This window comes from Pseudoalteromonas sp. NZS100_1, from assembly GCF_015864285.1.
GTDB lineage: Bacteria > Pseudomonadota > Gammaproteobacteria > Enterobacterales > Alteromonadaceae > Pseudoalteromonas > Pseudoalteromonas arctica.
Window position 1 is genome coordinate 57,672 of sequence record NZ_JADYXN010000016.1, and the last position, 44,965, is coordinate 102,636.

Below are 44,965 nucleotides of genomic sequence, written 5' to 3' on the forward strand. Positions count from 1 at the left end.
GCTAAGTCGGCCATTTCATCAAGTGGGTCAATATTACCGGTTTCGGTTGTACCCGCTACCCCAATAATCGCCATTACTTTAATGCCTTGCGATTCAAGCTCACGTGCTTTTTCGCGCATAGCTCCTACATCAACTTTATTATTTTCGCAGGTTTTAATACCAATTAAGTTATCGCGGCCAATACCGAGTAAATCAACCGATTTACCTAATGAGTAATGTCCGCGTTCTGATATTAATACTGCTAAACCTTTATAGCCGTAATGCAGCATACCGGCAATTAGGCCTTGTGCGCCGATACCTCTAAAATCGCCATCGGGTTTTAATAAGCGGTTTCGAGCAATCCAAAGCGCAGTAATATTAGCAACCGTTCCACCAGAGCAAAATGCACCTAATGAGGTTTTAGCACTGTGCATCCATTTAGAATAAAATGAATCTTCTTGCCCATAAGCTAAATGATGCATCATTCCAAGCACTTGACGCTCAAGAGGCGTAAACGCTTTAGACGTTTCTATTTTTACTAGATTTTGATTTAGCCCTACCATCAATTTTGACAGCGGTAATAAGAAATGCGGCAAGGCAGAGGTCATGTGACCAATAAAGCTAGGCGCAGCTGTATGCACAGAATGTGCAACAAGTTGCTCCATTATGTCTTGGGCATAAGCAGATACAAACGTTGGATCCTCTGGGATCACTGCCGACTGAAAATCTTTTTCGATTTCATGTAATGGTTTTTCAATTGCCGCTATATTTTCGTTTAGAAAACCTGCTAAATTACTCGAAATTTCAAGCTCGATTTTGCTTAAAGTTGAGTCTGGCGCTTCAGGTACAGTAAATATACGCTTAAGGCTTTCTTTAGAGGCGACGGCACAACGCTTTTGATCCATCTCAATACCTAGTGTGTGTAGCTAAAACACGCGCTTACCCATCAAAAACGCCTAATTATTAGGACATTTAGAGCAATCGTGTTTCTTTAAAAATTGCGCTAACTTTACTGCAATATAACTAAAATGTCTCGTTTAAACCTATAAAAGCAATCAAAGCGATGACAAAAAAATGATAATTTAATTAAAACTCTACCAAACCTAATTATTTATTGGGCATTTACTTATTTTGGGTATAATAAATTTGATAACAAAAAAGGGACACATATGCCAGAAGGAAGAGTCAAAGTTAGTTGGATAGTGGCAGGCTTTAGCTTGTTTTTAATAAGCTTACTTACCTATGTTTACTACACTTACCAAACCACGCGTGCTGAAATAATGCAGTCGGTTGATAATCGCTTACTTAATGCAGCCACCAGCGTAAAACATATTTTAGGTGAAAATTACTTAAGTGCGGTTAATCAAGGCGACAACATAAGTTTTTCTTACTATCAAGATAAAAGTAAACAGCTCTCTGAGTTTGCTCAAGCACTTGATATTGCTTATGTGTATTCAATGATTTTAAAAGACGGAAAGGTTCTTTTTAGCTCATCAAGCTACACGCAAGACGATCAGAATAATGGCAAAGTAACTCAATTTTTAGATCTCTATCCTGAAGCTACCGATGCCAATATAAGTGCTTTTTACTCAACCGAGCCTGTATTTGAAATATCGAGCGATCAGTGGGGCCACTTTAAAACTATTTTTATTCCTTACGTTGACCCTATTAACGGCAATACCTATTTAACGGGTGCCGATATAACTATTTACAATTTAAACGAGAAACTTAAAGAAAGCGTATCAAAAGCAGCTGCAATGGCTAGCTTCTTCTTTTTTATCGCGATACTTGTTGCCGCCATATATATTTATTTACTAAAGCGCTCGTTAGCAACTGACTCAAGTACTGGCTTTTCAAATCATATCGCGCTTGAATACTACATTAAAAAGAGCAATGCCCATCACATGCAATTAGCCGTTATTTGGGTTAATGAAATAGAAGATATAAACAGCTTTTATGGTACTGAAGTGGGTGACAAAGTAATGAAAAACTTACTTACTCACTTTAAATTCAGAAGCTCTGCGCATTGCTATATATACAGATTAGCAACCAACAAGATAGTATTGCTCGCCCCTAAAGAAATGGGTAATGACGAATTTACTGACCTAGTAAAAACTTATAACTTTAATACACCAGTGTTAACCGACCCTTTTATTTATATAACCCTTTGTGCAGGTATTGCCAGTGGTAATAAATCGCTATTACTTGAAAACGCACATATAGCGGCCTTACAAGCTAAGCAAGGTAGACACAACGTCGTTAACTACTCAAAAGCACTACACGATGTAAAAACGCAATATCAATACAATGTTGAAATGGCTAAAGAAGTACGTGAAGCGTTTGATAACAACCGTATTGTGCCTTACTTTCAACCTATTATTGATACTAATACCAATAAAGTTGTTCAGTACGAATGTTTAGCTCGAATGGTAACAGCGCAAGGGGAAGTGTTAAAACCTGATGCATTTTTAAATGTAGTGACTCGCTCAAGAATGGACGGCTTACTTACCCGTACTATATTTTCACAATGTGTTAGCCGCTTTAGAAAAACCGATATTTGCTGGAGTTTAAATATAACAGCACAAGATATGCTCGATCCTAATTTGAGCGAGTTTATTGCTGATGAACTAAAGCGTTACCCGCACCCAAGCAACATCACGTTAGAGCTTTTAGAAACCCAAGCTATTGCCAACTTTTCTGAAGTAAAAGCATTTATTGGTATGGTTAAAACAAAAGGCGTTAAGGTTATTATTGATGACTTTGGTAGTGGTTACTCAAATATATCAAATGTACTTAAGCTAGAAGTGGATGGTATTAAACTTGATGGCGCACTAATAAAGCAAATAGTGAATGACAAAGACATTTACTTGTTTATTGAACACATAGCCAGTTTTGCTAATCAGCTTGGTTTGCAACTAATGGCCGAGTCGGTAGAAAATGCAACCATAGTAACCGCGCTTAAAAAAGCGAATGTGGTACTAATGCAAGGCAACTATTTTGCCCATCCAGTACCACATGTTAATACGGTTATAAAAGAAGAATTAGCACTTTAACTTACTTTAACTAGGTAGGTTAATAACGAGTCGGTGGCTTTGCTGGCCACTGGCCCAGTATTTACGCTCAAAAGGCGTTATTGCGTCGTCTGACTCATAAAGAGTGACATCGCAAGGGTTGCCAGTTAATTCAAGCGCCCTTGCGAACTCTTTCACGTAAATATCCCAATTGCTGCGCACTTCTAATTGCCCACCTAACTTAACGATAAACGGAAAAATAGCTGCTCCATGCCAGCGCCTACGAATATGCTTAGATTTAGGCCACGGGTTTGGATACAACAAATAATGGTGCGTAGGTTGCCAATTAGCAGCAACCGCTAAGCGCCAAAAGTCGTTTAAGTCTGCTTGAACTAAGATGTACTGCCCACTGTCGGTTTGCTTATACTCAACATCGTGCTTATCTAATCGATGCGACGATTTATCAATACCTATAACAAGGGCATCTGGATGGCGCTTAGCTAAGTTAGCTGAGCTCTCACCCACGCCACAGCACGAGTCTAAAATAAGCGGGCCATTAAAGGCTTGTACTTTAGCATTAACCTCGTCAAACGCAGCTTGAGTATGCGCTGCAATTGGCTTTTTAAACTCAGCATCTAAGTGCTTATTTACTATTTCATCAAGCTTTTCGTGAATACCCGCTTGATTAGATACAATACTACGTGAATTTGCATCACTCATTAGTGTCTTAGCCCCACACCTTTTTTAATCAATGTAAGCGCTAATGTAAATAACGCTGTTATAAATACTAAAATAACCCCAAGAGCCACGCTTAAATCAACATCCGACACGCCTAAAAAGCCATAACGGAACGCGTTAACCATATAAATAATTGGGTTTACTTGTGATACATTTTGCCAAAATTCAGGCAATAGGGTAATTGAATAAAATACACCACCTAAATAAGTTAATGGCGTTAAAATGAAGGTGGGGATAATGCTTATATCGTCAAAGCTATTTGCATAAATCGCATTAATCAGACCACCTAAAGCAAATACAGCGGAAGTTAAAATAACCGTCGCCATTATTACAAAAATATTATGTATTTGAATATCTACAAACAACAACGATACACAAGTAACAATAAAGCCCACCATAATGCCACGTGTCATGCCGCCCCCCATATAACCCAGTACAATTATGTAGTTAGGTACAGGTGCAACTAAAAGCTCTTCAATGCTTTTTTGAAACTTTGTTGAGTAAAAACTAGAGGCTACATTGGAATAAGAGTTAGTAATAACCGACATCATTATAAGGCCAGGTACAATAAACTCCATATAACTAAAGCCGCCCATATCGCCAATTCGTGAACCAATTAAATTACCAAAAATAACAAAGTATAGGCTCATCGTAATCGCTGGCGGTACTAGGGTTTGCACCCAAATACGTAAAAAACGAATACACTCTTTGATCCACAAACTCTTTAAGGCTACGCCATATTTAAACATTTATTCGCCCCGCCCTTGCTCTAGTAATCCAACAAATAACTCTTCTAATCTGTTTGCTTTATTTCGCATACTCAATACAGTATTACCTTGAGTTGTTAATGCACTAAAAACCGCATTTAATCCTTGAGATTTAGCGACTTCTACTTCAACAGTGTGATCGTCCGCCATGGTAAATTTATAACCTTCAAGCGTTACAGGGTTTGCTGGCATTTTTAAATCTAAAATAAAGGTTTCTTTATCAAGCTTTGCAAGCAGTGCTTTAATGGTCGTGTTTTCAACAATTCGACCAGAATCAATAATAGCGATGTTTTTACACAGTAACTCTGCTTCTTCAAGGTAATGCGTAGTTAAAATAATAGTTACGCCTTGCTCATTTATTTGGCGTAAAAAATCCCACATTGAACGGCGAAGTTCTATGTCTACACCCGCAGTTGGCTCATCAAGTATAAGCAACTTAGGTTCGTGCATAAGGGCACGCGCAATCATTAATCGGCGTTTCATACCGCCTGAAAGCGTACGTGCTTGTTTGTCTTTTTTCTCAAGTAAGCCAAGTTGCGCTAAGTATTTATCAGCACGTTTATGGGCTTCGCCACGTGGCACACCATAATAACCGGCTTGGTTAACAAGTATTTGGCTAAGCGTTTCAAATTGGCTAAAATTAAACTCTTGCGGCACTAAGCCTAAATGCGCTTTTGCAGCTTCTAAGTCAGTATCAATATTACAACCGAATACTTCTACTTTGCCTTTTGTTTTATTAACAAGTGACGAAATAACACCAATGGTGGTTGATTTACCTGCTCCGTTTGGACCAAGTAAAGCAAAAAAGTCGCCCTCTTTAACTTGCAAATCAACGCCTTTAATAGCCTCAACACCATTTTTATAAACCTTGGTAAGGCCTTCTATATTTAAAGCAATATTTTGCTTATTCATTACTTACCCTCACCATAACCCCAACGTTTTGTTAGGTTATGTTCAATATTTAAATGATCTAAAATTCTCGCCACCATAAAATCAACTAAGTCTTCAATACTTTGTGGGTTATGATAAAAGCCAGGCGCTGCTGGCATTATGGTCACACCTAAACGAGATAACTTAAGCATGTTTTCTAAATGAATTTCGTTAAACGGTGTTTCGCGCGGCACTAAAATTAACTGTCCGCGTTCTTTAATTACCACATCAGCGGCGCGCTCTAATAAGTTATCTGACGCCCCTACTGCAATTGCAGAAACCGATCCTGTACTACACGGGCATACCACCATTTTTTTAGGCGCCGCAGAGCCCGAAGCCACAGGGCTAAACCAGTTATCTTTACCGTATACTTTTAACTGCCCAGATTTAGCATTAAACAGCGTACTTAACTGCTCAGTGGCTTTGTCTTCATTACCAGAGAGCTTAATATTTGATTCTGTATCAAGCACCACTCGCGCTGCACTTGAGATAAGTACGTAAACTTGAAATTGCTGCTCAAGCAACACTTCAAGTAACCTTAAACCATAAGGCGCACCTGATGCACCGCTAAAAGCGAGCGTAATTCTATCTTTAAATTGCACACTATTCTCCGCTGTATTTATCAGCTAAACCATCAACAAGGTGTTGATGAAGGCCATTAAAACCGCCATTGCTCATAATTAAAATATGCTGATTAGGCTCAATATTTTCAAGCACCGTATCAATAATTGTTTGCGTGCTGCTAAAGCACTGCATGCCTGCTTTATCTGCTTGCTCTTTTAGCGACCAATTTAGATTCTCTGGTTCAAAAAGTAGTACGTCGTCAGCATCACGCAGTGAATCTAATAATGTATATTGGTGCACGCCCATTTTCATAGTGTTTGAGCGCGGCTCTAAAATAGCGATAATTTTTTCATCACCTACTTTTGCGCGCAGTCCTGCAAGCGTAGTTTTAATTGCTGTTGGGTGATGCGCAAAATCGTCATACACCTTAATATTATTAATATCAGCCTTTAGCTCCATACGCCTTTTAGGGCTAATAAATTCTCCTAAGGCATCAATACTATGATCAACAGCTATACCCACATGGCGCGCTGCTGCGATAGTCATAATTGCATTTTTAACGTTATGCTCGCCTATTGCTTGCCAGCAAACAGTACCCTGCTTTTCGTTATTTAAAAGTACATTAAACTCACTACCATCGGCTTTTATTAATTCATAGCCCCAGTCATCACCGAGTGTTTCGCTTTCGCTCCAAAGCCCTTGTGCTATTACGTCATTAAGCGCTACGTCTTGCTTTGGCCAAATTACCTTGCCGCTTTGAGGTAATGTACGCATTAAGTGATGAAATTGTTTTTTTATTGCGTTCAAATCTTCGAAAATATCAGCGTGATCGAATTCAAGATTATTTAAAATAAGTGTACGTGGAAGGTAATGGACAAACTTACTGCGCTTATCAAAAAAAGCAGTGTCGTATTCATCGGCTTCAATAACAAAAAATGGCGTTTCACCCACTTTTGCCGATACACCAAAATTTTGGACTATGCCGCCAATTAAAAACCCTGGTTTTAAACCTGCATACTCTAAAACCCACGCAAGCATACTTGCTGTGGTTGTTTTTCCATGCGTACCCGCTACAGCAAGTACCCACGATTTTTGTAATAAATTATGTTTAAGCCATTCAGGGCCTGAGGTGTAAGGCAGACCTTTATCAAGCACATATTCAACACACGGGTTACCACGGCTCATTGCATTACCGACAACTACCATATCTGGTTTTGGCTCTAATTGAGATACGTCGTAGCCTTGAGTCAGTTCAATGCCAAGCTCTTCAAGTTGCGTACTCATTGGTGGGTAAACGTTTTGATCAGAACCCGTTACTTTATGACCTAATGATTTAGCAATGGCTGCAATACCACCCATAAACGTGCCACAAATGCCCAAAATATGTATATGCATATACTTTCCTTAAATCGTATGCTCACTTTACAGCTATGCAAAGTTTAATGGCGCTATAATGCCAAAATTCGTGCTTAGTTACTATGTACGTCTGCACAATTCACTCGTGCCAAAAACACGTTAATTAGTTTTTTAAACGCTAAAAATCAAAAAATAGGCACGTTCACCTACCCTGTATTGCTTTTAATCAATTATTATCAATGTTATAAACCAGCTTGCTGTATAACTTTAAAACTTAAAAAGGACTTAATATGAAAAAACTATTCTTTATAGCCTGTATTTTACTTAGTCAAAAAAGCTTTGCTTTGGAATTTGCTAAGTACCCAATAGAACTAAGTTCGGGCGAAGGCGTTAATGTTGTTATTGCCCCAACAACAGATAAAAAACAAGCTTTAGTAAAAGTAACAGGCATAAACCATGATATTGATGGGATTGTATTTTTAACCGAATTAAAACCTCATGGTAGTAATAAAGCTTACAAATATACTTACGATGGTACACAAAGAAGTTTAGTAAGTGTTGAGGAAGGCTACCGCTGTTGCTCTTACAATCTTTATATTCCAGACACTCGTGATGGAATTTACTTATCAAAAAAAGAAGAGTCAAACCCTGCCATTGTTGAAGACTTAAAAGCGCAATACGATCAACAGTTAAATAAAGGTACTCAAGCTAAACTAGCGAAGTTTAATCGTGAAAAGCATTTAGGGTATCAACAAAAAAATATAGCTGCCGCTAATAGCGAAATAGATAAGCAATGCGGATTAAAAATAAATACCAATGTTGATTGGGAAAGCATTGATGATGAAAACCTAAAAGAATATCCAGTGGGTTCATTTTGTGCACAAGTTGCAAACGAAATGGCATACATGTGCGAAAAAGACCAAAGTTTTAAAAACGACATAGCTCAGTTCAATGCTATCGAATGTAAATTTACTAATGAGCTAAAACTACGTAAAAATGGTAATACACTTATATTTAAAACAGCGCCAAAAGCCGCTAACCAACGCCGCTTTATTGAAGCTTATTTATTAAATTTATAAGCTGAGTTTAAAACCAAAAAAGCACCTAAAGGTGCTTTTTTTGGTTTTACTAATTAAGTTTGTTTATAGCGTTAAAAATACAATCAAACCTACACCGAGTAATAAACGATATATTACAAATGGCAACATACCCATTCGCTCTATTACTTTTAAAAACATAAATATACATGCATAAGCCGATAAGAACGATAGCACCACACCAAGCAATAATGTATTCCAATCAACTACATGGTCACCCAGTGCAAGCTCTGCAATATAATAAAGCCCCATCATAGAAATAATCGGAATCGCTAGTAAAAACGAAAAACGCGCTGCGCTTTGCTTATTCATACCCAACATTAAACCAGCGGTCATCGTGATACCTGATCGAGAAGTACCCGGGATCATTGCAACAGCTTGTGCAAAACCAATGATAAGTGCCGTTTTCCAATTGAGCTGATAAATAGTTTTAATTTGTTTCCCTTTTGCATCCGCGTACCAAAGCAACAAACCAAATACAATGGTGGTAGTAGCAATTACCCAAGCGCTTCGCAAATATAACTCAATAAAGTCTTTTAAAAGTAAACCTAAAATAGCGGCAGGCACTGTACCTAGTATAATCCACCAGCCTAATTTACTGTCATCGGTAGTGCCTTGCTTACCAAAAGATTTAAACCATGCGCTTAGTATATCTACTACTTCTTTACGAAAATAAATAACAACGGCTATTAAAGTACCAACATGTACTGCTACGTCAAACGCAAGCCCTTGATCTTCCCAGCCTAAAATTTGCGATGGGAGAATTAAATGCGCAGAACTCGATATTGGTAAAAACTCAGTAAATCCCTGTATGAGGGCTAAAATAATTATTTCGATAATACTCATAGGTTAGAAAACTCCACCTTCCATAGCTTTTGTTGAGGGTTATTATATTCATTCCATAACTGCGCAATCGTTTGCTTAGCTACAGGATGATAAAAATCTGGGGCAACCTCACTCAGAGGTTGTAATACAAATGCATTTTTAGTTATTTCATCACGAGGTAATTGCGCTGGGGAATCGCAAGTTACATCATCATAAAACAGTAAATCTAAATCGAGCGTTCGTGGACTAAATTTTTTGTCGTTCGCTGTACGCCCATTATCACGCTCTATTTGTTTTAATAAAGCGCATACATCAGCAAGCGACATATCAGTTGTAGCGCCAACTACTGAATTATAAAAATTATTGCCAGCAAACCCAACTGCTTCACTTTCAAAAACAGACGAGTGCACAATGTGCTCAAAGTGCTGCTTAAGTGCAATTAATGCACATTGTATATAATGCGCTTTATTTATATTTGACCCTAGGCTGATATAAATTTGAGCCATTTAGTCAGTTGCCTTAACACGTGTAATTTCAACACCCACAGTTTGTGCTTGTGCTACTGCTGCTGGTTTACTTACTCTTATAGTAACTTGTGGCGTATTAAACTCGCTTAAAATAATCTCAGCCAACTGCTCAACCAAAGTCTCTAGCAACTCAACAGGTTTTGCAGTGCAGTGCTTAATAACGCGTTCGCTTACTTTTGAGTAATCCAGTGCTAAATTAATATCGTCATTTTCGGCTGCAGGCTTAATATCACTAAGCATTTCAATATCAAAATAAAGGCTCTGTTTACTTTCTTTTTCAAAGTCGTACACTCCAATAATAGTGTCGACGTGCAATTGAGATATAAAAACCTTATCCATTGATACTCCAAATAACAACAAACGACTAAGCAACTATACAAAGCATCAATAAAATTAATACTGTATATGGTTTAGCCAGTGTTTAAATATGTGAAAATAACTTCTACAATAGCAAAATAACCAAACTAGCTATTAAATAGCCTGTTAATAATTTTCACGATAAATTTTGCTGCCAATAATAGCTTAAAAGTACTATCAATTGGTATAGCAATTAAAAAATAAGGAAGCGTGTGTTAGCCACTTTAATGTTTGTTTTAGCTTATTTACTTGGGTCGATTTCGTCGGCTATTTTAGTGTCGCGGTTGTTCAAACTCCCTGACCCTCGTAATAGTGGTTCTAACAACCCAGGGGCTACAAATGTTTATAGATTAGGCGGAGCATTTCCGGCTTGCTTGGTTTTAGTGTTTGATATTTTAAAAGGCACTATTCCGGTATGGGGGGCTTATTTTTTAGAAGTTGAACCTTTAGAGCTTGGTTTAGTCGCAGTAGCTGCTTGTTTAGGCCATATGTACCCACTGTTTTTTAGCTTCAAAGGCGGTAAAGCCGTAGCAACGGCATTTGGCTCATTATTACCTATTGGCTTATCACTGGCTGGTTTACTTGTGTGCACTTGGTTAGTTATAGTGGCAATAACACGCTATTCATCACTGGCAGCGCTTGTAGCTGTATCTTTAGCGCCCTTATATACATGGCTAATAAAACCACTTTATACTCTTCCCGTTACTTTTATCACGTTGTTAATTATATTTCGTCACCGTACTAATATTATTCGATTATTTAGTGGGGAAGAACCAAAAGTAGGCGCTAAAAAAGCACCCACTGATGAAAACGAAAACAGTTAATGTAAGAGTAATACCAATTTTATTAAAAACATAATCATTCTAGCGTATTAAATAACTCACTAACTACGTTAAAAATTATTTATATAGAACAACTATGTATCATAATTTTAGCCTTGTTATTGAGCTATTTTCTTATCGCTATAATAGATCACTAATTTAATGCAATTGGTATAATTAAATAGGCTCAAGGCTATCTATTGGCCAGCGAGGTTTTGTTTTCATATCAAGACTTGCAAACTGACCTGCTTTTAATCGTTGCATTCCTGCATAAGCAATCATTGCACCGTTGTCGGTACAAAATTCAGTACGCGGATAAAAAACTTCGCCTTTCATACCTTTCATTACGCGTTCAAGCTGCAGTCGAAGCTGTGTATTTGCACTTACGCCACCGGCGATTACTAAACGCTTAATACCTGTTTGTTTAAGCGCTCGCTTGCACTTAATAACCAGCGTATCAATAACCGCTGTTTGAAATGCATGCGCTATATCAGCTTTAGTTTGATCGTCGTCGTCATTTTCACGAATAGTGATTGATGCTGCAGTTTTTAAACCACTAAAACTAAAATCAAGACCTGGTTTGTCGGTCATCGGGCGAGGAAAAATAAAGCGCTTAGCAACGCCTTGTTCGGCCATTTTAGCTAAGCGCGGGCCACCTGGGTAGTCAAGACCAAGTAACTTAGCGGTTTTATCAAATGCTTCGCCTGCGGCATCATCAACTGACTCACCTAGTACTTCGTATTGTCCAATACCCGCTACTTTAACCATCATGGTATGACCACCCGATACAAGCAATGCAATAAACGGAAACTCAGGAATATTTTCTTCAAGCATCGGAGCAAGTAAATGCCCTTCCATATGATGAACAGCAACAGCTGGAATATCCCAACCGTATGCTAATGAACGACCAATAGAAGTACCTACCAATAATGCTCCAACTAAACCTGGGCCTGCAGTATAAGCAATACCGTCTAAATCTTCTGGGCCGCAACCCGCTTGTGCAAATGCAGCATCAATAAGTGGTAGCGTTTTACGAACATGATCGCGCGATGCAAGTTCCGGTACTACACCGCCATAATCAGCGTGTACTTTTACCTGGCTGTATAATTGATGAGCTAACAAGCCTTTTTCGTCATCGTATATTGCAATACCTGTTTCATCGCATGACGATTCAATGCCTAAAATTCGCACTGTACTTCTCCTGCCTTTAAAATTTCACTTCGCTGTTTTTATAACGTAAGGCCAATATTTGTTTGGCCATCTTCTAGGGCAAACTTTTTAAGTGCCTTCACGCTATCAGAGGTAATACGCCCCATATTTTCTACAAAATCAATTAGCTCACCTAATACTTCAATTTCGTATTGCATTAATGGATGTTCTCTAACTGCTGTGTTATCAGCAACCTCACCTTCAACCGTCATTTGATATTCAATAAAGCGGGCCACTGTTGCTTGAGATATTTTACTGACACTAATGAACTCTTGCTCATCTTGCGCCATTAAACCATGCATTAAGCTAAGTAAAGACGTTGCAGCATCAATAGCAGGGTAAGTACCAAACATATCAAAATCAGCAAGTTCAGGAACATTCGGTTCTATTTTTTCAACTTGTTTTTCGAGATCTATTTTACTTTTAGGCAGTAATATTTTTTCCCAACAAACATTAAGCGAATTACGAAGTAAGGTTTCATCACCAAACCCCGTTGCTTCGCTAAATAAACCGTAATTTGGCAGCATTCGCTCTATTAAAGCACTTGCCAAAACAGCTTTTTGTAAATAGTTAAGCTCTCTAATACGCTGAAAATTATTTGCTTTAGTCATTCTTTAACGTCTCACACGACCAACAAAAATCAAATGTTGATCCATTATGCTCATTACAGTTAGGGCATACCCAATCTGGAGCGGATTGTTTTACTTGTTGATAGTTTACCAATATTTGGCGCGCATGGCGCTCTTTTATCGCATAAACCTGCACACTAACTTGTGCTTGATCAAATGGAATTTCTCCCAATGCGCCTTGGAGCATCTCACCTTTTATTTTGCATTCAATGCCACTGGTTTGTATTAAACCTTTAATAATATTAGCTTCAAGGGTATTTTCGGCTTTATAAATTGTAACCCATTGAAAAGAGCTATCAGTTGAATTTTTATTATTAATATTTTGCAATATTCACCTCATTTATTTTGTGTTAACAATATCCTACGCTAAATTATTAGCATGCTGCACTTTTAAGGAATAAACATGACACTTACAACCCCGGGCTTACTTTTTCCAGCCATATCGCTGCTATTATTAGCCTATACAAACCGATTTTTAGTTTTAGCGCAATTAATTAGGGAGTTAAATGCGCGCGAAGGTGAATCTATTCGACCTGTTGTAGTCGCTCAAATCACTAACTTACGTAAACGAATAAACTTAATCAGAACAATGCAGGTATACGGCGTAGCCTCTTTTTTACTGTGTACATTTTCGATGTTTGCTTTATTTATTGAATTTAATACCACAGGGATTATTTTATTTGGCATTAGCTTAGCTTGCTTAAGTTTATCGTTATTAACGTCTTTATTCGAAATACATATTTCCTGTGATGCGATTGAAATAGAACTACAAAGCATTGAAAATAAACCATTAAGCAGCCGAATAAATAGAAATTTTGTAAAATAAACTCTCATAGATAAAACACCCTATTATTTGTCATAATCATGTTATATGTGCGCCCTATCTTGGGGCGTACTTTTTTATTAATTAGAACAATTAAACTCCAACCTCCTAACTAACCCACTGAGTTAAAATAACTTTGCCTAGATAGTTAATTGCAAAAATATAGACAAAACACAATAAACAACTAGTTATCAATTAAAAAAGTAATACTATTTGGTCGCTTTCCTCTTTAATTAATACTAAAAGGGGGGTATCCTGCTGGAAACACGTATGAACTTGCAACCGTATTTCAATATAGAATTTTACTAAACTTTAGAATAAAAATTAATATATTTGATATCCGTGGTATCTGCGACTTACTTATAAAAAGGGACTATAAAGTGAGATTTGAACAATTAGAGCAATTTGTAGCACTTGGTGTATTACGTCACTTTAGACAAGCAGCTGAACAAACCCAAATTAGTACTTCAGCGCTAACGCGCAGCATTCAAACACTTGAAAATGAAATGGGATATGAGTTAGTAAAACGCTCAACTCGTTCTGTTAAATTAACGCCTGAAGGCGAACTTTTCCTTGAATATGCTAAAACGACTCTATCGGAACTTGAGCTAACGAAAAAACGGATTTTTCAATCAGTAAACGGTAATGCTAATGAAAAACTTGTTATTGGCTATACCAATAAGGCAAGCAGCATAGTACCTATTTCTTGTGGACAGTTTTTAGCTCAATATCCTCATATAAAAATTGAAATGCAGTTACAAGATCAACAAGAGCTAACACGCAGACTCCAACAAGGTGAAATAGACATAAGTGTATACTCTCAAGCTATTAATAGTATTGGCAGTGACATTCACTTACCTGATCAGCTTGTATTATTTGTTTCAAAAAATCACCCTCTTGCACATAAAAACGATATAAGTAAGCAAAATCTTGATAGCTACCCTATGTTTGGCTGCTTCTCTCAATCTAAACAAGTGCAAACTATGCTTAATGAAGCAATTGATTCTTTAAATAAATCATCAAGTATTAAAGTGGGTAGCATTGAGCAAGTAATGGCTGGTGTAGTTAAATCAGATCACTTTGCTATAGCAAGCATTGAGCATGCAAACACAATCGCAGAGAACTCTGAACTCGTGCAACTAAAAACAAATAAAGATTTAAATCACGAACAACTCGTTGTACAAACAAGCCAACAAACATCTATTACCGAACATGTAGAGCACTTGCTGTCGCTTATAAAAAAAGCGGGAGCTGCATTTAACTAACCCTTCTTTTTGAAAAAGTGCGGCACAATAAACAGTAGCTTTAAATCGCTTTTCGGCTACACTGTCGCACCTTTTTTAAACAGCTGATGTGAATGAACACACTTTTTGGTCCTGATGTCTATTTAGATGATATAGAACGCCAAGGATACACCGTAATTCATAACGCGCTTATTGCCGATTTAGTTAACGATTTAGTTGCAGATTGTCACCGTATAAACCCCCACTTTAGCCTTGCCGGTATTGGTCGATTAAATAACTTACAAATAGATAAAACTATTCGTACTGACAAAACCTATTGGTTTGACGGCAGCTCTCAAGCACAGCTTACGTATCAAGCAATAATGCAAAGTATAAAAACCACGTTAAATCGTAGCTTTTTTATGGGGCTATTTGATTACGAATGCCATTATGCAAAATATACACAGGGTGATTTTTATAAAAAACACTTAGATGCATTTAAAGGTCGATCTAATCGTGTATTTACAACGGTGCTTTATTTAAATACGCCAGAGCAAGGTGGCGAACTTGTTATATATAAACCTAAAAGTAAAGAAGTAGAAATAACCATTAAACCAACTGCTGGCACATTGGTTATGTTTGAAAGCGAACGTTTTGCTCATGAAGTGCTTCCTGCAGTTGACGAACGCTATTCTATTGCTGGATGGTTTAGAAAAAACGCCTCTATTAGCGGCATTATTGATCCACCCCGATAGCTCTAAATAGCGAATTTTAACAGCCTTTATTAAGGCTTTAAAATGCTATTGGGTATGAAAGTAATAACCCCATAAAGATAGCCAAGCCCACATAATGATTATTTAAAAACGCTTTAAAGCAGGCATCTCTTTCACGTTTATGAATAAGCGTTTGTTGATATGCCAATAAACCAGCTGCTACACTCAAACCAACGCCAAACGCGACACTTAAATGATTACTTATACCAATAAACGCAACCAGAGCTATAAATACAGCATTAAGTAAAAAGATTATGTGGCGGTCGAATTTACCAAATAAAATAGCGGTTGATTTTACCCCTATTTTTAAATCGTCATCTCTATCAACCATCGCATACATAGTGTCATAAGCGACTGTCCAGCAAATATTGGCTATAAATAATAACCATGCCTGCTGCGGTAATGCATTTATTGAAGCCATATACGCCATTGGAATAGCCCAACCAAATGCAGCCCCTAAAACAACTTGTGGTAATTGTGTATAGCGTTTCATAAAAGGGTAGCAAAAGGCTAAAGCCAAAGCCCCAAAAGAAAGCAAAAGAGTATTAACGCTAAGCATTAATACTAAAATAAACGCAATAACTATGAGCAGTAAAAATAGGCTAAGTGCTTCACCACTACTAACCCGCCCTGAAGCTAGCGGCCGCTGAGCTGTGCGTTTTACAGAGCCGTCTATTTTCCTATCTGCAAAATCATTAATTACACACCCTGCACTTCGCATAACAACAACGCCCAGCGTAAATATAATAAAGTTGAGTAAGCTCGGCATCCCACTATTAGCAAGCCATAAAGCCCAGTATGTTGGCCAAAGTAATAACAAGGTACCAATGGGCTTATCTATACGCATTAGCTGTATATAGTAAGAAATATGTTTTGGCTTTAAAACGGCTAATTTCATGAGTATAAATATGCTCCTGGTAAAAACACTTCACACACTAAAAATTTATATTCTTTGAGTGCAAATACACTTCGACGGCCTAGTAAGTTTTTTTCGGGTAGGTTTAATTTTGCAACTAATTGCTGAACGGGGTGCTTGGCATCAAAATGAGCAATTTCTATATCCGTTCGTTTTAGTGCTGGGTCTTGAAAAATCACATCACCAAGAGGTCGTTCACCCATATTGTGCAAAGGATTGCTCGAATCATTTTTAGGAAGCCAGCTCTGTGCGTATACCACAGGTTTGTTATCGCACAATAAGAGTACTTCTCTATTAATCGCTGTTTTAGCGCTACAGTTTAGTAATAACTTTTGCTCTAGACTTAAAGTAAATAACTGTTCGCTCAATACTCTTACACTAAAAATTTGTGATTTACTTTTTAATTTAGCAGTTAAAGAATTAGGTTCAAAAAGCCATTCTTGCTCTAGAGGAGATAAATCACTTACATATGAAGTGGACTGCCAATTAGCAGATATAGACAGAGGATAAGTAATCACAATAGCTCAACAAAATAAAAAACAACGAGATGATACCATTGCCAAAGCTTTTGAAAAAGTGATGTTTTATAACCATAAATAATTGCTTGGCGCTGTTTATTACCCACTATTAAGTATAAACTATTTGTAACAAGTTTTAAGAAACGCTTTAAATATGAAAAAAATAGTATACGCAGGTCTTTTTACGTTCTTTGTAAGCGTCATAAGCTTTACAGCTCGTGCTGAATCTACAGTTGGTTATTTTGGTTTTGAGCCCGATATAATCACCAACTACATTGGCGCATCAAGTAAAAAAATGGGCTATGTGCGTGTAACTATTGATTTAATGCTTAATGACACTTCAAATATTGCAGTAGTAGAGCACCACACGCCATTACTACGTGATGCCCTAGTAGAAATTTTATCTAAAGAGCCTGAAGAAAAAATAAAATCCCTTACTGGCCGTGAAGAAATACGCGCAAAGTGCGCCGAAAAACTAAAAAGCCTCTTAAAAGAAGAAACAGGACAAGAGATCATCCGTGAAGTCTTGTTCACTAAGTATTTATATCATTAGTATTTAACGTTTTGCGTTAAATACTTTGGCGGTGTAGGCAAAAGCCATACCGCTAACTAATCCACCTAAGTGCGCCCAATTAGCCATACCTACAAACAATACATCTGCAAAACCAAGCACTAACCAAATCAACATAAAACCAACAATAGCCGTACTAACCAGTGCTGGTTTGTTCGGATTTAAAAAGCTATGAATCCAACAAAAACCAAGTAACCCATATACTACGCCACTCAAACCGCCAAAGTTAGGACCAACCATTAGGTATTGCGCCCAATTACTAATAAGTGCAGTCACTAAAAACAAACCTATTAAGCTGAGTTTTCCGCATTGCTTTTCGATATTGTCGCCAAGCGACATCCACCAAATTAAATTAAACACAATATGCATCGCGCTAAAATGCACAAGCGCAGGTGTTAACCAACTGAGCGGTTGTGATGGATTAAATTGCAGAGCTGTATAAATTTCATCAAATCCACCCAATAAAAAAGCGACATAAATAACAATACTTAATATGCTAACAGTTTGGTTAAGCCAGCTAAGCGCTTTAAATCGCGCCATAAGATTAAGTGATTGCCCTTGATATTTAAGCGGCGATTGCGTGCTGCCTACATCCCAAGATGCTTGCTGGTATTTTTCATGATTGGGGTTTTGTGTAAATTCAGTCCATAGCGGCTGAACTTGATGAAAGTCCTCTTCAGTCACGCTAATGATGACATTACTACCATCTGCTGAGTGTATCTTTGCATCTAGGCCTTGGCTTTTTAAATAATCTATAAAGCCCTGTGCGGCGCGTGGGTTATTTAAACTGCCAAGCTCTATCATCGCTCTACCTTCTCGCTGTAAGCCGCTTCCCAAGCAGTGAAGCCACCATCCATGCTGTAAACATCTTCAAAGCCTTGTTCAACTAAATAACTAGCTGCGCCCTGAGAGCTCATACCGTGGTAACACACAATAATAATTGGCTGATCGAATTCTTTTTCCATCATAAATTGTGCAATATTACCGTTAGAAAGTGCTTCTGAGCCTGGAATACGACCAGCTTGATACGAATTTGGATCGCGAATATCTGCAATTACAACGTCTTCTTTATCTAGAAGTTCTAACGTTTGCGCTATAGAAATGTGTTTAAATGCCATTGAAGTCTCTTTAATTAATAGTATAAAAAAGGCGGCTAAAGCCGCCCTTCTTGTAATTTAGTTAGGAACTAATCCCAGTTTAAAATTACTTTACCTGACTGACCTGAAATCATCATATCAAAGCCAGCTTGGAAGTCATCCACAGAATACTGATGTGTAATAATTGGGTTCAAATCAAGACCAGATTGAATCAAGCTTGCCATTTTGTACCACGTTTCGAACATTTCGCGACCGTAAATACCTTTAATCACTAAACCTTTAAAAATAACTTGGTTCCAATCAACTGCCATATCAGATGGTGGAATACCTAGCATGGCAATTTTACCGCCGTGGTTCATGTTATTAAGCATTGAATTAAAAGCGCTTGGCACACCTGACATCTCAAGACCAATATCAAAGCCCTCTGTCATACCTAAGTCTTTTATTACATCTTCAAGCTTTTCGCTTGCCACGTTTACAGCACGTGATGCACCCATTTTGCGGGCTAAATCTAGGCGGTATTCATTTACGTCGGTAATAACGACGTGGCGAGCACCAACGTGTTTTGCAACCGCTGCTGCCATAATACCAATTGGGCCTGCACCAGTAATAAGTACATCTTCGCCAACTAAGTCAAACGATAATGCGGTATGAACTGCATTGCCAAACGGGTCAAAAATAGAAGCCAGTTCGTCAGAAATGTTATCTGGAATTTTAAATGCATTAAATGCAGGAATAACTAAATACTCTGCAAATGCACCTTCACGGTTTACACCTACGCCTGTTGTATTTCGGCATAAATGTACACGCCCAGCACGACAGTTACGACAGTGCCCACATGTAATATGACCTTCACCCGATACGCGGTCGCCTACTTTAAAGCCACGAACTTCCTGGCCCATATCAACGACTTCACCAACATACTCGTGACCAACAACCATTGGAGTAGGAATAGTTTTGCTTGCCCATTCATCCCATTTGTAAATATGTACGTCGGTACCACAAATAGCTGTTTTACGAATTTTAATCAGTAAGTCGTTATGACCGACTTCTGGCTTTGGCGCATCTGTCATCCAAATGCCCGGTTCTGCTTTTAATTTAGATAATGCTTTCATAATTCACACTCAACTAAAAAACCGAAGCAAGGCTTCGGTTTAAAATAAAATTAAATAACGCCCATTTCTTTACCAATGCGGGTAAATGCATCAATAGCAATATCGAGTTGCTCAATGCTATGCGCCGCTGAAATTTGTGTACGAATGCGGGCTTGCCCTTTTGGTACTACAGGGAATGAAAAACCAGTTACGTAAATACCTTCAACAAGTAACTTATCAGCCATTAACGAGGCTACTTTTGCATCTCCCAGCATTACTGGGATGATTGCATGATCTTTACCTGCACACGTAAAACCAACAGCTTCCATTTGCTCACGGAAATATTTAGCATTTGACCAAAGTTTAGCGCGAAGCTCGCCGCCATTTTCTAGCATTTCAAGTACTTTAATTGATGCAGTAACAATTGAAGGTGCTAATGAGTTTGAGAATAAGTATGGGCGTGAGCGCTGACGTAACCATTCAACAATTTCTTTTTTACCTGATGTATAACCACCTGAAGCACCGCCTAGCGCTTTACCTAATGTACCGGTGATAATATCTACACGGTCTAATACATTACAGTACTCTGGTGTACCTTTACCGTTTTCGCCAACAAAGCCGACTGCGTGAGAGTCATCAACCATTACAAGTGCATCGTATTTATCAGCTAGGTCGCACACAGCTTCTAAATTACAAATAACGCCGTCCATAGAAAACACGCCATCGGTAGCAATTAGTTTAGTTTTAGCGCCAGCTTCATCTGCTGCAATAAGTTGCTTTTCAAGATCAGCCATGTCGTTATTTGCATAACGAAAACGCTTAGCTTTACACAAACGTACACCATCAATAATTGATGCATGGTTTAACGAATCAGAAATAATAGCATCTTCTGCGCCTAAAATAGTTTCAAACAAACCAGTGTTTGCATCAAAACACGAAGAATATAGAATGGTGTCTTCAGTTTCCAAAAACTCACTGATTTTTTTCTCTAGTGTTTTATGAATATCTTGCGTACCACAAATAAAACGAACAGACGCAACACCAAAACCATGATTATTTAAACCGTTTTGCGCAGCTTCAATTAGCTCTGGGCTATTAGCTAGACCTAAGTAGTTATTAGCACAAAAGTTGATTACTTTACCTGATGCAACTTCGATTTGAGCTTGCTGCTGAGATTTAATAATACGTTCGCTTTTATACAAACCTTCGGTTTTTACGTCTTCAATTTGCTGTTGTAGCTGGCTAAAAAAAGCAGATGCTCTCATCTGTGTTCTCCATTTATTTGAACGGGTAAACAACCACATTTAAGCGACTGTTTATTATGGGGGGTATTGTAAAAGTTTAATGGGAAAAATGCACGGTTTGTAGTTCGTCGCAAACGCCCTAAACTGGAAGGAATTCCTGCCAGTTTACAGGCTAATCTGTTTAGTTTATTTATGTCTTTAAAAGTGCAGGTAAACTGTTTATAGAATCGATAATTAAATCAGCCTCTTGCTTGGCACTTTCATCAAAGCTTTGACCTGAACGCACTAAAACGCGGGTAGTGATCCCTGCTTTTTTCGCAGCCTGCATATCACTGAGTTTATCGCCCACCATAATACTGCAAGCAGGGTCGATGTTATGCTCTTGTATGCCTTGCAATAACATCCCTGGCGCAGGCTTTCTGCAACTGCACTCTTTCAAATATTCAGGGTGCGCTTTTTTAGGGTGATGAGGGCAAAAGTACACATCGGCAACTTCAATACTGTGATCGCTAAATTGGGTTTTCATCCAATCAGTTAGTGCTAAAAAATCAGTTTCGGTGTAATAACCTCGGCCAATTCCAGATTGATTAGTGACGATTATGATTTTATAGCCCGCATCATAAAATGCTTTACAAGTACTAAAAACACCTTCAATAAATTCAAATTTATCGCTTTGATACACATAACCATGATCAACATTTACTACGCCATCTCGGTCTAAAAAAAGTGCTTTATTTTTTTTTTGTACATTCATTACAAAGACTCTTTTTGTACAACATGATCAAACATCGCTTTTACGTCATCAACTGTAATTTGGCTCATTAAATCATCGCCTTTTACGCGCGTACCCCACGGCACTTGCTCAGCCGTTTTACCAGTTTGCTTAAGCAAATTTTGATGATAAACCTCTACCACGTAGTCTTGGTATAAGTAAGGACCTGTGCGTGCTGGGTTTGAATGTGCGTATAAACCAATAACCGGCGTACCAACCGTTACCGCCATATGTGCAGGACCCGTATCGGGCGCAAGCACTAAGCTGCCACGCTTTAACACGCACAACAACTCTTTGAGTTTCGTTTTACCCACTAAATTTAAAATAGGTGTTTTACTATACTCAACAATACTATTTGCTAGGTTAATTTCAAGTTCTGTTGGCCCCCCCGTCAATACCACCTTAAAGCCTTGCTCATTTGCATAATCAGCCAATGCTGCATAACGATCAGCGAGCCAATTGCGCTGTGCTTTACTTGCTGCTGGCGATATTACTAACAGTTTATTAGTTAGGTACTTTGGTGTTAGTAACTCATCTGCAATCGCTTGGTCTTGCTCTGTATATGGCATGTTCCAACTCGGTTTATAATCAGCAACACCAATGGCTTTTGCAAAACCTTTAAAGCCTTCAAGCACATGCGCCTGAGCTTGTGGCTCTATTCGTTTATTAATAAACAAGCTGTGCAATTCTTTTGAACGCGCCCAATCAAATCCTATTTTTACTTTTGCAGGAATACAATGCGCTACAAATCCAGCCCTTAATGCAACTTGCATGTTAAGTAGTACATCAAACTGTTGATCTTTAAAGCGTTGCTTTAAGCTTTTAAGTGCGGCTTTTCCTTGCTTTTTATCAAATACCACCAGCTCAACACCAGGTAAGTCAGCAAGTAACATGGCTTCTATTTTGCCAATAACCCAGGTGATTTTTGCATTAGGGTGTGCTTTTTGAATGGCTTGTACAGCACTCACACCATGACATACGTCGCCAATGGCTGAGAGTCTTAATATACAAATAGATGAATAGTTAGGAGCTTGAGTCACACATTCCCTTAGGTATTAAATACAAAAGCCGATCTTAAATTATAATCACGCTATTGCAAGCACTTATCCTCAGCTTTAAAACGCGCTAATATAGGCATATTATTTAGCAATTACGCAGAGCTATGTTTAAACAACACGTGCAAGGCAATCACACTGTATTAAGCCACCCTAAATACACGAGCCAAATTACTCTCGATTGGTTTGATGCAAATTATTGGCAACAACGAAATAAAATTGTGGGCGCTAAAAAGGGCCGAGCAACTGCGTGGTTTTTTAAACAAGACGAATTAACAGCCGTACTTAGGCATTATTGGCGCGGTGGCTTAGTGGGTAAATTGCTAAGCGATCAATATTTATATCCAGGGCTTGAACAAACCCGTGTGTATAAAGAGTTTAGCTTAATGAGTAAACTTATAGAGCTTGGTTTAAACGTACCAACCCCTATTGCAGCTAAAGTAACCCGCAGCGGATTAATTTATCGTGGGGATATTATTACCGAGGCTGTTAAAGGCGCTAAAAGCGTACTCGATATATTAATTGAACGCCCATTGACCGAAGATGAGTTGGAGCGCATAGCTAAAACAATCGCGCTATTTCATTCAAAAGGTGTTTATCACGCCGATTTAAACATTAATAACATTTTGTTTGATGATACTGGTGATGTGTACATTATCGACTTTGATAGAGGTGAAATAAAAATGCCTAATGTGCAGTGGCAACAAAGTAATATGGAACGACTTGAGCGCTCATTTTTAAAAGAACAAGGTCGAAACGAGACATTTAATTGGCAAGCGACTGACTGGCAAACTCTGCACAGCAACTACTTCAAAGCGCTCGCTAATATAAGTTAACCTAATATAAGTTAACCTAATATAAGTTAACTTAGTTAGCCAATGCTAAATACTTCAGAGCAACCTGCTCTGCCTGTACTTGTTTTAGAATATCTGCGTTTTCTACATTTGGCTTATCTGCTAGCACCTGCTTAACGGCATTGGTTAATGCCTCACCTTGCTGAACGGGTACTAAATATTTACTTAGCTCGCCTGTTAATATCTCGCTTGGTCCAAATGTACAATTAGTGCTAACTACCGAAGTACCCACCGCTAAAGCCTCAATTAATACCGTTGGAAGTCCTTCAAAATCAGAACTCAACACTAAAGCTTTGGCATGCTTAATCCAGTTGTACGGGTTTTGTTGAAATCCTGGCACTACTAACTGTTTTTCTATGCCGTATTCCTGTGCAAGCTTTAGCGCTTTAGCCGGTTTATTACATAAAAGTACTAACTTGTATTTTTTATCAAGCTTTGCAAATGCTGCAAATAATATATCGTGGCGTTTTTGTTTGGCGAGTCTTCCTACATGAATTAAGTAGGGCTCATTTGGGATATTGTTATTTTGCTCATTTGCTTGCTGTCTTATTTTTTCAAAATCGAACGGGTTGTAAATAGTCGCAATTGCACTTGGGTTAATTAAATCCCCTTGTGTTATTTCTTTTTCAACACCCTTTGATACGCAAATAAGTGATTTACCATTTAAATTTTGCTTACTTTTTTTAAGATATAAGTATGAAAATGGACCTAACTTTTTTTGACGTGCAAGTTCTGCATTAACTGAGTTGTGAATAACAAAATGAACATTTTTGATATTACTACGCGCGAGCAAGTTATTACTTCTATCAAGATTAGAAAGCACTAAATCAATATTGCCCAGCTCGCTTTGTTTTTTTTCAAACCAAGTTTGTAGTGTTAAAATGCTATTTTTACGCTGCCAAAATCGATCTACTTTTGATGCCCTATGTGCGAATAAACTCTCCACGTTAAGTACTTCAGGGATATTATATTCAATAGAGTTAGCAAGAGACAAAATAGTGATTCGGTGCTTTAACTTGGCCATTTCCTCAGCAAGGGTAAGCATTACTTTTTCAGCACCACCACCCACAAGGGAATCAATTACAATCACTATATTCATTAGCGATCCCCTATAAGCATATTTTTTATGCCATTAGTGATCACATCGAAGCTATGTGTATTATCAAGTTGGCTATATTTAGCAACGAATTCATTATAGAAAGGCTCGCTAATAACTTGAGCTATTTTCGTAGTGATTTCATCAATATCAAGATTTGCTTTTATGACAACACCTGCATTAACACAATGATCCAAACGTGTATTTTGATCTTTTGAGATAGCACATGCCACAACGGGGGTTTGAACTGCAATTGCTTGCAGTAAAGTATCTCCACCGCTAAGTAATGCGATTTTAGCTTGGCTCATTAATGCCAAAAAATCAGTACTTTGCAGACTTGCTAAACAAGTAACCTCATCACTTTCAGGAATGGCTTTCTTATAATTGGGACCAAACACAACAACTGCTTTTAAACCAGTGTGCTTAGTAATTTTAAGCGCGGCTTTAAAGTAAACATCAGCGCAATTAAGGTTATTTAATACATGTCCGCCTGAGCCAGCATTTACAATAAAATAGCCTTCCGATACTAAGTTATAGCGATTTAAAACATCACGTTTTTGCGCGCAAGAGGCAAATGTAACAAAAGGACCTACATTTCGAGGATGTGCCAAGGGAAACATGTCTAACTTCGTACTTTCAGCCCATGTAAGTGGCTCAATACAATAATCAGGCTGTACAACCCAATGTGTATCAATTAAATTAATTCTGTTAAGTTTTAAGCCTTTAGCACGTTTTTTTGCATGCTGAGAAATGAATATAACTTTAGCGCCTACCTTTTTAGCCGCCTTCATATGCCCTGCACGTCCTGCACAATCAAAAACAACGACATCAGGTTTAAATTGCTCTATAAAGTCGCAAACAAAATCAAGCTCTTTAGTCGCTGAGTGTTCGAGTAGTGTAGCTTTAAAAGGACAAGTTTTAGCATAAGGAGTATGCTTATTTAATATAAAATGAATATCGAGAGAATCTGCAAGTTCTGCCTGTAAACTTTGAGCCAACAACAACGAGCGCATATATTCACCAATGCCTTCCGGTGATGATACTGGAATAAATAAAAGTCGTTTGTTGCTCATTGCATTCTCAATGTCCTATTTGAGCTCCAGTATATCAATCAGATACTTATTACGATAGACAGGTTACATTTTAATATATTAAATTAACTCTATAAATTTGATTATTTACTGCAATAGCAGACTTAGATTGATAAACTTAGCCGCAATCTTAATCACAAGGATCTGAACTTTGCGAAACAGAATTTTTCTACTTTCTACTCTTTTTTGCGCTATGAGCGCATCAGTTAATGCTGAGCCATGGGTAAAACCCGATGATTATGGTCTAAGAGCTGATATTCAACAATTAGCTGATGCCGGTGTTATTTTAGCTCCTGTAACTACCTATCCGCTTATGTGGAAAAGTTTTATAAGCGATGTAGAAAGTATGCCGCTGGAGCAATTATCTCCAAGCTTACAAGATGCTTTACTTCGCGTTAAACATCGATATAAATCAGAAAATAGTAGCTCACATAGTCTTCAATTATCAGCTTTTGCAGCCACAGATCCAATCATAGCAACAAGCTTTGGTGCAACAAATACTCAAGAAACAGAGCTTTCTGCAGCTTACGCTTATTTAGGCGATAACTTTGCAGCTAAAGTAGCTATAAATTATAGAAAAGACGGTAAAAAGTGTTTAGTTGATGGAAAAACGACTGACGATATAGTTACCAACGAGCAAGCTTTAACCGATTGTAACGATACCTCACTTGATGATAGTTACTTAGCTTACCGTTTAGGTAACTGGATTTTTAGAGCCGGTGCTGTTGAACAATTTTGGGGACCTGGTGTTGATAACAGCTTAATTATGTCAGGTAATGCGAAACCTTTACCTGCACTAAGTGTTACCAGAGAAAAAAGTACTGCTTTCGAGACACCATGGCTGAGCTGGATTGGTCAATGGAGCTTTACTGCACAAATGGCTAAACTTGAGTCTACGCGTGTTATACCTGATGCTTTACTGTGGAGTACCCGTGTTAATTTCCGCCCTATTCAACAGCTAGAAATTGCACTTAGCTGGTCTGCACAATGGGCTGGCGAAGGGCAACCAGGTTCTGCTGGCGACTTTATTGATGTAGTTACAGGGAAGGCTTCATGTGTTGATGGTAGCGAAAGCTGCGATAGTCAATTTGAATCTAAAATTGGTAATCAGTTAGCTGGAATTGATATTCGCTGGTCTGATATATTATTAGGTCAGCCATATGCTATTTATGCAAGCACCATAGGTGAAGATGCTAGTTCAAAATTTAAGCCATCAAGTAGAGCATATTTATTTGGCTTACAAACCACACAGCGAGTATACGATCAAAATATATTAATAAATGTCGAATATATAGATACTGGTGTTTCATGTACAACAGGGTTAGTCGATGAAAATTGCTATTATGAACATACTGATTATAAATCAGGCTACCGTTACCACGGACGCACAATTGGCTCAACTTACGATAACGATGCACAATCAATTGTTCTCACATTGTTAGGACAACTATCAAATGGTGATGATTGGCAGGTAAAGTTACGAAATGTTGATTATAATAGTGATAATAGCGATTGGTACCCTAGCAATCCCGATTTAGGTAACAGCATAACTAAAACAGCGTACAACTCTAAGCAATTAGAACTGCGTTACAGAATGCTCTCTATGGGAGGGCGCGTCACTTTAGGTGCTTTTGCGTCTAACAACGACGGTGCTGAAAACGATACTTCTGCATTTGCTAAGTACGAATATAACTTTTAATAAGTTACTTTTAATAAAGTAACGTATTAAAAGTAAGAAAGGGATGAAAACAGTGTTTTCATCCCTTTTTTTTATTTTTTAGCAAACTAAATCAGTAATTACTGTTTAATTTTACTTATTACTTTTGATGTTGAGCACCCATCTAAAAATTCAAGCACTTCAACTTTTCCGCCATGGCGAAGTACATGCTCAGCACCCGCTATTTGCTCTACGGTGTAGTCGCCACCCTTAACTAAAATATCAGGGCTTATTTGCTCAATTAATTTAGCGGGAGTATCGTTTTCATCTAAACTGCCAAACGGAATAACCCAATCAACTGATGAAAGTGCGCTAAGTACCATTGCACGTTCATCTAATGGGTTAATAGGACGATCTGCCCCTTTTAAACGCGTAATAGATTCGTCATTATTTAATCCAACAACGAGTCTATCGCCTCGCGCTTTAGCTTGTGCTAAATAACGCACATGCCCAGCATGTAAAATATCAAAGCAGCCATTAGTAAATACAATGGTTTCACCGTTTTGTTTTGCAAATTCAATATGTTGAAGCACATCATCAAATGGTGTTTGGTAATGTTCACCAGTAGTATGTAAATACTGTCCAAGCTTACGACTTAATTCTTCTGGCGAAACCGTAGCTGCTCCAAATTTACTAACCGCTATACCTGCCGCTAAATTAGCAATCTCTACAGCGTCTTTAGGTTCCATGCCCGCGCCAAGCATTACCGCCAGTGTCGCTATAACCGTATCACCAGCCCCGGTTACATCACTTACTTCAAGCTCTTGCGCTGCAAAATCAAACTTTTCATCTGCACTAATAAGCGACATACCTTGCTCAGAACGTGTAAGCAACATAGCATTAATGCCATTTTTGCTAATTAAATCACGCGCACTTGCTGTCAAAGCTTCTTCTGAATCGGTTTGACCACCTGCTAACTTAAACTCATGTAAATTAGGCGTAATGTAATCAGCACCTTCATATAAATGTAAATCTGGCGATTTAGGATCGATTAAAACCGTTTTACCCGCACTTTTAGCAAGGCTTACCATCTCTTTTATTAAGCTTAAAGATCCTTTACTGTAGTCAGAGAACACAATGAAATCGTATTCATCTAGCACAAGCTCTAAACGGTTTAATAAAAGTTGGCTGTGTTGCTCAGTGAATGTTTCTTCTAAATCTAAGCGAACGAGTTGTTGATGACGACTAATAACGCGCATTTTTGAAATAGTTGGCAAATCACACACACTGACTAGCTGTGAGCTAATATTTTCACCTTTTAGAATTGTTTCTAAAATTTGACCGCTTTCGTCTTCACCAATTAAGCCCAGCAAGCCTACTTTTGCATCTAAACGCGCTATGTTTTTTGCAACGTTAGCTGCACCGCCCGCTTTGTCTTCGAATTTACTTACTTTAACAACGGGTACTGGCGCTTCTGGCGAAATACGCCCTGTATCGCCATACCAATAACGGTCTAGCATTACGTCGCCAACAACCAATATTCGTGCTGCCGATAAATTTTTTAATAACGATAAATCCATTACTGCTGCTCCGCAACAACCATATCCATGGCTTCACATAACCAGTGACCTATAAACATGTGAGCTTCTTGGATACGTGCTGTTTCGTCATTTTTTATAATGATAGGTAACTTAGCAATATCTTTTACTTTACCGCCATCACGTCCAGTTAATGCCACTGTAAAAGCACCTAGTTTATTTGCAGCTTCTAATGCTAAATTAATATTATTACTAGTACCTGATGTGGTTAAACCTATAACTAAATCTTCTGGTTTACATAGCGCTTGAACTTGGCGTTCAAACACCGTATCAAAGTGATAATCGTTGCTGTGTGCAGTTAAAATTGATGTGTCTGTAGTCAATGCCATTGAGGCAAGCGGACCACGCTCTAATTTATAACGCACTACAAACTCGGCTGCTAAATGCTGCGCATCGGCTGCACTACCGCCGTTACCAAACCAAACAATCTTGCCACCCGCTTGTAATGCACTGTGACATGCTTCTAACAGTTGCATAGATTCTTGATGATAAGCTTCCATCGTTTCAAATAATGCTTGATGACGGTTTAATGTTTCAACGTAGCTAGCTGCCACTGAATCGATAATTGACATGAAAAATTCCTCTAGGAACTGAAATAGCAGGGAAAAATTAAATCCATTATTCCATAATTTTATTTAATTGTGTGCATTTTATCGGGTTATAACTGAACCCAGACCATATTTTATTGCGAGTATGTTTAGAAAACGGCTATTTCACGGTAAACTAACGCCACTTCCCTTTAAGAATGATCAGTATGGCACGCATTTTTTACTCCTTAGCATTAATTTTTATTAGCCCACTGATTGTATTTTATCTCTATATTTTACGAGGTAAAAAAAACCAAGGCTATCGTGCACACTTTAAAGAGCGCTTTGGGTTTGTCAGTAAGTCTTTATTTACGACTAAAACCAAGCCTTTAGTTTTTCATTGTGCGTCTGTTGGTGAGGTACTTGCCGCAACGCCGCTTATTAAAGCGCTTCAAAAAGCGCATCCAAATTTAAATATACTTATAACCTGTAATACCCCAACAGGCAGAGAGCAAATACTTAACCAATTTAAAAATACTGTTGCGTGTAGCTACTTACCAATTGATTTTCCGTTTGCGACAGCCCGATTTTTAAAGCGTATTAAGCCACAAGCATTATGTATTTTAGAAACCGAGCTATGGCCAAATTTAATGGCGATAAGTCACAAAAAAAATATACCGATACTTGTTATCAATGCAAGACTCTCTGAAAAGTCGCAGCAAGGCTATCAAAAGGTCGCTAAATTAACGCATATTATTATGCGCTCAATTACAGTACTTGCGAGTCATAACAAGGCAGATGCGGAGCGTTTTATAGAGCTTGGTCTCGAAACTTCAAAAAGCTATGTAACAGGCTCTATAAAATTTGATATAACACCAAGTGAAGAGCAATTAGCCAAAGTACTCAACCTTAAACAGCTTTATAGTATTAATAAAAATAATAGTAATGAAAATAGCAGTAATGAGCACGATACTGACGAGCGCTTTGTATGGGTTGCAGGCTCAACACATCCTGTAGAACATGAATTAGTATTGGCAGCTCACCAAGAGTTACTAAAAAAACAACCGAATGCATTACTTATAATTGCTCCGCGCCATCCAGAGCAATTTGATAAAGTGGCAGAGCTTTTAACACAAAGCCCACTTAGTTTTAGCCGTCGTAGCCAAAATAACTACAACAATGAACAAGTACTTCTTGCTGATACGCTTGGTGAGTTACAGTGTTTATATGGCGCTGCAAATGTAAGCCTTATTGGTGGCAGCTTAATTCGCAGAGGTGGGCATAACCCACTGGAATCAGCGGCGTTTTCGGTAGGTGTAATAACAGGTCCACACACATATAATTTTGACCATGTTTATCCCGAGCTAATAAAGCTCAAAGGCGCCGTAATGGTTGATAACAACGACGAACTAGCAAAGCAGCTCATAACGTTTAGCCAAAACACAAAAGCATGCCAAACCTTAGGTATTAAAGCCGCGCAATGCGTAGCTAAAAACCAAGGTGCAATACAAAAAACACTTACCATTATTCACCAATATTTAGAGCCAAAACCGTGACCAACATAGCTATAAGCCAAACCCGCGAATGGGTATCATCTGTTATTGTTAAATATAACTTTTGCCCGTTTGCCCGCAAAGAAGTAGAAAATAATTGTATTCATTACATCGTAAGCCCAGCAACGAGCATGGATGACGCCGTAATGGATATGCTTGAGCAATGTGTTGAGCTTGACCGTGAACCAGAGCGCGAAACAACGCTTATCATGTTTGATAACGGCTTTAGTGATTTTGAAGACTTTTTAGACTTGGTCGATTTAGCTAATGCGCTTTTAGTCGCGCAAGGGTTTGAAGGCAAGTATCAAATTGCTAACTTTCATCCTGATTACGTATTTGCCGACAGTGATGAAACCGATGCCGCAAACTACACAAATAGAGCGCCTTTTCCTACTCTGCATTTAATCCGCGAAGCAAGTATGAGCGAAGCGCTTGATAGTTATAACGAGCCTGAATCTATTCCAGAGCATAATATAAACCTAGCAAGGCGTAAGGGTATTGATTTTTGGCAGCAGTTACTCGAAGGCTGTAAAAAACCGAGCGCTTAGAGGCTCGGTTTTATTCTTGATTTTATTCTTAGCTTTAGCAAAGTAAAGCTAGCTGGGATCGCTATTTTTTAACCCAGTTACCATTTACTTCAACGTAATGACCACTTTGGGTTTTTTCAATTGTTTTGGCAGCGGCGAGTGCCTCTACTTGTGAAAGTGACAAGTTATTCTTTTTAGCCAGCTTTAAGTACTGCGCTTTACGCTTTGCATTTATGTCATCAACAACCGCTTTTGCTTCTTCATTTTGTACAACAAGCCCTAAATAACCAGAGCTATCCTCACCGACTAAACCTTGGTTTTTGGCGTCATCAAGGCTAATAGCCCACACAGAGAACGACATACATACAGCGCTAAGTAATGTAATAATATTTAATTTTTTCTTCGTATTCATGTTCTAACTCCTTAAAATAACTCACTGTCGTCACTAAATAAACTGTCGAGTTCTTTGTCTACTTTTACGCGAATTTCGTGATCAACTTTCACATTTAAATTAATTGTAATAGGCTCTTTTGCAGACACCTCAACACGGTGCGTGCAGGCACTTAGTACGCTAATAGCACCCAGCGCGAGCAGTACTTTTATCGATAACGACTGTCTCATTATTAGTTTCCTTTTTGTGAGTATTGTTGCTCAACTTTTTGTGTAATTTCGTCACTTAAACGCAATGCGCGTAAAAGTGTAAATACGTTTTCTTCATGATTGTAGTTAAAGTTAACTTGCTGCTGCTCTGCTTTATTATAACCTTGTAAGTTAACACCGAGTTTTAACCAACCATCACTTTTTAGTGCAACACTACTATTTAGCTTTTGAATATCTAGATTTGTTAATAATCCTAACACAGGTTGCAACTCTTGCTGTTGCTGCATCACCGAATCAAACGCTGCGTTATTAGTAATTTTTAAATTACCTGTGCCTTGGCTAAATAAACTGCCATCAATTATTTCAATTTCACCACTATTAAAGTGGACTGGCAACGCGCCTGCTAAGCGTCCCGTTAATACAATGCCCGACTTATCATCGAGTGTAACGAGTTTACTCGCATCAATATTTTCAAACTTAACATTAGCGACTTGATTTGGCTTCCCTACTGTGTAGGTATCTAACGAAAATTCGCCGCCAAATACATCGCCCGTTATATCGTTTACTAGAGCGCTATTATCGTTAACTTGCCACTGCCCTTTAATATTTTTTACAACAGCACCGGCTCTAAATTCATTTAAATTAAAGGTAGTTGGTTTTACATTAAGCTTACCTGAATTATATTGCCCGCTAAATACGCTATTCAAATCACTCGCAAGGTAATCGTTATAAAGTGCACCTATGTGAGTAACCCCTATATTGAATGAAGCGTTTTGCAAGTTTACATCACCACTAATATAGCCATTAAATTTACCCTCGGTTAGTTGCGCAAGTGGTTCAAATTGACTAATAAATGCATTTAATGGCAGCACACCTTGTTCAGGAATAATGACTTCAAACGGATTAGCTTGCGCCGATACATGATGATTTATCACTAACTCGACATCGTTTATAAATGCGTGATGAGTGGCTTTTAGTGCACGGCTTTGTAGCCCATTAGACTCTACTTTTATATTATTAAGTTTTATGTCAGGGCTATTAACAGCCTTTATATTCGTTTTTGCTGTTAACTCGGCAAATAACTCGCCCACGCCTAAATTAGCATTTGCTGTTAATGTGTTACTTATATCCGTTGCTTTAAATTTTTTATATTGTGCGCTTTTAAATTGATGCGTTAATGTTACTTCTGCGTTTAACTGCTTATCCATTTTTGCAGTTAAATCACCTTGGTATTGCACTGCGCTTATATCAAACGCATCTACACTATTGAGCGTTAATTTAGCATTTATAAGCCCAACTGGTTTTGAGTCAATAAACTCACTTATATCAAAGTGACCACCAAGGCTAAGCCCATTCGCTGTTGCAGGAACAAATTCAGGCAAGCTTTCAAGCGCAACCGCGTAATCGCCTTTAATCGTAGTGCCCACTAACTGAGCATTAACGCTGAAATTATTTATATCGGGTGTGCTTATTTGAGCTGATAAATTTGTCTGTACGTTTTCAAGTGGCGATTTAATATTAACTGCTGTATCTGTCATTAAAATATCAAATTGCTTAACGCCCTCACTCACCAAATTAATTGCAGGTAAGCTCAGCTCACTATCCTTTAAGCGAATTGATTGAGGGAGTTTAAGTTGCCAATTTAAAGGAACTTGATTGCTGACAAAACCTGCGTATTCACTCGGTGAAATTAAATTCGCACAACTTGGCGTTAAATTAATTTTGTTATTAAGCAAATCGGTATTAAGCATTAACGCTTGGCTGTTTAAATTAAAATGAGTTGCCAACTTGCCAGTGGTTAATACGTTGGCCTGACATTGCTCATAAGTATGAGTAAACTGGGCACTAATATCGCCATTTAATTTAAGCTCTATACCGTCAAAGCTAAACGCTTGCTGAGTATTAAAATTAACGCCAGCTATTAAGGTGTTTTTAGTGTTTATAACTTGCTTTAAAAGAGTGTCATTTACTGCAAACTGACCACTTACTTTATCAGCAGTCAAAATCGCACTCGCGTTTATATCACCAGTGACATTAAACTGATTTAGTGTGGGTTCCAATATACTTATTTTTAGTGGCTTATTGAGCTGATCACTTTTTACTGCAAGCTGTTTAATGCTGATTAATGGACGGGTTGAAGGAAGCGCTAAATCAAGATTTTTAGCAAGTTGATTAGCATTATCGTTTTTAGGGAAAGGATTAACCGTTAGCACAGCATTTTTAATATCTATACGTTTTATATTTGCAGTAATACCAGTAAGTTGTAACTGTTGATTTTGATAATTCACACACACTTTATCAGCATAGATATTTAGCTCAGACGTAATTGAAAAGTCGAGACAACTTAACGTAATGCCTGCTTTTTTAAGCTCAGGCGCTATAGCCCACTGTAATAAAGGCAAACGAAATACATAACCAAGCAGCAAGATACTTAGCAATATAGCCCCAACAATTAAACCAACTCGTTTAAACATACTATCCTTACATGCTTTGTGCTTTTAACTTGGTGCAAAAAGCATACTAATCAAAAAAGGCTGCACAATGCAGCCTTTTTTATTTTACAGCTAGATTATGAATCTAACTTGTATAAACGCAAATGTAATTAACCTACATTTTTACGTGCATTACGGAACATACGCATCCACGGGCTATCTTCGATCCATTCATCAGGATGCCAAGAGTTAGCAACGCTTCTAAATACGCGTTCTGGATGCGGCATCATTACAGTTGCGCGACCATCAGTAGAGGTAATACCGGTAATACCTTCTGGAGAACCATTCGGGTTAGCTGGGTACTGCGTTGTAGGGTTACCGTAGTTATCTACAAACTTAACCGCTACAGTGCCGCTATTAAGCGCGGCCTTAGTTGCGGCATCGTTTGCAAACTCAGCATGACCTTCACCATGAGAAACCGCAATTGGCATACGTGAGCCAGCCATTCCGTTAAAGAACACAGATGGATTCTCTTGTATTTCAACTAAACTAAAGCGAGCTTCAAAACGCTCTGATTTATTAGTTACAAAACGCGGCCAGTGCTCAGTGCCAGGGATCAACTCTTTTAACGTTGATAACATTTGGCAACCGTTACATACACCTAAGCTAAAGGTATCTTCACGATGGAAGAAGTTTTGGAACTGATCGCGTGCCATGTCGTTAAACAAAATAGACTTAGCCCAACCTTCACCCGCACCAAGTACGTCACCGTAAGAGAAGCCACCACATGCCACTAAACCTTTAAACTGCTCTAGTGTTAAACGACCTTCTAAAATGTCGCTCATGTGTACATCAACGGCTGCAAAACCTGCGCGGTTAAACGCTGCTGCCATTTCTAGGTGAGAGTTAACACCTTGCTCACGTAAAATAGCCATTTGCGGTTTAGCACCGGTTGCAATGTATGGCGCTGCTATGTCTTCGTTTAAATCAAAGTTTAGTTTTACATTTAAGCCAGGATCTTTTACATCAAATTTTGCATCAAACTCTTGCTTAGCACACTCGGGGTTATCACGACGCGCTTGCATTTGATACGTTGTTTCAGCCCAAATAGTACGAAGCTCAGTACGCGTATGATTAAGCACCGTGTTTTCGCCACGGTTAAATATAATCGTATCGTCGCTATTAAGTGTACCGATGTTGTGAGTAATTGCTGCAATACCATGTTGTTCAAACACAACATTTACTGCATCTAAATCACTATTTGCAACTTGAATTACTGCACCTAGCTCTTCGTTATAAAGCGCTTCAATGTCAGAGCCTGTTAAATCTGCTAAATCAACCGTTACACCGGTATGACCCGTAAACGCCATTTCAGCAACCGTGGTAAATAAACCACCGTCTGAACGGTCATGATAAGCAAGTAACTTACTATCAGCCACTAGCGCTTGCATTGCGTTATAAAAGCCTTTTAATAACTCAGGGCTATCAACATCAGGTGTTACATCACCCAATTGCTTATAAACTTGCGCAAGGCTTGATGCGCCCATGCGGTTTTTACCCGCACCTAAATCAACTAATATAAGCGATGTATCGCCTTTATCTGTACGCAGTTCTGGAGTTACTGTTTTACGTACGTCGTCAACACGACCAAACGCAGTTATAACCAATGAAAGCGGCGATGTTACTGATTTTTCTTGTGAGTCACCTTCATCTTTCCATGTCGTTTTCATCGACATAGAATCTTTACCTACTGGAATAGTTAAACCAAGCGCAGGGCAAAGTTCTTCGCCTACGGCTTTAACTGCTTCATACAAGCCCGCATCTTCACCTGGGTGACCCGCTGCTGCCATCCAGTTTGCTGATAACTTAATATTTTCAAGGCTACCAATGTTTGCACAGGCAATATTAGTTAACGATTCAGCCACCGCTAAACGAGCAGATGCACCGTAATTAAGTAATGCCGCAGGAGTACGCTCACCAAGTGACATAGCTTCACCGTGATAAGTGTCATACGTTGCCGCAGTTACTGCACAGTTAGCAACAGGTACTTGCCAAGGACCGACCATTTGATCGCGCGCCACTAAGCCAGTAACTGAGCGATCGCCGATTGTTATTAGGAATGTTTTTTCTGCAATGGCTGGTAAACGCATTAAGCGCTGCGCTGCATCGGCTGCATTTATTAATGTAGTATCAAGCGCTTTACCAACAACTTGCTTTGACGTTACATCGCGGTGCATTTTAGGTGCTTTACCTAATAATACGTCCAGCGGTAAATCAACGGGGTCATTTTTAAAGTGACTGTCTGACACGGTTAAGTGAGGTTCAGCGGTTGCTTCACCAATAACTGCGTACTGAGCGCGTTCGCGCTTACAAATTGCTTCAAAGCGATCAAAGTCTTCTACGCCAACAGCGAGTACATAACGTTCTTGTGATTCATTACACCAAATTTCGTGTGGTGCCATGCCTGGCTCATCGTTAGGGATGCTGCGTAATTGGAACTTACCACCACGTCCACCATCGTTAACAAGCTCAGGAAACGCATTTGATAAACCGCCAGCGCCTACATCGTGGATGAATGCAATTGGGTTTTCGTCACCTAGCTGCCAACATTTATCGATAACTTCTTGGCAACGACGTTCCATTTCTGGGTTTTCGCGTTGTACAGAAGCAAAATCTAAATCTTCGTTTGATTGACCTGAAGCCATGCTTGATGCAGCACCACCGCCTAAACCAATGTTCATTGCAGGTCCGCCTAGCGCAATTAATTTAGCGCCAACAGGTATATCCCCTTTTTGAACATGATCAGAGCGAATATTACCTAAACCGCCAGCAAGCATAATTGGTTTATGGTAACCACGTACTTCTTCGCCGTTATGGCTTGTTACTTTTTCTTCGTAAGTACGGAAGTAACCTAGTAAATTAGGACGACCAAACTCATTATTAAATGCAGCGCCGCCCAGTGGACCTTCTGTCATAATATCAAGCGCGTTAACAATACGACTCGGCTTACCAAAATCGCTTTCCCATGGTTGCTCGTAACCTGGAATACGTAAGTTTGATACCGTAAAGCCAACTAAACCAGCTTTTGGTTTAGAGCCACGACCTGTTGCGCCTTCATCGCGAATCTCACCGCCAGAGCCCGTAGCTGCACCAGAGAATGGCGCAATAGCTGTTGGATGGTTATGAGTTTCAACTTTCATTAATATTTCAATGTCTTCTTGATGATACGCATATTCACCTTGCGCATTTGGGAAGAAGCGACCCGCTTTTGAGCCTTTCATTACTGCCGCGTTATCTTTATACGCCGACAATACATTTTCAGGATTTAGCTCAAAGGTATTTTTAATCATTTTAAACAGCGATTTTGGCTGCTCTTTTCCATCGATTGTCCAGTCAGCATTAAATATTTTATGGCGACAATGCTCTGAGTTTGCCTGTGCAAACATAAACAATTCGATATCATTAGGGTTACGTCCTAACTTTATAAAGTTTTCTACCAAGTAATCTATTTCGTCATCAGCAAGGGCAAAACCTTGCTCAACATTGGCTATTGCTAATGCTTCGCGTCCGCCACCTAAAATATCAACAGACGACATTTGGCGCGGTGCATCACTGCGAAACAGTTGTGCAGCATCTTCAAGCTCACTATGCGTGGCTTCGGTCATACGGTCGTGTAATAACGCAATTACTTGTGCAAGTTGTTCTGCGTTTAAGTCACCTTCAACATAATAAGCAATACCGCGTTCAACACGGTGAACCTGTTTTAAACCACAGTTATGGGCAATATCGGTTGCTTTAGATGCCCAAGGTGAAATGGTACCTGGGCGAGGTGTAACAAGTACAAGTTTGCCGGCTGGGGTATGCTCAGCAATGGTTGGACCGTAAGTTAATAGTTTTTCAAGCTTGGTTTGCTCGGAGCTACTCAACGGCGATGTTAAATCGGCAAAGTGAGCATACTCGGCGTATACGTTAGTGACTGGAAGTTGCGATTGTTGGCAACGCGCTAAAATTTTATTAACTCTGAACTCTGACAGTGCTGGTGCACCACGAAGGATCAACATAGGTAATTTCATCCGGGGTTAGGGATTGAACGATATTTTAGGCACGCATTATAGTCCAATTAGCATTCAGATTTAACTCAAAATTACGCTTTTCATAAAATTAACTTTTTAGCTTTATTTATAGCCTCTTTTGGTTAATAAAATAAAAGGTAAAGTGACGCGATGGCTTAGTTTTGCTATAACGGTGACTGGCGAGCTTAAGGGGCACTCAATGTTCAAAGAAAAACTAATAATAATCATTACTTTAGTTATGCTGTTATGTGCATGCGATATGCAAGAGCAGCCAACTCAACTCGCCCAAATAAAAGAACACAATAAAATACGTGTGGGTACCCTTGCGAGTGCTAGTAATTATTATCAAGCCGTTCAAGGTGAGCAAGGCTTTGAATATGAGTTATCTCAAGCCTTCGCTGAATATTTAGGTGTAGAGCTTGAAATAGTCCCTTTCTTTAACTTATCTGACATGTTTGAACGCCTTGAAAGCGGTGATTTAGACTTAATAGCGTCAGGACTTACCTATAATAAAACCCGTGCAGAGCAATACCGCTTTGGGCCAACTTACAGAACAATTAGCCAAAAATTAGTTTATAAGCAAGGTCGCGTTCGTCCTCGAGAGTTTGACGATTTAGACGGTAACTTTACTGTTATAGCTAAAAGTAGCCACTCGCTTACTCTACAAAAAATGAAGAAGAACAATCCAGACCTTACCTGGATAGAGAGCGAAGAGTTTGATGAAGAAGAATTACTTCAAGCGGTTATTGATGGCGAGATAGATTACACCCTAGCCGATACACATACATTATCGTTGTTTCGCCGTTATCACCCCAATTTAAGCATCGGTTTTTCAGTTAGCCATAACGACCCTATTGCATGGATACTCAATAAATCAGATGACGACTCTTTATATGCGTTATTGGTGCCATTTTTTGGTGACGTTAAGCAAAGTAACCAGCTCTACGTACTCGAAGAAAAGTATTTTGGTCACGTACGCCAATTTAATTATGTAAATACCCTTGCTTATATCGAAGCAATTAAAGAAACCTTACCAACATACCAGCCATGGTTTGAACAATATGCAGGTAGCCTTGACTGGCGATTATTAGCAGCACTAAGCTATCAAGAATCTATGTGGAATCCTCGCGCTAAATCACCAACAGGTGTGCGCGGCATCATGATGCTAACTCGCAGTACAGCCAAACAAGTGGGTGTTACTAACCGATTAGAGCCAGAGCAAAACATTCGTGGTGGCGCTAAATACTTAAGCAAGCTTATTAAACGTATTCCTGACCGTATCCCGCAACCCGACCGCACATGGCTTGCTTTGGCCGGATACAATGTAGGTTGGGGGCACGTTAACGACGCACGTATAATTACCGAACAGCAAGGTGCAAGTCCTGACAAATGGGCTGATGTAAAAAAACGCCTACCGCTATTAATTAAAAAGCGCTATTACCGTAAAACTCGCTACGGTTATGCCCGAGGCGATGTAGCTGTTAAATATGTCGATAATATTCGTCGCTATTACGATGCACTTGTTTGGCTAGATGAAAATGATGCTATTGCTGCAGAGCCTGAGCCAAAACCAATTACAGAGTTGAGCACTGATACTGAGCTAAAGCTAAAGCTAAACGAAAAAAGTGAAGTAAAAAGTGAAGTAAAAAGTGAAGTAAAAAGTAAGGCAGATGAAGCTCAAACAGAAAAACAACAACCTATAATCGAACCCGAACAGTCGAGTGAAAACAATGGCTAAGATTAATATAAGTACCCGTTTATTGAGTATGTCAGTAAGCAAAATTTAAGTAAATTAAATATCTGTTTACTTGTCACCAAATGATCACTAATGTGTGTTAATTGTATATTATTATTTTATAAGATATACCCGTGCCTTTCTCACTCTTGCATTAGGAGAAAACATGCTAAAACGTAGACGCACACAAAGATTAAAACGCAATGTCATTTATTCAACGGCCACACGTCGTCGTGTTATGTTGCGAAAACTACACAAAAAAATCATCTGGCGTCGCCGAATGTTTGCTATGCAGCAAATGGCCGAATCAGAAATAGAGCCAATCGCTAGTTAACTCTAGTTAGGCTTATTTATTTGTTCATCACGAGCAGCTTTCTTAGCTGCTTTAATTTGCGCTCTTCTACGTTTAAAAAAATTCGAAATAGTATCACCGCACAGCTGTGCCAAAACACCACCGCACACCTCAACTTGATGATTTAACTTAGGCTCTTGTAATAAATTCATAATTGAACCCGCAGACCCTGTTTTAGCATCGACTGCTCCAAATACTAAACGCTTTATTCTGCTATGCACTAACAATCCCGCACACATAGAACATGGCTCTAACGTTACGTATAGGGTGCAATCAATTAAGCGGTAATTGTTAAGGACTTTTCCAGCTTCTCGCACTGCAATCATTTCGGCATGGGCAGATGGGTCATTATCCGTTATTGAGCGGTTATACCCGACTGAAACTAGCTGGTTATCTTTGACTACAATTGCTCCAACCGGAATTTCATCAAGCAGCTCTGCTTGCTTTGCATACAAAAGCGCTTGTTCCATCCAGTAGGAATCATCAAATGGTTCGTTCATTATTTCTACTTAAATAACCTTTTATGCTGTAATTATACCTAGTTAGCACTCTAAAGTGCGCCATTCATTACTTTATTCCAAAAATAAAACAATATTTACCCGTTTGTAATGGCTCACTCGTGCTGATTTACGCTATAATCTCACGCTTTTTTTATTTAGCTCACAACACGGGTAGCAAATGAAATTTCCTGGACGCCGCAGGCATAAACATTATTTTCCAGTGGAAGCCAAAGATCCACTTACCAATCAACTTAACGCAACAGAGCGATTACAACGTAGTTATATTACGGGTATCGATCAGATCGTTGTTGATATAGAGGCAAAAGTTGATCAAGCTTTCCTTGACGAATTTCAACTACGTAGAGGGATGTCGCAAGTTATTGATAGCGATACAACAAACGCCTTATACGATCGTTTAAAATTAAACAATATGGTTGATTTTGAGTTTGCCGGTGGAACCATTGGTAACACTATGCACAACTACTCTGTACTTGCAGATGATCGCTCAGTTTTATTAGGCGTAATGAGCGAAAATATAAAAATAGGTAGCTACGCTTACCGTTTTTTATGTAATACCTCAAGCCGTGTAGACTTAAACTACCTTCAACCAGTTGATGGGCCTGTAGGGCGTTGTTTTACATTAATTGATGAAACCGGTGAGCGTACTTTTGCAATAAGTGCAGGCCTAATGAATCACTTACGTCCTGAATCTATCGATAAAGACCTTATTGAGAATTCATCAGCGTTAGTGATTAGTGCCTATCTTATGCGTACTCAAGGTAGCGAAACAATGACTGAAGCCACTATGCAAGCGGTAAAATACGCTAATGACGCAGGTGTGCCAGTTGTGCTAACACTCGGTACTAAGTTCTTAATTGAACAAGACCCTACTTGGTGGGCAAACTTTGTTGAAAAGCATGTTGATATTCTTGCTATGAACGAAGAAGAAGGTTTAGCTATTACAGGTTTTGAAGATCCTCTTCTAGCTGCTGATAAAGCACTTGATTGGGTAGACTTAGTTATTTGTACCGCTGGCGAAAAAGGCTTATTTATGGCCGGCTACGTAGACGAAAGCTTAAAGCGTGAAACCGAATACCCGTTACTACCAGGCGCCATACCTGATTTTAACCGTTACGAATTCTCACGAGCTATGCGTAAAGATGAGTGTGATGAACCTATCAGAGCATACAGTCATACGGCCCCATTTATGGGTGGACCTGATTCAATAAAAAACACCAATGGTGCAGGTGACTGCGCACTTGCGGCTGTACTACATGATTTGTCAGCGAATGTTTACCATAAGCTTAATGTGGCAAACTCAGCTAAACATCAGCAACAAGCTATTACTTACTCGTCACTATCGCAAATTAGTAAATATGCTAACCGAGCGAGCTATGAAGTATTAGTTCAGCACTCTCCGCGTTTATCTCGTGGTTTACCTGAACGTGAAGATTGTTTAGAACAAGTTTATTGGGAACAATAAATAACGGTGGGAGCAATTATTGCTCCCTATCGATTTCCTAAAAAATAGAAATATCGAGCTTTTTAGATAGCAGTTCTAATGCTGCTATTCCTGCAACGGAGTTACCAAACGAATTAAGCCCCGGAGAATAAACAGCTACAGTAAACTTATTTGGTAACACAGCTAAAATAGTTCCTGACACTCCCGACTTACCTGGCATGCCCACTCTGTAACCAAAATCACCCGCAGCATCATATAAACCACTCGTGAATAAAAGCGAATTAAGCTGTTTATTCTGACGACTACTTAAAACACGATTGCCCGATCGATTATCAACACCTTTATTAGCTAAAAAATTATAAGCTTTTGCTAATTCAATACAGTTGAGCTCAATAGAACAAAAGTTAAAGTAAGCCCACAAAACATCATCAACTTCGTTTTCAAAATTACCAAATGACTTCATTAAATGTGCCATAGCAGCATTTCGGTGCCTGAACTCATACTCTGAATTAGCGACTTTTTTATCAATTACTATGCCTCTATTACCAGCTAATAACCTGAAAGTTTCGAGCATAGAATGCATTGGCGCAGATAAGCGGCTGTATAATGCATCACACGTTACAATTGCGCCTGCATTGATGAATGGGTTACGAGGAATCCCCTTTTCAAACTCAAGCTGTGTAAGCGAGTTAAAGGCTGTACCTGAGGGTTCCTTTCCGACTCTATGCCAAAGTTCATCACCATAACGCTGTAGTGCCATAGTAAGTGTCATAACTTTAGAAACTGATTGAATAGTGAAGCGTTGAGAACAATCCCCTGCGCACACAGTTTCACCATCAGTTGTATAAATAGCGATAGAAAATTGTTCCGGATCAACCTCGGCAAGCGCCGGTATATAATCAGCTACTTTCCCTTGTGATAATAAAGGACGTACTTCATGTGCTATTTCATCAAGCACCTTTTGGTAATCAGCTGTAGGCAATCTAGACCTCTATATCGTCATTCATAAGAATTGGATTTTAACACGCGCTATTAGGTGCACCTAGTTTTGTTGTCGAATTTAACGGTGAGATTTTACTAAATTTAAATAGAAAAAAACGTCACATTACTGTATCTGGTTTCTCTTAATTAAATCCTGGTAATGTCATGATGCCCACTGCGGTGGAGAGTCACAGTGCAAATGCTACGAACTCATTGTCGAGCGGAGATTTTTATGATTTTAGTGTCGGGAGTCGCTACGCTCGCCCGACCTACGTGATAGGTGTTGATGTGAGTGTGTGTTAATTGCGTGTTTTTCACTTTTCTGCAGACATAAAAAAGCCCGAATCTTAAGTTCGAGCGCTCTACAATGTGAAGTCGGTGCGCTACGCAGTAGGATGTCGTAGTGCCCACAGCGGTAGAGAGTCACAGTGAAATACTACACTATTATTAATCGTATCGTCTCTTAGTATGCAGAGTTTTACTAATTTCAAAAAGCAAAAAACCCGTTATATTGCTATAACGGGTTTCTCTTAATTAAATCCTGGCAATGTCCTACTTTCACATAGCAAATGCTACACTATCATCGGCGCTGTTTTGTTTCACTACTGAGTTCGGCATGGAGTCAGGTGGGTCCAAAACGCTATTGTCACCAAGAAAATTCTTTTCAATTTTCTTATTTTAATTATTAAGATTAAAGTCCTTCGACTGAATTTGAAGCCTGGTAATGTCCTACTTTCACATAGCAAATGCTACACTATCATCGGCGCTGTTTCGTTTCACTACTGAGTTCGGCATGGGATCAGGTGGGTCCAAAACGCTATTGTCACCAAGCAAATTTGGGCGTTAATTCGTATCACTACAAATTAACTGAATTTGGAAAATATCTGATAATATTTTTTAAGTCTTTCTAAGTAATATCTACTTTAGTCATATTAACTTCTGTCTAAACTGTCACATAAAACGCGTTTGGCGTTGTATGGTTAAGCCTCACGGGTAATTAGTACAAGTTAGCTTAATGGCTCACACCACTT

Annotated in this window: 44 protein-coding genes and 2 rRNA genes (1 of these 46 running past the window's edge); 14 read left to right on the top strand and 32 right to left on the bottom strand. The window is 38.8% G+C overall.

What is annotated here, in order from left to right; translation table 11 throughout:
* Window positions 1–884, bottom strand: partial view of a pyridoxal-dependent aspartate 1-decarboxylase PanP gene (panP, locus tag I6F66_RS12105; RefSeq protein WP_024594075.1) — the 5' portion only. 742 nt of this gene lie to the left of the window's left edge; only the first 884 of its 1,626 coding nucleotides appear in the window; it begins with the start codon at window positions 882–884; its stop codon lies beyond the left edge, outside the window.
* 264 nt (window positions 885–1,148) lie between these two features.
* Between panP and I6F66_RS12110 the strand changes: the two genes are divergently transcribed.
* Window positions 1,149–3,032 carry a GGDEF domain-containing protein gene (locus tag I6F66_RS12110; protein ID WP_197209322.1) on the top strand — a complete coding sequence of 628 codons (1,884 nt, stop codon included), beginning with the start codon at window positions 1,149–1,151 and terminating at the stop codon, window positions 3,030–3,032.
* 6 nt (window positions 3,033–3,038) lie between these two features.
* Here I6F66_RS12110 and I6F66_RS12115 read toward each other — a convergent pair whose 3' ends face one another.
* From I6F66_RS12115 to mpl, 5 genes are read right to left on the bottom strand one after another with little or no spacing between them, the layout of a single operon-like run.
* Window positions 3,039–3,710: a tRNA (guanosine(46)-N(7))-methyltransferase TrmB gene (locus I6F66_RS12115; RefSeq protein ID WP_197209323.1), complete on the bottom strand. Its 672-nt coding sequence runs from the start codon at window positions 3,708–3,710 to the stop codon at window positions 3,039–3,041.
* The gene (locus I6F66_RS12120) at window positions 3,710–4,477 is read right to left on the bottom strand and encodes an ABC transporter permease (protein ID WP_165739646.1); all 768 of its coding nucleotides are present in this window, start codon (window positions 4,475–4,477) and stop codon (window positions 3,710–3,712) included. Before I6F66_RS12120 ends, I6F66_RS12115 begins: the two co-directional genes overlap by 1 nt.
* Window positions 4,478–5,407: an ABC transporter ATP-binding protein gene (locus I6F66_RS12125; RefSeq protein ID WP_197209324.1), complete on the bottom strand. Its 930-nt coding sequence runs from the start codon at window positions 5,405–5,407 to the stop codon at window positions 4,478–4,480.
* On the bottom strand, window positions 5,407–6,027 hold the full coding sequence (locus I6F66_RS12130; protein ID WP_197209325.1) for a flavin prenyltransferase UbiX: 621 nt from the start codon (window positions 6,025–6,027) through the stop codon (window positions 5,407–5,409). Before I6F66_RS12130 ends, I6F66_RS12125 begins: the two co-directional genes overlap by 1 nt.
* 1 nt (window position 6,028) lies before the next feature.
* Window positions 6,029–7,384 (bottom strand): UDP-N-acetylmuramate:L-alanyl-gamma-D-glutamyl-meso-diaminopimelate ligase, encoded by a 1,356-nt coding sequence (gene mpl / locus I6F66_RS12135; protein WP_197209326.1) that lies wholly within the window; start codon window positions 7,382–7,384, stop codon window positions 6,029–6,031.
* A gap of 251 nt (window positions 7,385–7,635) precedes the next feature.
* On the opposite strand from mpl, the gene I6F66_RS12140 reads away from it, so the two are divergent.
* On the top strand, window positions 7,636–8,424 hold the full coding sequence (locus I6F66_RS12140; protein ID WP_165728432.1) for a hypothetical protein: 789 nt from the start codon (window positions 7,636–7,638) through the stop codon (window positions 8,422–8,424).
* Window positions 8,425–8,487: 63 nt separating this feature from the next.
* Here I6F66_RS12140 and I6F66_RS12145 read toward each other — a convergent pair whose 3' ends face one another.
* From I6F66_RS12145 to folB, 3 genes are read right to left on the bottom strand one after another with little or no spacing between them, the layout of a single operon-like run.
* Window positions 8,488–9,288 (bottom strand): undecaprenyl-diphosphate phosphatase, encoded by an 801-nt coding sequence (locus I6F66_RS12145; protein WP_007584742.1) that lies wholly within the window; start codon window positions 9,286–9,288, stop codon window positions 8,488–8,490.
* Entirely contained in the window at window positions 9,285–9,773 is a 489-nt protein-coding gene (gene folK, locus I6F66_RS12150; protein WP_007584740.1) for a 2-amino-4-hydroxy-6-hydroxymethyldihydropteridine diphosphokinase, read from the bottom strand. The genes I6F66_RS12145 and folK overlap by 4 nt, the downstream gene beginning before the upstream one ends.
* On the bottom strand, window positions 9,774–10,133 hold the full coding sequence (gene folB / locus I6F66_RS12155; protein WP_007584738.1) for a dihydroneopterin aldolase: 360 nt from the start codon (window positions 10,131–10,133) through the stop codon (window positions 9,774–9,776).
* A 230-nt stretch (window positions 10,134–10,363) separates the two neighbouring features.
* Between folB and plsY the strand changes: the two genes are divergently transcribed.
* Window positions 10,364–10,975, top strand: coding sequence for a glycerol-3-phosphate 1-O-acyltransferase PlsY (plsY, locus tag I6F66_RS12160; protein ID WP_165736229.1), 612 nt, complete (start codon window positions 10,364–10,366; stop codon window positions 10,973–10,975).
* Window positions 10,976–11,149: 174 nt separating this feature from the next.
* Here the strand turns inward: plsY and tsaD are convergent, their stop codons facing one another.
* From tsaD to I6F66_RS12175, 3 genes are read right to left on the bottom strand one after another with little or no spacing between them, the layout of a single operon-like run.
* Complete coding sequence (gene tsaD / locus I6F66_RS12165; protein WP_010554406.1) at window positions 11,150–12,163, bottom strand: tRNA (adenosine(37)-N6)-threonylcarbamoyltransferase complex transferase subunit TsaD; 1,014 nt, start codon at window positions 12,161–12,163, stop codon at window positions 11,150–11,152.
* Window positions 12,164–12,201: 38 nt separating this feature from the next.
* Window positions 12,202–12,792 (bottom strand): YjaG family protein, encoded by a 591-nt coding sequence (locus tag I6F66_RS12170; RefSeq protein ID WP_007584732.1) that lies wholly within the window; start codon window positions 12,790–12,792, stop codon window positions 12,202–12,204.
* A complete protein-coding gene (locus I6F66_RS12175) occupies window positions 12,785–13,138 on the bottom strand; it encodes a DUF2007 domain-containing protein (protein WP_010554404.1) in 354 nt (117 codons plus the stop codon). Before I6F66_RS12175 ends, I6F66_RS12170 begins: the two co-directional genes overlap by 8 nt.
* Window positions 13,139–13,213: 75 nt before the next feature.
* On the opposite strand from I6F66_RS12175, the gene I6F66_RS12180 reads away from it, so the two are divergent.
* From I6F66_RS12180 to I6F66_RS12190, 3 genes are all read left to right on the top strand, one after another.
* On the top strand, window positions 13,214–13,636 hold the full coding sequence (locus I6F66_RS12180) for a DUF2721 domain-containing protein (protein WP_007584730.1): 423 nt from the start codon (window positions 13,214–13,216) through the stop codon (window positions 13,634–13,636).
* 377 nt (window positions 13,637–14,013) lie between these two features.
* Window positions 14,014–14,898, top strand: a complete 885-nt coding sequence (locus I6F66_RS12185) for a LysR substrate-binding domain-containing protein (RefSeq protein WP_007584725.1) — start codon at window positions 14,014–14,016, stop codon at window positions 14,896–14,898.
* A gap of 92 nt (window positions 14,899–14,990) precedes the next feature.
* Window positions 14,991–15,611 (top strand): 2OG-Fe(II) oxygenase, encoded by a 621-nt coding sequence (locus I6F66_RS12190; protein ID WP_007584723.1) that lies wholly within the window; start codon window positions 14,991–14,993, stop codon window positions 15,609–15,611.
* Between the two features lie 37 nt (window positions 15,612–15,648).
* On the opposite strand, the gene ubiA is transcribed toward I6F66_RS12190, so the two are convergent.
* Window positions 15,649–16,527, bottom strand: a complete 879-nt coding sequence (gene ubiA, locus I6F66_RS12195; protein WP_165741433.1) for a 4-hydroxybenzoate octaprenyltransferase — start codon at window positions 16,525–16,527, stop codon at window positions 15,649–15,651.
* Window positions 16,524–17,063, bottom strand: coding sequence for a chorismate lyase (locus I6F66_RS12200; protein ID WP_165741436.1), 540 nt, complete (start codon window positions 17,061–17,063; stop codon window positions 16,524–16,526). Before I6F66_RS12200 ends, ubiA begins: the two co-directional genes overlap by 4 nt.
* 154 nt (window positions 17,064–17,217) lie before the next feature.
* Between I6F66_RS12200 and I6F66_RS12205 the strand changes: the two genes are divergently transcribed.
* Window positions 17,218–17,616 carry a flagellar basal body-associated protein FliL gene (locus tag I6F66_RS12205; RefSeq protein WP_165729393.1) on the top strand — a complete coding sequence of 133 codons (399 nt, stop codon included), beginning with the start codon at window positions 17,218–17,220 and terminating at the stop codon, window positions 17,614–17,616.
* Window positions 17,617–17,619: 3 nt separating this feature from the next.
* On the opposite strand, the gene glpG is transcribed toward I6F66_RS12205, so the two are convergent.
* The 6 genes from glpG to I6F66_RS12235 all read right to left on the bottom strand — a co-directional run bounded on the left by glpG (window position 17,620) and on the right by I6F66_RS12235 (window position 22,881).
* A complete protein-coding gene (glpG, locus tag I6F66_RS12210) occupies window positions 17,620–18,438 on the bottom strand; it encodes a rhomboid family intramembrane serine protease GlpG (RefSeq protein WP_165729392.1) in 819 nt (272 codons plus the stop codon).
* Window positions 18,435–18,752 (bottom strand): thiosulfate sulfurtransferase GlpE, encoded by a 318-nt coding sequence (gene glpE / locus I6F66_RS12215; RefSeq protein WP_010554397.1) that lies wholly within the window; start codon window positions 18,750–18,752, stop codon window positions 18,435–18,437. The genes glpG and glpE overlap by 4 nt, the downstream gene beginning before the upstream one ends.
* 68 nt (window positions 18,753–18,820) lie before the next feature.
* Window positions 18,821–19,846, bottom strand: coding sequence for an L-threonine 3-dehydrogenase (gene tdh, locus I6F66_RS12220; RefSeq protein ID WP_007584716.1), 1,026 nt, complete (start codon window positions 19,844–19,846; stop codon window positions 18,821–18,823).
* Between the two features lie 50 nt (window positions 19,847–19,896).
* On the bottom strand, window positions 19,897–21,090 hold the full coding sequence (locus tag I6F66_RS12225) for a glycine C-acetyltransferase (RefSeq protein ID WP_010554396.1): 1,194 nt from the start codon (window positions 21,088–21,090) through the stop codon (window positions 19,897–19,899).
* 169 nt (window positions 21,091–21,259) lie between these two features.
* Window positions 21,260–21,823, bottom strand: a complete 564-nt coding sequence (gmhB, locus tag I6F66_RS12230; RefSeq protein ID WP_197142700.1) for a D-glycero-beta-D-manno-heptose 1,7-bisphosphate 7-phosphatase — start codon at window positions 21,821–21,823, stop codon at window positions 21,260–21,262.
* On the bottom strand, window positions 21,823–22,881 hold the full coding sequence (locus I6F66_RS12235; protein WP_197142698.1) for a glycosyltransferase family 9 protein: 1,059 nt from the start codon (window positions 22,879–22,881) through the stop codon (window positions 21,823–21,825). Before I6F66_RS12235 ends, gmhB begins: the two co-directional genes overlap by 1 nt.
* A 122-nt stretch (window positions 22,882–23,003) precedes the next feature.
* On the opposite strand from I6F66_RS12235, the gene I6F66_RS12240 reads away from it, so the two are divergent.
* A complete protein-coding gene (locus I6F66_RS12240; protein WP_197142696.1) occupies window positions 23,004–23,732 on the top strand; it encodes a 3-deoxy-D-manno-octulosonic acid kinase in 729 nt (242 codons plus the stop codon).
* Between the two features lie 31 nt (window positions 23,733–23,763).
* Here I6F66_RS12240 and I6F66_RS12245 read toward each other — a convergent pair whose 3' ends face one another.
* Window positions 23,764–24,849 (bottom strand): glycosyltransferase, encoded by a 1,086-nt coding sequence (locus I6F66_RS12245; RefSeq protein ID WP_197142694.1) that lies wholly within the window; start codon window positions 24,847–24,849, stop codon window positions 23,764–23,766.
* Window positions 24,849–25,919, bottom strand: coding sequence for a glycosyltransferase family 1 protein (locus tag I6F66_RS12250; protein WP_197142692.1), 1,071 nt, complete (start codon window positions 25,917–25,919; stop codon window positions 24,849–24,851). The genes I6F66_RS12245 and I6F66_RS12250 overlap by 1 nt, the downstream gene beginning before the upstream one ends.
* 211 nt (window positions 25,920–26,130) lie before the next feature.
* On the opposite strand from I6F66_RS12250, the gene I6F66_RS12255 reads away from it, so the two are divergent.
* Window positions 26,131–27,636 (top strand): capsule assembly Wzi family protein, encoded by a 1,506-nt coding sequence (locus I6F66_RS12255; protein ID WP_197177015.1) that lies wholly within the window; start codon window positions 26,131–26,133, stop codon window positions 27,634–27,636.
* A gap of 98 nt (window positions 27,637–27,734) precedes the next feature.
* On the opposite strand, the gene hldE is transcribed toward I6F66_RS12255, so the two are convergent.
* Together hldE and I6F66_RS12265 are read right to left on the bottom strand one after the other, a co-directional pair.
* Complete coding sequence (gene hldE / locus I6F66_RS12260; protein ID WP_197177013.1) at window positions 27,735–29,174, bottom strand: bifunctional D-glycero-beta-D-manno-heptose-7-phosphate kinase/D-glycero-beta-D-manno-heptose 1-phosphate adenylyltransferase HldE; 1,440 nt, start codon at window positions 29,172–29,174, stop codon at window positions 27,735–27,737.
* Window positions 29,174–29,764 (bottom strand): SIS domain-containing protein, encoded by a 591-nt coding sequence (locus I6F66_RS12265; protein ID WP_024611243.1) that lies wholly within the window; start codon window positions 29,762–29,764, stop codon window positions 29,174–29,176. Before I6F66_RS12265 ends, hldE begins: the two co-directional genes overlap by 1 nt.
* Before the next feature lie 182 nt (window positions 29,765–29,946).
* Between I6F66_RS12265 and waaA the strand changes: the two genes are divergently transcribed.
* Both waaA and I6F66_RS12275 read left to right on the top strand, forming a co-directional pair.
* Window positions 29,947–31,275: a lipid IV(A) 3-deoxy-D-manno-octulosonic acid transferase gene (gene waaA, locus I6F66_RS12270; RefSeq protein ID WP_197209327.1), complete on the top strand. Its 1,329-nt coding sequence runs from the start codon at window positions 29,947–29,949 to the stop codon at window positions 31,273–31,275.
* On the top strand, window positions 31,272–31,820 hold the full coding sequence (locus I6F66_RS12275) for a DUF1415 domain-containing protein (RefSeq protein WP_165729383.1): 549 nt from the start codon (window positions 31,272–31,274) through the stop codon (window positions 31,818–31,820). The genes waaA and I6F66_RS12275 overlap by 4 nt, the downstream gene beginning before the upstream one ends.
* Before the next feature lie 61 nt (window positions 31,821–31,881).
* Here the strand turns inward: I6F66_RS12275 and I6F66_RS12280 are convergent, their stop codons facing one another.
* From I6F66_RS12280 to purL, 4 genes are all read right to left on the bottom strand, one after another.
* On the bottom strand, window positions 31,882–32,211 hold the full coding sequence (locus I6F66_RS12280) for a YdbL family protein (protein ID WP_165729382.1): 330 nt from the start codon (window positions 32,209–32,211) through the stop codon (window positions 31,882–31,884).
* 11 nt (window positions 32,212–32,222) lie between these two features.
* The gene (locus I6F66_RS12285; RefSeq protein WP_165729381.1) at window positions 32,223–32,420 is read right to left on the bottom strand and encodes a YnbE family lipoprotein; all 198 of its coding nucleotides are present in this window, start codon (window positions 32,418–32,420) and stop codon (window positions 32,223–32,225) included.
* Between the two features lie 2 nt (window positions 32,421–32,422).
* Window positions 32,423–34,873 (bottom strand): YdbH domain-containing protein, encoded by a 2,451-nt coding sequence (locus I6F66_RS12290; protein WP_197209328.1) that lies wholly within the window; start codon window positions 34,871–34,873, stop codon window positions 32,423–32,425.
* Between the two features lie 128 nt (window positions 34,874–35,001).
* Window positions 35,002–38,892, bottom strand: coding sequence for a phosphoribosylformylglycinamidine synthase (purL, locus tag I6F66_RS12295; protein WP_165739962.1), 3,891 nt, complete (start codon window positions 38,890–38,892; stop codon window positions 35,002–35,004).
* Window positions 38,893–39,103: 211 nt separating this feature from the next.
* On the opposite strand from purL, the gene mltF reads away from it, so the two are divergent.
* Entirely contained in the window at window positions 39,104–40,642 is a 1,539-nt protein-coding gene (gene mltF, locus I6F66_RS12300; RefSeq protein ID WP_165739960.1) for a membrane-bound lytic murein transglycosylase MltF, read from the top strand.
* A 163-nt stretch (window positions 40,643–40,805) separates the two neighbouring features.
* Window positions 40,806–40,973: a hypothetical protein gene (locus I6F66_RS12305; RefSeq protein WP_007584688.1), complete on the top strand. Its 168-nt coding sequence runs from the start codon at window positions 40,806–40,808 to the stop codon at window positions 40,971–40,973.
* Window positions 40,974–40,975: 2 nt separating this feature from the next.
* On the opposite strand, the gene tadA is transcribed toward I6F66_RS12305, so the two are convergent.
* Window positions 40,976–41,491 (bottom strand): tRNA adenosine(34) deaminase TadA, encoded by a 516-nt coding sequence (tadA, locus tag I6F66_RS12310; protein WP_101162827.1) that lies wholly within the window; start codon window positions 41,489–41,491, stop codon window positions 40,976–40,978.
* Window positions 41,492–41,669: 178 nt separating this feature from the next.
* On the opposite strand from tadA, the gene I6F66_RS12315 reads away from it, so the two are divergent.
* Complete coding sequence (locus I6F66_RS12315; protein ID WP_010554383.1) at window positions 41,670–42,974, top strand: inosine/guanosine kinase; 1,305 nt, start codon at window positions 41,670–41,672, stop codon at window positions 42,972–42,974.
* A gap of 37 nt (window positions 42,975–43,011) precedes the next feature.
* On the opposite strand, the gene glsB is transcribed toward I6F66_RS12315, so the two are convergent.
* From glsB to rrf (I6F66_RS12330), 3 genes are all read right to left on the bottom strand, one after another.
* Entirely contained in the window at window positions 43,012–43,935 is a 924-nt protein-coding gene (gene glsB, locus I6F66_RS12320; RefSeq protein WP_007584683.1) for a glutaminase B, read from the bottom strand.
* Between the two features lie 538 nt (window positions 43,936–44,473).
* Window positions 44,474–44,588 (bottom strand): 5S ribosomal RNA (gene rrf, locus I6F66_RS12325).
* A gap of 62 nt (window positions 44,589–44,650) precedes the next feature.
* Window positions 44,651–44,765 (bottom strand): 5S ribosomal RNA (gene rrf, locus I6F66_RS12330).
* Between the last annotated feature and the right edge of the window lie 200 nt (window positions 44,766–44,965).

What these genes read in the sequence shown, in the direction of transcription:
- I6F66_RS12120 (WP_165739646.1), bottom strand. Translation starts at nt 4,477, where the DNA reads ATGTTTAAATATGGCGTAGCCTTAAAGAGTTTGTGGATCAAAGAGTGT.
- I6F66_RS12250 (WP_197142692.1), bottom strand. Translation starts at nt 25,919, where the DNA reads ATGAGCAACAAACGACTTTTATTTATTCCAGTATCATCACCGGAAGGC.
- I6F66_RS12280 (WP_165729382.1), bottom strand. Translation starts at nt 32,211, where the DNA reads ATGAATACGAAGAAAAAATTAAATATTATTACATTACTTAGCGCTGTA.
- I6F66_RS12265 (WP_024611243.1), bottom strand. Translation starts at nt 29,764, where the DNA reads ATGTCAATTATCGATTCAGTGGCAGCTAGCTACGTTGAAACATTAAAC.
- I6F66_RS12225 (WP_010554396.1), bottom strand. Translation starts at nt 21,090, where the DNA reads ATGAGAGCATCTGCTTTTTTTAGCCAGCTACAACAGCAAATTGAAGAC.
- I6F66_RS12145 (WP_007584742.1), bottom strand. Translation starts at nt 9,288, where the DNA reads ATGAGTATTATCGAAATAATTATTTTAGCCCTCATACAGGGATTTACT.
- I6F66_RS12180 (WP_007584730.1), top strand. Translation starts at nt 13,214, where the DNA reads ATGACACTTACAACCCCGGGCTTACTTTTTCCAGCCATATCGCTGCTA.
- mltF (WP_165739960.1), top strand. Translation starts at nt 39,104, where the DNA reads ATGTTCAAAGAAAAACTAATAATAATCATTACTTTAGTTATGCTGTTA.
- glpG (WP_165729392.1), bottom strand. Translation starts at nt 18,438, where the DNA reads ATGATAGAGCTTGGCAGTTTAAATAACCCACGCGCCGCACAGGGCTTT.
- glpE (WP_010554397.1), bottom strand. Translation starts at nt 18,752, where the DNA reads ATGGCATTTAAACACATTTCTATAGCGCAAACGTTAGAACTTCTAGAT.
- waaA (WP_197209327.1), top strand. Translation starts at nt 29,947, where the DNA reads ATGGCACGCATTTTTTACTCCTTAGCATTAATTTTTATTAGCCCACTG.
- I6F66_RS12305 (WP_007584688.1), top strand. Translation starts at nt 40,806, where the DNA reads ATGCTAAAACGTAGACGCACACAAAGATTAAAACGCAATGTCATTTAT.
- I6F66_RS12110 (WP_197209322.1), top strand. Translation starts at nt 1,149, where the DNA reads ATGCCAGAAGGAAGAGTCAAAGTTAGTTGGATAGTGGCAGGCTTTAGC.
- I6F66_RS12140 (WP_165728432.1), top strand. Translation starts at nt 7,636, where the DNA reads ATGAAAAAACTATTCTTTATAGCCTGTATTTTACTTAGTCAAAAAAGC.
- I6F66_RS12255 (WP_197177015.1), top strand. Translation starts at nt 26,131, where the DNA reads ATGAGCGCATCAGTTAATGCTGAGCCATGGGTAAAACCCGATGATTAT.
- I6F66_RS12125 (WP_197209324.1), bottom strand. Translation starts at nt 5,407, where the DNA reads ATGAATAAGCAAAATATTGCTTTAAATATAGAAGGCCTTACCAAGGTT.
- hldE (WP_197177013.1), bottom strand. Translation starts at nt 29,174, where the DNA reads ATGGATTTATCGTTATTAAAAAATTTATCGGCAGCACGAATATTGGTT.
- I6F66_RS12285 (WP_165729381.1), bottom strand. Translation starts at nt 32,420, where the DNA reads ATGAGACAGTCGTTATCGATAAAAGTACTGCTCGCGCTGGGTGCTATT.
- I6F66_RS12115 (WP_197209323.1), bottom strand. Translation starts at nt 3,710, where the DNA reads ATGAGTGATGCAAATTCACGTAGTATTGTATCTAATCAAGCGGGTATT.
- purL (WP_165739962.1), bottom strand. Translation starts at nt 38,892, where the DNA reads ATGTTGATCCTTCGTGGTGCACCAGCACTGTCAGAGTTCAGAGTTAAT.
- folK (WP_007584740.1), bottom strand. Translation starts at nt 9,773, where the DNA reads ATGGCTCAAATTTATATCAGCCTAGGGTCAAATATAAATAAAGCGCAT.
- I6F66_RS12240 (WP_197142696.1), top strand. Translation starts at nt 23,004, where the DNA reads ATGTTTAAACAACACGTGCAAGGCAATCACACTGTATTAAGCCACCCT.
- tdh (WP_007584716.1), bottom strand. Translation starts at nt 19,846, where the DNA reads ATGAAAGCATTATCTAAATTAAAAGCAGAACCGGGCATTTGGATGACA.
- ubiA (WP_165741433.1), bottom strand. Translation starts at nt 16,527, where the DNA reads ATGAAATTAGCCGTTTTAAAGCCAAAACATATTTCTTACTATATACAG.
- I6F66_RS12290 (WP_197209328.1), bottom strand. Translation starts at nt 34,873, where the DNA reads ATGTTTAAACGAGTTGGTTTAATTGTTGGGGCTATATTGCTAAGTATC.
- I6F66_RS12190 (WP_007584723.1), top strand. Translation starts at nt 14,991, where the DNA reads ATGAACACACTTTTTGGTCCTGATGTCTATTTAGATGATATAGAACGC.
- mpl (WP_197209326.1), bottom strand. Translation starts at nt 7,384, where the DNA reads ATGCATATACATATTTTGGGCATTTGTGGCACGTTTATGGGTGGTATT.
- I6F66_RS12245 (WP_197142694.1), bottom strand. Translation starts at nt 24,849, where the DNA reads ATGAATATAGTGATTGTAATTGATTCCCTTGTGGGTGGTGGTGCTGAA.
- I6F66_RS12315 (WP_010554383.1), top strand. Translation starts at nt 41,670, where the DNA reads ATGAAATTTCCTGGACGCCGCAGGCATAAACATTATTTTCCAGTGGAA.
- I6F66_RS12205 (WP_165729393.1), top strand. Translation starts at nt 17,218, where the DNA reads ATGAAAAAAATAGTATACGCAGGTCTTTTTACGTTCTTTGTAAGCGTC.
- folB (WP_007584738.1), bottom strand. Translation starts at nt 10,133, where the DNA reads ATGGATAAGGTTTTTATATCTCAATTGCACGTCGACACTATTATTGGA.
- I6F66_RS12170 (WP_007584732.1), bottom strand. Translation starts at nt 12,792, where the DNA reads ATGACTAAAGCAAATAATTTTCAGCGTATTAGAGAGCTTAACTATTTA.
- tadA (WP_101162827.1), bottom strand. Translation starts at nt 41,491, where the DNA reads ATGAACGAACCATTTGATGATTCCTACTGGATGGAACAAGCGCTTTTG.
- gmhB (WP_197142700.1), bottom strand. Translation starts at nt 21,823, where the DNA reads ATGAATGTACAAAAAAAAAATAAAGCACTTTTTTTAGACCGAGATGGC.